Here is a 57671-nt window from a genome sequence, read left to right on the forward strand (position 1 = left end):
CTTATGAAAAAGACAGGCAACGAACGTTTTGTGTGGGATGCTTACCGACGGTTTATCACCATGTTTGGTGACGTTGTCATGGGTGTGGAGCGCCACTCTTTTGAAGAGATTCTTGATAAATACAAAAAGAAGGCACAGGTAAAAAGTGATACAGAACTCACAACTGACCAGCTTAAAAAAATTGTCGAAGAATTTAAAGCCGTTTATAAAAAGAAGACACGTGAAAATTTTCCCAACGACCCAAAAGTACAACTCAAGAAGGCAATCGATGCGGTATTTGCCTCATGGAATAATCCGCGTGCCGTAAAATACCGGCAACTTTATGAAATTAAGGGACTTCTTGGAACGGCAGTAAACGTCCAGGCCATGGTCTTCGGAAATATGGGAAATCACTCTGCCACGGGCGTATGTTTTACGCGAAATCCCTCGACCGGTGAAAACAAATTCTACGGTGAATTCCTCATCAATGCCCAGGGTGAAGATGTCGTTGCCGGAATCCGTACCCCTGAACCGATTGCCAATCTTGAAAAAGAAATGCCGGAGGTTTACAAACAACTCGTCAAATACAAAAATATCCTGGAAAACCACTTTAAAGATGTCCAGGATATAGAGTTCACCATCCAGGAAAACCGGTTGTTCATGTTACAGACAAGGACCGGCAAACGTACCACCCAGGCGGCAGTGAAGATTGCGGTTGATATGGTGAAAGAAGGGCTGATTGACAAAAAGACAGCAATTTCTCGTATTAATCCCAATGAACTTGATCAGCTGTTACACCCAACTTTTGACCCCAAGGCAAAGAAAGAGATTATCGCAGCGGGGCTTCCGGCCTCACCGGGTGCAGCTACGGGAAAGGTAGTATTTAGCGCTGAAGACGCTGAAAAATGGACTCTTGAAAAGAAAGAAAAGGTTATTCTGGTCAGAAAAGAAACCTCACCCGAGGACATTGGGGGAATGCATGTTGCGAAAGGTATCCTGACAACACGCGGCGGCATGACTTCTCATGCAGCCGTGGTGGCAAGGGGAATGGGGAAATGCTGTGTTGCCGGATGCGGTTCATTACATGTGGATTATAAAACCCAGACCTTTAAGGTGGATGGCAAGATAATAAAAAGGGGGGATTATATCTCGATAGATGGTAGTACCGGCGAAGTGATGTTGGGAATGGTTCCTACTGTTGAACCCGGACTCAGCGGAGATTTTGCCACACTTATGGAATGGGCTGATGATGTCCGTAAACTGAAGATCAGAACAAATGCCGATACACCAACGGATGCAAAAAAGGCGAGGGAATTGGGTGCAGAGGGTATTGGACTCTGCAGAACTGAACACATGTTCTTTGGCGAAAACAGAATTGATTCCGTTCGTCAGATGATACTTTCCGCTCCGGACGTAAAAAATTTAAAGATAAAGATTACTGCGCTGGAGAAGGAACTGGCAAAGGCCACAAATAATAAAACAGATGCTATTAAAAAGGAATTAATGCAAGTCAAAAAAGAGCTCAAAGAACCATTGAATTTATATACATCAGCCCTTAAAAAACTGCTTCCCATGCAGCGTCGTGATTTTGAACAGATATTCACAACAATGGACGGGCTTCCGGTTACGATAAGATTCCTCGATCCGCCTCTTCATGAATTTCTTCCACAGGAAGAATACAATCAGAAAGAAATGGCAAGACAGATGAAGATCAGCCTGAAAGAGGTGCAGGAGAAGGTATCTGCGCTTCATGAATTAAATCCCATGCTGGGTCATCGTGGCTGCAGGCTGGGTATCACATACCCAGAAATTTACGACATGCAGGTGCAGGCCATCATTGAGGCTGCCTGTAACGTGAAGAAAAAAGGTATTGCCGTATATCCGGAGATCATGTTACCCATTATTAGTACTGAACAGGAATTCAATCTATTAAAAGACAATGTCCATAGAATTGCGAAAAATGTTATGGAGAAGAAGGGTATGCAGATTGAGTATATGGTAGGCACCATGATTGAGCTTCCACGAGCGGCCCTGATAGCGGATAAGATTGCCAAACATGCAGAATTCTTCTCCTTTGGGACGAATGACCTTACCCAGATGACCTTTGGTTTTAGCCGTGATGATGTGGGTTCCTTTGTACCTGATTACATTGAAAAAGGTATTCTTGAGAAAGATCCATTCCAGATATTGGATCAGGAAGGTACTGGACAACTCGTGGAGATTGGGATTAAGAAGGGACGAAGCACTCGGCCCGAACTAAAGGTAGGTATCTGCGGTGAGCACGGTGGTAACCCGCAAACCATCTTATTCTGCCATAAGGTGGGAATGAACTATGTAAGTTGCTCGCCATTTCGGGTACCTATTGCCCGGCTAGCAGCGGCACAGGCGTCTTTACAGCAGCCGGTATCACAGGCAACTGTTTGATCAAATATTTCCCAATCTTTCCCCTGACACAGAGAAAAGCAGTTCTTCTGAGAAGCATTTATGAGATGACAAATGCTCATCTTGAATCCGTTTTATTTTTGGGGGCGCTTGTAAGGAATGCGGAGGACAGAAATTTCCCAGGTATGTAACAAAAGGCACCTAAGGGACGTATCCTCAGATGCCTTTTGCCTGTACCTTCTTCGTTTAACCACCTTCACTTACATCTTTAAAATTTATTCCTCGAACAGGCAGCACCTGTCCCCTGATCTCCCCATTGGGGAACTCATCGGTGTGAATGTTGAGGTAGAGTAACCCTTTCTTCAAATCCCTGATCTGTTTTCCCACGAGGGGGCCTACGCTCCCAACTTTTGGACTGCCGGGAACCGGAGTTATCGCAAAGAGAACCGGTGCATTCTCTCCCGGATTGGCAGGGCCATGGAAGTGTGCCGCAGTTTCTGACCCAATTAAATTGGTATCGGTAAAGGTTATCGAGTAAAAGAGAAGTTTTTCGTCTTCTTCAAAGGTTATAAATGCGACTCCAAAGGCATTGCTTTCATTTTGTGGAACTTCCTGCCCCCCGGTCAAAATGGCAGTAAATGCCTTTACGCTTTTACCCTCTTGACTATATACACTCAACGGAACTAGCGATACCGTAAAAGCAACTATGAATATGGCCGAAATGATTAGTCCTACCTTTGATATCTTTGTGCTGGCAATAGCCATGCCCGCAATCTTCCTAAAAATCTTTTCCATCTTTCTTCTCCTTCTATAAGTAGGTTTTAATTATTTTCTTCTTTAGCTATCCGACGAAACACAAAAACACAAACATCCACTCATGATCAAAGAAGACCTGCCTGCCTCCTTTCTGCAAAAAGTTTTCATACGATAGATAAGAAAAGACTTTATACAATTGGCCTAAAAACAGAAAATATTTGAAAATTATAATTCAAGAGTTCCCGAAGAAATTTTGTACCTGATTTTTTCACAATCCTGCTATTTGTCTCACTGGTAAATTTGCAAACCACTTGTTGCATAAATCAAACAGAGTGGCTTACCCATTTTTTTGCCGTGCCACGATATCCGCTCTTTCTGTCATTTCTTTCATAATTTTTTCTACCAGCAGCCGGTAGTGTTCCGTTTCTTCCTCGCTGAGATTGGGTGGAATATAGATGGGATCACCATACATCATTATTGCACGGGAAAATGGTTTCGGAATGCGGAATTTATCCCAGCTCGGAAGCTTCCAATAACGTGATAACCCAACGGTAGTGGGAACAATGGGTAGTCTTGTTTTTTGACTGAGATAGATGCTTCCGGGTTGGACAACGAATCTCGGCCCCCGTGGTCCGTCGGGAGTAATTGCAATGGGATGCCCTTCCTGAATCTTATCAACCATAGCCTTTACTGCCCGTACGCCACCTCGCGTACTCGACCCTCGTATGACACCGAAACCAAGCCTTTTTATTACCTGGGCGATAAATTCACCATCAGAGTGCTGGCTAATGAGTACCTGTATATTTTTGTTGCGGCCCACATAGGCAGGGATAAGCATCAGACAATGCCAGAAGGTGTAAATGGCATGGGTGGTTTGTATCTTTTCATTAAATCCTTTAGGGTCATCATGAATACGAATGGTTAAGGCCAATATTCTTATGAGCCAGGAACCAAGAATACCTACCAGAAAGAATTTTATTTTTTTCATTATTCTTTTCACCGCGGAGGATGCAGAGGTCACAGAAAATCAGGAAAATTATTAACAACTCGCTGAATACCGTCTTTTAATATTTCAACATGCTTCATAAGCAGATTCAAGAAGTCCTGGTCCCAATGAACGATGGATATTAATAGCCACACCGGTAATTATTTCTGTTATCTTGTTAAGTCTTTCTTCTTTGTTCATCTCTGCGATCTCTGCGGTGAACCATCAGTCTTTAACCATGGACAAATATAATGCACATTTGTTACAACTCATATTGTCATTTTCGCAAAAATCCTTAAAGATTTGATACAATCCTTGTTGTCGCCTGACTGAATTGATAATTTTTTTTGATACATTTGGTTGTCCAAAGATACGATTGCCCATGAATTTCGTCACACTGGTGTCGGGGAGAGGGGTATAATTTCTATACGTAAGATGCAGCACTTTTTCTATTTTTGTGTTGCTATGCTTTCTGGCATAGATAAGTAAGATGGGGATAATAACATTGATGAAAATATTGGAAGCCCTCTCTTTTCCAAGCAATTTAACGGGTTTTGCCAGTTTTTTCCCATACCATGTATAATGATATGACCAGTAGGAGTCGGAAATACCAAGAAAGATGGATTGTATATCCTCAACGAGTCTCTTGATGATTTTACGCTCTTCCTGGTAGTTTTCTACCTTTTCAAGTACAGATAAGAGATATCGGAAGATGCTGAGGGATGAACACTCCGAAAGGATATTGGCAATGGCCGCAATTCTTCTTTCCGGAAAATTTGCAGGCCGGATCCCTGCATAACTCCAGTCATTTTTTGTCAAAGGATCCCGGTTTATTTTCTTTTGTATCTCGTTCCATGCATGTTCAATATCGTTTATATAGTTAGCAGTTTCTTTGTCATCCGTTGGTTTTTTGTTTCTTTGTTGCGGTAATAAACCCGCCATACCCAGAAGTAATGACTGCATGTTTTTTTTCTTTTTTTGGGCGGAGGCATCTTCCGGGATTACATACCTGATGTCTTCAAGTGGCAGGCGAGAGGCTAATGTGAAAAACGGTTCCTTATTGTTTTTATATCCCAGTGATTCCATCACAGCCTCGTAAAGCACCTGCTCGAAGGTACCTTTTTCTAACCAGCGTTCATACCTCTTTGCCTTTTGAAGAATGCGCTCGTCGCCGGCATAATCAAGGAAACGACCTATCCATTGGTCATTTACCTTCTGGTTTTCCATTTCTGTCTGACAGTATCCGGGATTTACCTTTTTCCCTTTTAGATAGGATTCAACGTCGATCAACTCTACCAGTTCATCCAATTCGGCATCTAAATATTTGGACAAGGTTAATTGGGGAATAGTTTGTCCGCGATGGTTCTTCATATATGCTCCGTGATTGTCATTCCACAGTGCAACGTGCAAACACACGGTGTCGTAGGTACTTTGTTTGTGGTGTTGATGCCGTATCCAATCAGATGAAAACACATGAACCTCGATATCTCCCTTTACAAGACCCTTGCCCTCAAGAAGAAATTCGGCGTGTTTGAAATCGGGTCCTCCCTCCGAATTCCACCATCCGGGTGAAAGGATTTCCAGACGTGAGCCATTGTCAGTACAGAGGCAAGCCCTTTTTAGATGCTGCCCAAACCAGATACATCGGACGAGTTCTTCCTTAATCAGTCTTTCCGTGCCTTCCAGGACATGGAGAGACGAACGGCTGTTCATTCCAATGTCGTTTCCGCCTGCATGAAAAGAACTTACCATCTCTTTGTAGACAGGGAAAAAACAATCGATGGGATTCTTGTTAAGGCAGAGCATTATTTGTACCCCAATTTATAGAGTTTGTTTTTATCTTTCCGCCATTTCTCCATAACTTTAACCCGAAGTTCGAGATATACCTTTCTGCCTATTTGCTTTTCAATCTCTTCCCTTGCAATGAGGCCAACCCGCTTGATGGCTTTCCCCTCTTTACCAATAATGATACCCTTCTGGGAATCACGTTCCACGTAAATAATGGCTTTAATATAGTCCTTCCCTGCCTCCCGCTCTTTAAACTCTTCGATCTCGACCGTGGTGGAATAGGGGATTTCCTCCCCGTAAAACTCGAATACCTTCTCACGAATGATTTCGGAGGCGAGGAATCTTTCGTTATAGTCAGTCATGTAATCCTCAGGGTAGAAAGGTTCTCCTTCTGGCAGGTATTTCTCAATGAGTGTCAGTGTCAGGTCAAGATTCATCCCTTTTAAGGCAGAGATCGGCACAATCTCAGCAAATTTGAACTGGGCGTCATACGCAGAAATAATAGGTATAATGCTGTCCTTTTCTACAAGGTCTACCTTATTAACAGCTAAAATCACCGGTATATTGAAACGCAATAACTTCTCAAAAATTGCCTTGTCCATGGTGTTAGGAGGTTCAAAAGGTTCTGCCATCAGCAATATTACATCCGCATCTTCTATAGCATTATAGGCAGTTCTCACCATGTATTCTTGTAATTCATATTTTGGATCCATAATGCCCGGTGTATCGTAAAAAACGATCTGATACCCTTCCCTGGTTAATACGCCCATGATTTTTTTCCGGGTCGTCTGGGGTTTGGGGGTAACGATGGATAATTTACATCCCATAAAATCGTTAATGAGGGTTGATTTCCCCACGTTCGGTTTGCCTACAATGGCGACATAACCTGCCTTAAAGGTTTTTTTGTCTGATTGCATAAGATGTCCGCATCAAAATTGCTTGCATAGAAAGGATGATTTCGATTATGATTATAACTCATAAGTTAAACAGTTGTGTTTATTTCCCAAATTCTAAACTTTACCCTGTATTGAATCAAGTATTTTCATAATGCAACTATGCATGGTGAGTACAGCAAGAAGAAAGAACATGGCACATAGTATACATACTCCACGATAAACACAGTATTTCTTAATCCTTGCATTCTCCTCTCAAAGAAAAGATAGAAAACTTTAAATACTCCCAATAAGACTGAAATTGTAAATCTGTCAAAAGTTTCTGAAGAATTAAAAAAAGAGATCATAAAGGACTTTATCGTGCGGAAAGACCAGAGCTAAGATATAAAGATACCTTAGGTGCCGTACATACATTCATTTGGTGAAATTTTACAACAACCGTTTTCTGTCATTGTAAGGGGTGCTACGATATAGCGCTTCGAATACACGTTTGAAGCATGAAAGGTTTATTAAAAAAATTTAGTGATAAATTTTTTTATCAATCAGAGTTTACAAATTAAAGCGAAAATGATTTATGGAGACGCGATACTTGGAAAAAACAAAACAACCAAAACCAATAACTGCCTCTGCGCAGGATCTTTACATTGAAACGAACAAAAAAAAGACAGGTAAATATAAAAAGAGCGGCTTTAATTCTCAGAAGCTGCGCTGGTCTGTGCAAATAGCTTTTTTTATCGTAGTGCTTGTTATTGGCTGGCAATTCTATACCTTTGTCAAATACTGTGAGGCTGGCGGAAAGGGATTTTATCTGCCGCGGCCGCCTGGAGTTGAATCCTTCCTGCCGATCAGCGCCCTCATGGGCACAAAATACTTTTTTGGAACGGGTACGATTAACCCCATCCATCCCGCGGGCTTTGTTATCTTCGGGGCGCTGCTCCTGACAGCCTTATTTTTCAGGAGGGGTTTTTGCGGTTGGATATGTCCTATTGGCACCATTTCTGAATGGGAATGGCGTCTGGGGGATTGGTTTTTAAAGAAACTCCCTCAACGGGTTTCGTCCTTAATGCGTAATATCCCAACCAGATTTACGGCCGGTTTGAGCCTTATTTTCACCCCTATCATCATCCTGCTGATCTTAGAGATCATAACCATGGAGAGCTTTAAATCGCCTGTCTTCAGATATCTGACCCCTGCCTATATCCTGGCAATGGCACTGCCATTTGTTGTCCCCGGAAAATTCTGGTCTGATCGAGTTAATGACATAATCGCTCGGGCATGGAAATATTCAATCCTCGCCTTTTTTATCCAGGTCATTATTATCAAGATGCCTGTTGCACAATTGGAGGTCATGTACACCCGCGTACCTTTTATTCGTGTGGCTGACGTCAAGATGTTGAAATTTTTCACCAACATGTCTGGTATGGCATTGTTTGTCATTCTGGCATTCTTCATTATTTCGCTGATGAATAAAAATTTTTGGTGCCGTTTTTTCTGCCCATACGGAGCCCTGCTAGGTATTATTGCATACGCAAGCTCTATGAGAATTGCTCGCGATACGGAAAGATGTATTGATTGCGGGAAATGCACGAAGGCATGTGCTATGCACATCCTTGTGGAAAAAAAGAAACACGTCCTGACCCATGAATGTGTAGCCTGCTACGATTGCGTTAATGCTTGCCCGGTAAATGGAGCGCTGGATATGAAACTGGTTGGAGACCGCAAAAAGATCCATTACGGTCTTTATGCCATTATGCTCATTGGTTTGTATGTTGCTATAACAAATACTGCTCGTGCTGCGGGACACTGGTATACCAAAATATCAGGCGCTGAATATATCCTGAGGATATCGGAACTCAACAACCCCAAATACCTTCACAAAGCGGGTCAGTTTGAGACGGAATAAATAACCAAATAATACTTGCATAAAAACCCCCATATCCTGAACGAGTTGTGAAATAAAAGAGGAAAGGGAGGAATGGAGAAATATGAGAGAAGCGGTCTTTTTTAATAGCAGGGGAAGTGTCTCCTTTTTTATCCCATGACTGATATAAATGACAAGCTAAAAACCGCATGGATCAGGCAATTGAATGAAGACTGGAAGACGGCAAATTTCCTTTACTTTAAAGACTCTATGCGCCCCCCTAACTTTGAACTATCGTATTCAGAGGTGGCATTGGGCAGGTGGAAAGGCGGTTGTCACCGGCATCTCTCCATCAGCATTAATCTGATAAAGACGTATGCCTGGGAATACGTACAGGAGGTTCTTTACCATGAAATGGCACACCAGTACGTGGAGGAAGTTTTAGGAATCTGCGAGGTGCTTCCTCACGGAGAGGCATTCAAGAGGGTTTGCCAGGAAAAGGGGATTGATCCAACGGCTACGGGTGACATTCAAACCTGGATGGAAAAACGCAAAAACAGATTCGCCGTGAGTTCGGAAAACCACCAGATACTGGATAAGGTTCATAAGCTGCTGGCATTGGCCCAAAGCCCCAACGAACACGAGGCCCAGACTGCCATGGCCAAGGCCCATGAGTTGTTATTAAGACATAACCTGTCACTCCTGGATACTCAGACGAAATGGAACTACATTCATAAGCAAGTTGGTGAAATAGGGCGGAGAGACCCTGCGAAGTCCATAATCAGCGCGATACTTTGCAAATATTTTTTTGTAGAGGCCATCTGGTCCTTCGGATACGACCAGCAGAGAAACCGGCGCGGCCGGGTCTTGGAAATTTATGGGACACCGGAAAATGTCGAGATGGCGGAATACGTGTATCATTATCTTCAAAACGTCTCGGAACTTTTATGGACGGAGTACAAAGAGAAAAATAAAATCATGGGAAACAGGCATCGAAGGACTTTTATCTACGGCCTCTTGGAAGGTTTTTATCATAAACTGGAAGGCAGGGTGCTGGAAAATGTGTCCCAAAAACTGGTATGGAAGGGAGATCCCCGGCTCAGGGAATTTTATCGTCAAAGAAATCCCAGGCGTACCCGCACTTTTTCCCGGTATTTCAGAACCTGCCAGGATGCCTATAATTCCGGAGTGTTTCAAGGAAAAAAACTGATTATTTGTAAGGGCGTCCGAGAGGGTGGCAACGGGGAAGTCAGGTATTTAAATTAGACTGGGTTGAAAAGATAAAATCCAACGACTTTTTATTCGGAAACGGGTTTAGAGGCGCAAGCCCTCGTATGAGTTCAGTCCAACGATTTTGTGTCCCTACAACTTTTAAATACAAATTTTCATGACAGAGGACTACTCCCTGTCCCCTTCAGTGAGGGGGAGGCGTATTTGTTTAAATTCCTTAACATTAAACTGCACGTTTCCGGGGAAGATAGCCTGTGGCATCCTGAATTAATTAATCTATCCCGATCTTATTTATACTATGAAAGAAATGAAACCAATACCGTATAGACACAGACCCAAGGGATTAACGATTCTCTATGAAGACCGGGATATTATTGTTATTGATAAGAGCGCCGGCTTATTGACGGTAAAGGCAACGTATGAAAGAGAAAAAACAGCCCATCACATTTTAACCAACTATATACGCAAGGGCAGCCTTAAATCAAAAAAACAACTTTTCGTTGTGCATCGCCTGGACCGTGATACCTCCGGTGTCCTTGTGTTTGCCAAGAGTGCTGAAGCCAAAGAAAATCTTAAACTGCAATGGAAAGGTGTTAAGAAAAAATACGTAGCGGTGGTGCATGGGATATTAACTGAAAAAAGCGGGACACTCATTTCACATTTAGCTGAAAACGAGAATTATGAAGTTTTTTCGGTTAAGGATTCGAGAAAAGGGGAATTAGCAAAAACCCGTTATAAAGTGTTAAAAGAAGCAAAAAGATTTAGTTTGCTTGAAATTGAATTATTAACGGGTAAAAAAAACCAGATACGGGTTCATTTCTCTGAGAAAGGACACCCACTCGTTGGTGATGATAAATATGGTAAAAAAGACGAGCCGAAGAGCCGTCTGGCCCTTCATTCACACTATCTAACGTTTCGGCATCCATACAGCGGCAAAGAACTCACCTTTGAAGCCGAGGTGCCTGGTTTCTTTAAAAGTTTTTTTGATAACACATAGAAAATAAACATTAGGGAAGAGTTTATTGCAAAGTTAGGAAAAGAAGACAATAGGAAGAATATTAAGCGCCTTGCCAGGAGGCAGGCCAAAGAAACAAAGTACAAATAAATAGTGTCTGTTCCTGACCCGAACAAGTCGGAAAAGTATTTTTCTGGTAGGAGATGCTGAAATAAATTCAGCATAACATTTTCCGCTTTTGTCATTCCGAACTTGTTTCGGAATCTCCTGTATTATAAAAAGTTTTCTTCCGACTCGTTCGGATTAGTCTCTCAAAAACTTTAAAAGTTCGTCATATTACAAATGGGCTTATGAACCGTGTATTACAAGACATTACAATTCGTGATAAAAATATTTTTGCCGAAAATGTAAAAACATTTTACCTATTAGACCAGACAGACATTACAAAAGAAGGTTTACACGATATAAGTTGCCCAAATTCAGCCCCAACAAGAGAGCACTTGCTTAATTCAATGACATTGCCTTGCGAAGGAGGGGAAAGAGGGGTGATTGTTTTTGGCTACGGCAGTGCTGGCTATATTACATTGATGTCCTTCAGCGTCTTTTCTGCCTCGTGTCTCTTTGCCTCTAGTCCCTGGCTTTTGGTTACGGGATAGGTTTCAGCTTCCTTTAAGCGTTTGAAGGGTTGCGGCAGGTGTGCAAGGTTATTTGATGTGATACGTTGGATTTCGTGTACCGTTGGTAAATTGTAACATATCTTACCATTTTTTATAACAGGTATTAAAAGGGGCATTCCCTGCAAATTTTCATCTTCAAGCCCGATCACATCCTTTACAAAATTATCCGCTTTATCGATGATGCGATATACTTGTTTTTTGCACGGGTACGTAAGTTTGTCCTCACTGAATTTCATCCTCGGAACAATTTTTCCATTATGTTCCTGCTCGACTAACTTATAGACACCACCCAGTGCAGGGGCATCTTTGGATGTCACCATCTCTGTCCCCACACCAAAGGAGTCAATGGGTGCGCCATTTCTTAACAAATCATCGATACGGTCTTCATTGAGATCGCCACTGGCAACAATCTTTACATGTTGTAACCCTTCTGAATCTAAAATTCTTCGTACTTCTTTGCTGAGTTCCAGTAAGTTCCCGCTGTCAATACGGACACCCTTCAGTTTTTTGCCAATCATGACAGCATGCCTGGCTCCTGCAAGGGTATCATAGGTATCGATGAGGAGGGTGGTGTTATCGGGAAATATTTCATGGAATTTACGAAAGGAGTCTTGTTCATTTTCAAATGCCATAACCCACGAATGTGCAACCGTTCCTACCGCCGGTATGTTCAGTTCACAGGCCGCAAATACATTGGAGGTACCCTTGCATCCACCGATAAAACACGACCTTGCCGCAAGGACACTTGCCTGAGGACCATGGGCACGACGAGTACCAAAATCAATAACCTCGCATCCTTGAGCTGCATACACAATCCTTGACGCTTTTGTTGCTATGGATGTCTGAAAATTAATCATTGAAAGAAGATACGTCTCTACAAGCTGTGTTTCAATAATAGGGGCAGTAACCCGAAGCATGGGTTCATCCGCAAAGGCAATTGTTCCTTCGGGTATAGCGTAAACGTCTCCACGGAAAGTAAAATTTTTTAAGTATTCAAAAAATTCCTGACCCACATGGTTAAAAATAGGTAATCGTCTTAAAAATTGAACAATTTCCGGTGAAAATGTAATATGGGTAAGATAATGCAGTACCTGTTCTAATCCTGCAACAATGAGATAAGAGCGATTTTTCGGTAAGTTGCGTACGAACAATTCAAAAGTTGCAATATCATGCATTTTCTGTTCAAAGTATCCTGCCGCCATGGTGAGTTGATAAAGGTCTGTGACGATGCCAAGCGAGTCTTCAGTTAAAAATAGGGATTTTGGTTCTTTCATAACCCACGGCATAATTCTTCTTCAGCCCTTTACACGCAGCAGGATGGATGCCTTCAGGTTGAATGGGCATTAAGTAAATGTAGCGTATAGCAAGGTGGGAAAGAAATCAACCTTTTCTTCCGTCTTTTCTAAGCAGAATATGCATAAAGAAGCATGGAAGAGACAGCAATGGCAGCTGTTTCAATCCGCAATGTTGAATGACCAATGCTGACGGGTATGCAGCCTGCTTTCTCTGCTATTTCAATTTCACTGGGGGTAAAGCCACCTTCAGGCCCTATGAGACAAATAATCTTTTTACCCGAGGGGTGCTCATTCAAGAGACTCTTTAACGTTTTCGTATGAGGTTTGGTGCATGCAATGAGTGAAAGATCATAGATGTGAGCAGTTTTCATTAAACTATCAAATGTCATTACATCTTCTATTTTGGTAATACAGTTTCGTTTACACTGTTTGGACGCCTCAATGGTGATCTTGTTCCATCTTTCACTCTTTTCTCCGGATTTGTTTTGGATATCGACGACACTTCGTTTGCAGTGGAGGGGGATCAGGGTCTTTACACCCAACTCTGCACATTTTTGAATAAGAAAGGTTACGAGTTTCCCTTTGGGGATAGAAAAGGCGATAGTAATGTCGATACCTGGTTCTCTATCGACAGATTTGGACTCCTCAATGAATACCTTTAATTTATCACTGAAAATTTCGGTAACATGTGCACGGTATTCAAACCCTTTCCCATCAAAAAGGGTAATTTTCGTTCCCGGTTTTGCCCGTTTTACATGCAGGATATGATGGGCTTCATCACCGTTCAGCCAAATTTCATGTGTTGCGGGCGTATGCGGTAGATAGAAACGGTCTTGATGCATTTATATAGTCAAGATATGTCTGGTCAGGCTCCGCTCTCTGGCAAAATTAATTATGGTATGATTAGGGCAAACCTCAATACATTTTCCGCAGGAGGTACATTTGTTATAATCAATCACAGCAAGATTGTTCTGCACGTGAATGGCATCGTATGGACATATCTTCTCGCACTGTTTACAAGCAATACAAGAATCCTGACAAATCTTTTTTGCCACAGCGCCTTTATCAAGGGATTTGCATCGCACGTGTACCATTTTAGATTCTGGCAATATACTGATGATCTTTCTGGGACAAACGGCTGCACACCTTCCACAGCCTGTACACCGCTCCTCAATTACCTTGGGAAGGTTATCTTCCCCCATATACATCGCCTCAAATTTACAGGCCTCTACGCATGTGCCCAAACCCAAACAGCCGTAATCACAACCCAAAAAACCGCCGGCAACAATATTTGCAGCACGGCAATCTTTAATCCCATGATAAACAAATTTATCCTTAACACCTCTCGCATGGCACATTACAACGGAAATAACACGCTCTCTATTTTCAAATTTGACCCCCATAACGTTTGCAACAAGCCTTGCCACATCAGCCTGTCCTACTGTACAACCTGCTACAGGCGCCTTGCCTTCCACTACGGCCTGGGCAAAACCGCTACAGCCTGGTTGACCGCATGCCCCACAATTTGCACCTGGAAGCACTTCATTAATGCTGTCAATGCGAGGATCGACTTTCACTGCAAATTTATCTGAGGCAATGGCAAGACCTATCCCAAAGACCATGCCCAAAATGACTAACGTTATTGCTGCTCCTAAAAGTAAACCCATTTGATCTTCCACCAAAAAATGAATATTTTAAAAATTTTAATTTCATAAAAATTTTTCAATCAAACACATCCTTAGAATCTATTTCTAATCCTTTCAATATTTTAGATTTCACCATTCCTTCTCTTTTTGATTTGTAAAATTCCAAGTATTCACCATTTTCTAAGGTCAAAATCTCAATAATTTTTTCATCGGGAAATATCAACCAATATTCCATTACGCCATATTTTCTATAAATTTCCTTACTTTTTCACCGTATCATAAAAGGCGAATGACGGAGATACTATTTCAACAATACGGTCAGGGACACCTTGAATTGCACTTTTACTTAAATCTTTAAATAATCCGCATATGTCATTCTTTTTCTAGTAGTTACAGCGGCCATCGCATATTCCCTCTTTTTGCTTACGCATGATAAGTTTGCTCGTGAAGCATCCACCCTATGGGTAAAACATAAAATACCTATAATTAGTTCCGCTATGCCATGGTTCCAATCATTCTATGGATTGCTTGTCCTGCAGGTACCATTGGAAAAACATTCTCTGTCGGATCAATCCTAAAATCCATAACGACAGGGCCTTTGGAAGAAAAAGCCTTTTCTATTGTTGGTCGTACTTCTTCTTTTTTCTCTATCAAAAATCCTTTTGTGCCGTAAGCCTCAGCCAACTTGACAAAATCCGGATTACCATTCAACTTAACGCCTGAATACCGTTTATTATAAAATAGTTCCTGCCACTGCCGTACCATTCCCAGATAGCCATTATTCAGGATGACTATCTTCACTGGGATGTTTAAACGAGCGATGGTACTGAGTTCCTGGATATTCATCTGAATACTACCATCACCAGCAATATCCACAACAATTTTGTCCGGGCACCCCAATTGTGCACCAATTGCGGCAGGAAAACCATAACCCATTGTACCCAACCCACCTGAAGACAGGAATGTACGCGGTTTTGTATAGGTAAAAAATTGGGCTGCCCACATTTGATTTTGCCCTACTTCTGTTGTGATGATAACATTCCCCTTACCCGCATCGCATATTTGCTCAATGACATATTGTGGTTTAATAACGTTTTCACCCTCGTTGTACGACAATGGATTTTTTTCCTTCCAGGATTTGATCTTATCAAACCATTCTTTCCTCTCTGCAAAATAAATATGTTTATTGAGTTCTTGTAAAATATTTTTTGCATCACCAACAATGGGGATATCAACTCTGATAGTTTTACTAATGGATGCTGGATCGACATCCACGTGGATAATCTTTGCGCGGGGGGCAAATTCATCAATCTTGCCGGTAACCCGATCGTCAAACCGCGACCCGATAGCTATGAGAAGGTCACACTCAGTCACTGCAAAATTGGCGTATACAGTCCCGTGCATACCCAACATACCCAATGACAACTTGTGGTCTTCCGGAAATCCACCGAGACCCATAAGGGTTGTGGTTACCGGGAGATTCCCCTTTTCCGCCAGTTCAAGCAACTCCTTTGCACTATCAGAAGCAACAATACCACCTCCGGTGTAAACAACAGGCTGCACGGAATTATTGATCTCTTCAGCGGCAATCTTGATTTGGCGAATATTCCCTTCATACCTGGGCTTGTATCCAGGGAGGTCAACTTCTGTTGGTACTATTTCCTCGCACTTTTCCAGGGTAATATCTACGGGAAGGTCAATCAACACCGGACCGCGCCTTCCCGTGTTAGCAATATAAAATGCTTCTTTTACGATTCTGGCAAGGTCCTTAACATCTTTCACCAGATAACTGTGCTTTGTTATAGGACGTGTGATTCCAATAATATCAGCTTCCTGGAAGGCGTCATTTCCAATGAGAAATGTCTTGACCTGCCCTGTTATAGCAACCATAGGCACAGAATCCATATAGGCCGTTGCAATTGCTGTAACTAAGTTTGTCGCTCCGGGACCCGATGTCGCAAGACAAACACCCACCTTGCCGGTAGCCCGTGCATATCCATCCGCGGCATGACCTGCGCCTTGCTCGTGTCTGGTCAAGATGAATTTTATAGGAGACGCATACAATGCATCAAATAGGGGTAGATTTGCACCTCCCGGAATCCCAAAGATATACTCAACCCCTTCCCTAATTAATGAATCCAATAAAATTTGTGAGCCTGTCTTAATCATTGAACTGTCACGCTATGAAAATAGTTATGAATCAATATACAAAACAGTAAACTACAATTAATAGGAACAGCGATACCATCCACGCATCGCCTTTAAAGGTATGTTTTAGGGGAGGCACAAATTTTGATAAACAAGGAAAGAGCCTATTTATTATCAAAAATCCGGCATGAAGCTAACAGGGAAATTGCTATCTATAAAAAGCATATCTTTAGGTATCGCTTTTTTCTGATTCCAAATCCTCAAGATCTTCGAAATCGACATCTTCCATATCTTCATATTTGGGAGGCTTATAACCAGGTCTTTTAGATTTTTCTACTTCTTCCCTATAAGCGGTGAGTACTTTTTCTTGTATCTGTTCTCTACAACGTGAATTTATTGGATGGGCTGTATCTGCATGTAGCTTCAATCTGCCTGCACCTTTGGATGCACGATTCTCATTCAATTTCGTGCCACAATCATTACAGTATTGCGCCATTAAATGATTTTTACCGCCGCATTTTGGACATCTATCCGTGAGTTTTCTGCTAGGCATAGCCACAAATGCCCCTTTGTGTCCTTCGATAACCTTTAGATCCCTTACGACAAAATCGTCATCTATCGTAATACTGCAAAATGCCTGTAATCTGTTTTTCTTAGCTTCTGTTAACTTTACCCTGACTTCAGTAATATTCACGGTTTTCTCCCCCTTCCGTTCACTTAGCATTGTCATTGAAATCATTGGTTACCACAAACACATCGCCAATATCAAGCATCTTTATTTGCTGTTCAATTTCCTTCGAATCTCTTTCCCCCTTACATAAACCATATAAAGCCGAACCGCTTCCCGATAGAAGTATGCCACAAAAATCATACTTTGCCAACGTTTTTTTTATTCTCTCAATGTCTGGATAAAGACGAAAGACTACTTCTTCCAACCGGTTATGTAAACAAGCCCCCAATTTATCCGGACTTCCTGACGATAATGATTGCAGGAGGAAATTAACATCTTTTAAATTTTTTGTCAAGACAATTTTAAAATTTTTATATACCGTTGCGGTGCTTACCTCAAACCTTGGATAAATTATTATGTAATTATACTTTACATTTAAAGGATATGGAGTAACAACCTCTCCCCTCCCTCTGCATATCGCTGTGTCTCCGGAAACAAAAAAGGGGGTATCAGAACCTAATTTTCCAGCAAGTGACATTAATTTTTTTTCATCGTACCCAACCTGCCACACCTTGTTTAACCCAAACAAAGTGGCCACAGCATCACTACTTCCGCCGCCAAGTCCAGCCCCAACCGGTATTCTTTTTTCTAAATATATTTTTACACCCCTAAAAACCCTGGATTCTTCCTGAAAAAGACGGACAGCTTTTAAAACAAGATTATCCGCGCCAACAGGAAGTTTTGGATTCGAACAGGTAAATTCTATATCTCTGCCACGGTTTTCCATATAAATGTAATCGCATAAACTGACCTCCTGCATAACCGTTTCAATTTCGTGATAACCGTCCGGTCGCTTACCCAATATTTCAAGAAACAGGTTAATCTTTGCAGGTGCAGCAATTTTTATTTTCCCTTGTTCTTCCCAGTATTTCATAAAGAATGACCCCGCTTCATGGTGTTTTTAAAAAAAGAGAGCTGTGTATCGCCGTAAATTCGGATATCAAATAATTCTATAGAAAAACCTTCGGAAACCAGCTCAAAATCTGTTTTTCTGTGCTGCAACATTATCAAGCCTTCTGGTTGTATTATTTGCTTACTGCATAAAGACGAAAACAAGATCAAGAGTTTGTCTCTATATGAACTTTTTCCGATAAGAGGATATGGTGGGCTGGCAAATATAAGATCAACTTCAACATTGTTTTTTTCCAGGTATGGGACAATTTCAAACACATCATAACTTAAGACTCGTGCCTTACCTTGGAGCCTGGTCGCTTCGAGATTTTTTTTTATAACCTGAACAGCAGACCAATCGTTTTCTACAAAAACACAGGATTTCGCCCCCCGACTTAACGCCTCTATTCCAATCGCACCGGTGCCAGCATACATATCCAGAGCACGACTTCCTGGAATAACATCCGCAAGGATATTGAATAACGATCCTTTTATTCTATCTGGTATAGGTCTTGTCGAACTTCCTTTTACTGAACTGAGATATATACCTCTTGCACTGCCAGCAATCACACGCACATTCGTAGTTTTTTTATTTTATTTATTGACACTGTTTTTTATCACTAATTGAGTTTTTGGGCAAGATCGCCGCACAAGTTTTCATCACCAATCAACAACTGTCCAAAGTTTTATAAGTCATTAGCCAGCCATATGAAACATGATAAGAATATTTCCCACTCAAGTCAATTCCAAATTCTATATTGACATATGCATATTATATAATTTATAATTTTAGTTCTTAAATGAGAATTTTCGCATTTTGAGAGCGCTATTATAATCTGAGAGAGTCTTTCAACATCTCCATCTTGATCTGAACAAATAGTCTCGTTTTTGATGCCTCAAGGTAAACTCTGCAACCAAATAATCTCAAAAAGAATTTTTAAACAGTATTGTTAAGGCAACGTAATTATGATCAGTAATATTGAAAAAGAATTAACCCCCCTTCGAGAGCGATTACTCCACCTCAGAGACTCTCTTTGACCTGGAGAATAAAGAAAAAGAGCTTTCAATATTAGAAGAACAATTCTCTTCACCAAACTTTTGGGAAAATAAGGATAAGGCACAGCAAACTATCAGAAAATTAAAATCGCTCAAAGGGATTATCTTACCTCTTCATGAATTACAAAAGACACTGGATGATATCGAGTGTTTATCTATGCTTGCGGAAGAGGAGCAAGACGAACAGGCAGAGGCTGAAGTCATCAAAGACATGAAGTCCTTCACCCAAAAGCTCGAAAAATTTGAATTGCGTACAATGCTTGGCGAACCCCACGACCATTGCAGTGCTTACTTAAGTATTTATGCAGGAGCCGGTGGAACTGAGTCATGCGATTGGGTATCTATGTTATTCCGGATGTATAGCCGCTGGATCGAAAGAAGCGGATATACGCTTTCCCTCATTGACGTACTACCTGGTGAAGAAGCTGGAATTAAAAGAATTACCGCACTCATAAAGGGTGACTATGTTTATGGGTATTTAAAATCTGAAATCGGGGTGCATCGCCTGGTACGGATTTCCCCTTTTGATGCAAATGCACGGAGACACACGTCGTTTGCAGCGGTCGATGTACTGCCAGAGATTGAAGAGGAAGAAGAGATTGAAATCAATGAAAATGAATTGCGGGTGGATACCTACCGTGCATCTGGGGCTGGAGGTCAGCATGTAAACAAGACTTCATCGGCCGTTCGTATTACCCATATTCCCACAGGGATAGTTGTACAATGCCAGAGTGAACGTTCACAACACCAGAATCGGCGAATGGCCTTGAGTATGTTAAAGGCAAAAATGTATCAGATAAAAGAAAAAGAAAGAGAGAAAGAACTCTCCGCAGCTTATGATGAGAAGGGAGAAATTGCATGGGGTCATCAAATCCGATCCTATGTACTACAACCCTATTCACTCGTGAAAGATTTACGTACTGATAAAGAAACAGGAAATACACAAGCTGTGCTGGATGGTGAAATTGATGAGTTTATGGAAGCGTATCTAAAATGGAGATTGATAAAAACTCATTAAGCTTTTCGGGATTTTTAGAGTAAGTTCGTAACGTGGGAATCAATACCCACCAAAATCCGACTATGCGAGTCGGTACTACAGTAAACATATTTTTAGGGATAAAGCAAAATTATGATTACGTTAAAAAATGACGACCCAGAAGTATGGCAGGCCATACAAGAGGAATCGGAAAGGCAACAAAATACCATTGACCTGATTGCATCGGAAAACATTTGCAGCCCTGCAGTACAAGAAGCACAGGGTTCTTCCATGACTAATAAATATGCAGAAGGTTATTCAGGAAGACGATGGTATGCCGGTTGTGGACATGTAGATACCGTGGAAACACTGGCAATTGAACGGGCAAAACAAATCTTTGGAGCAGAATATGCCAATGTTCAACCGCATGCAGGTTCACAGGCCAATATGGCTGTTTGCTTTGCAGTGCTCAAACCAGGAGACCGTATTTTAGGTATGGATTTATCCCACGGTGGACACCTTACCCACGGATTTAAAAAGAACTTCTCGGGAATGCTGTATGAAATTACTCATTATGGTGTAAAAAAAGAAACTGGATATATTGATTACGATGAGTTACGTGAGATTGCTCTTAAAACGAAACCCCATATGATCATCGCGGGTGCAAGTGCATACCCAAGGATACTCGACTTCCCCCGATTCAGAAAAATTGCAGATGAGGTTGGAGCATACTTTATGGCTGATATTGCCCATATCGCCGGACTTATCGCCGGAGGTGTGCATCCTAGTCCGGTTCCCTATGCGGATTTTGTTACCACAACAACTCATAAGACACTACGCGGACCTAGAGGGGGTTTGGTCTTATGCAAAGCAAAGTATGCAAAACAGATTGACTCCGTGGTTTTCCCAGGGATACAGGGTGGTCCTTTTATGCACATCATCGCGGCAAAAGCAGTCGCATTTAAAGAGGCGATGACTGAGGAATTCAAGCAATGTCAGCGACAAACGGTAAAAAATGCAAAGACAATGGCTCAGGAATTTGTTAAAAAGGGTTATACCATTGTATCGGGTGGGACAGACAACCATCTTTTCCTGATCGACTTGCGCAACAAGGGTATTACAGGCAAAGAGGCTCAAATATTGTTGGAAACAGTAGACATCATCCTGAACAGAAACACGATTCCTTTTGATGAAAGGGGCGCAAACGAACCAAGCGGCATCCGCATTGGAACACCCACAGTAACTTCAAGAGGTATGAAAGAAGCTGAGGTCATTAAAATAGCAGAGTGTATTGACAAAGTACTTTCGCAACCAAACGACACTAAAGTGAAAGACGTTGTCCGGAAAACGGTGAAAGACCTCTGTTCCGCATACCCATTATATGAGGTAGAGGCATATCAGGTTGCAAAATAGCAATCGGGAAGACACATTTGCACAGTGCAGATCGTTCCCCTGGTTTATTTACGGTTTTTAAGAGGCACTTCAAGGGCTGGAGCAATCCAGCCCTATTTTTTATACCTTCATTGAGAAAATGACTTCAAAATCATTCATGAAAAAAATAACGGTTATTGGCAACGGTGGATGGGGAACTACGCTAGCCATCCTGTTACACAAAAAGGGCTATGCAGTTACCCTGTGGGGCGCCGATGCATCATACGTAAATTGTCTGCTTGAAAAAAAAGAAAACGTCAAATTTTTAAAAGGTATTCCCATTCCGGAAGGAATATCCATAACCTCAGATATCTCAAATAAGTTAATGGACGCAGAACTCATTATATCTGCTACACCTACCCCTTATCTGCGCTCTGTACTCACAAAATTTAAAGGCATCTTCGTTCATGGTATACCGATCGTCAGCGTTACAAAAGGAATTGAAAATGACACACTCATGAGACCCAGCGCGATTATTACAAACGTGCTGGGGGATCATCCCATCTCTTTGCTTCTTGGTCCAAGCCATGCGCAAGAGGTCGCACGTGGATTACCCACAACCGTCGTTGCATCATCAATAGATGGTAATTTGGCACGACTCGTTCAAGAAGTTTTTAGCACGGAGAGGTTCAGGGTCTACACAAACCCGGATATGGTCGGTGTCGAGTTGGGCGCAGCTATGAAAAATGTGATTGCTATAGCCGCAGGTATATGTGACGGCCTGAAATTTGGCGATAATTCGAAGGCCGCCCTTATTTCACGCGGATTGGTAGAAATCAGCCGTCTCGGTATCGCTATGGGATCTCAGAGAAGTACCTTTTCTGGCCTTACAGGACTGGGTGACTTGATAACGACCTGTATTAGTCCCTACGGGAGAAACCGTTGGGTTGGCGAACAGATTGGAAAGGGGAAAAAGCTGCAGGAAATTCTGGAGAAGATGGAACAAATCGCAGAAGGTGTCTGGACCACAAAATCCGTTCTGGCACTTTCCCATAAATTTAAAGTGGAAATGCCCATTACAAAAGAAATTTATAACGTACTCTTTACAGACAAAAATCCTCTTGAGGCAGTGAGTAATCTCATGATGCGTGCTCCCAAGTCCGAGATAGAAGAACTAATCTGAAAACACCCATTTTCTCAAAAGATGCTTCTTTAACAGCCGAAATCTCTACTTGTGTTACTCCCTACAAACGAAAAAGAGGAGGTCAAAAATGAATATCTATGATTATGCAATGCAAATGGAAAAAGATGGTGAAAACTATTACCGTGATTCAGCACGGAAGATCGATAATGCAGGACTTAAGAAGATACTGGGTATCCTGGCAAATGCAGAAGTAAAGCACTACGATATTTTGCAGAAGATGAAAAAAAATGAAAAGGTTCAAATGCCTGATACAGAGATATTATCGAACGTCAAAAATATCTTCGTCAACATGAAAGAAGAAGGAGAGACATCCGGTGTTACTGTATCACAACAAGAATTGTATAAAAAGGCACAGGAAATTGAAAAAAAGAGTCAGATATTTTATTTAGAAAAAGCCGATGAAGTAAATAATCCATCTCAAAAGGAGATCTTTTTAAAGATAGCAGATGAAGAAAAAAAACATTACTTCATATTAGAAAACATACTTGATTTTGTTTCACGTCCGCAAAATTGGCTTGAAAACGCTGAGTGGTATCATCTAGAAGAATATTAGTTTGGTTTATTTACAAAAGCGGTTTACCTATTCTATAATTTGTTTACCATTATCTATCGGATATGACTCGAGATTCCTCCGGGATAATCTCAAGAACGCAGAGTTGAGCGGCGAGCTTTAGCGAGTCCGCTCGAACGCCTGGTTATAGGTTGATTGCAATAGCTTTTTTTGCTTGGTCTTCCAGTAATTTTATTTTTCCCAAAAGTATTGATTGATATTTAGGGTCCGTAACATTATACATTTTTTCAGGAATATTTAGGTATTTGCAGTATAATTTTAGCTGCTTGGTAGACACATCTCCCGCATGAGCAATTAAATGTCTCAAAAATTTACATTCTGTTAAAGGATGAGGAGGAATTGTATTATCTGTGTACTCTGGATATGATGAATTGTCAGGGTAAGCTAATTCGATAATATGAAAATAATATAATATTTGTAGTCTAAATTCATTTTGAAGATCAACTGCCATTGACCATAATCTCAACTGTAGGGGCAACTCATAATTCCATTTTTGTGGCTTTATGTCTTTTGGTAGTTCACCGTGAATTCGGTAGCGCATTTCTAAGCCACAACAAAATCTTTTTTTAATAATTTCTGCTCGTATTTTGACGCAAGTAAGGAAAAAATGCCGATCTAATTCTCTATCAATTAGATATTTGGCATTATCATCTTCATCAACAGGTGTTTCAATATTTACAAAGACGTTTCCATCTTCTTCATATACTTGAAAGGATGATGGAAGTGATTGCTGAAACAATGGTAAATCAATATCGGGCTTTTCTGTCTCAAAGGACAACTTGAATTTCGTTGTGGCCATTTTTTTACCTATAACAACTCGTTCACCGTGCGTGACCGTGTGACGCTTGAATTACGCATCGCCTGACGGCCCGTTCTGGTGCAATAGATGTTAGGTAGGCTTGACGAAGCCTAGCGTTTTGCACGTAAATAATCTGCCGCAAAGCTTGTGAGAAGAATGTCGAGAGCATCCTGCATCGATTTTCTAGTAACATCCCCGAAGATTATTCTCGAATCCCACCACGTTTTGGAAAATATTTCCTCACCTGTGTCTAGCACCTTAACCCATCTAAAAATAGAGAGTTCTAAAAAACAACCCTCTTCAGTAGTGGCGATACTCAGTACAAGCCACGCTGATGATTTTTTGACTTCCGATAGGGTAATTTCTGGGGCTTTGCGGTGCAGCCCCAATTCCACCATGTCTACCCATTCTTTGAGACTATCAATATCTTTCTGAGTACTTGGTTCAATTACTACAGATAAATTTCGAAGCCCTTTCAATCCTTTAATCTTGTGCTCAGCGAAAGCATCTTGGCTGAAGCCTGGCACAGAAAGTATCAAAGATGTTATAGGCAGAATGATAGTTAGGATAACTCTATTCATTATTAAATCCTTTCCTGAGATCATTCGATGGACACCAATACGATGAAGATGATTTGTTTTCCTTAAATCCGAAAGTAACCAGAACCTCGTTAGAAGCTACCTAACTATGTTATTAACAAGTTTTCTTTAATTTGACAAAGATGACAGTGTAAATCAAGGGAAAATTAACATAACTATTGACGTAAAAATTCTCACTCCTATAATTCTAACCCGACTTTCGCAATTCGCACCCCAAAAAGGTCATTTTTGGGTATTTGTCTCCTGGAAACCATTGATTTTACTGGGGTCGATTTCAAAAACGGCTTGTAGTGCCGACCTACCCTCTTGACGACTTCACGGTGGCGTGAGAAAATGTCCGCATGTTTTTACGAGAAAAGACACGGACAAAAGACGGGAAAACCCACCGGTATTGGAGCGTAGTAGAGAACCGTCGGATCAGCGGAGGCAGAGTGGTACAGCGACAAGTGCTCTACCTGGGAGAACTCAATGACAACCAGCGAGCGGGGTGGGTTCGGACGATAGAGGCGGTCGCGGGTGAAAAGCCCACAGCAAGACAAGTGGCATTATTTCCGGACGACCGGGAAGCCTTGCCCATACCGGATTGTGAGACCGTCCAGGTGAGGTTGGACAAAATAGAATTGCGCTGTCCCCGGCAATGGGGAGCAAGTTGGTTGGGATTATATTTGTGGGATATGTTGGAACTGGACATCTTTTGGAGGAGTCGTCTGCCATCAAGCCGGAAGGGGACAAGCTGGCTGAATATGCTCAAGGCGCTTGTCTGTTACTGGCTGATCGATCCGGGAAGCGAATTTCGTTTTCACCGTGAGTGGTATGTGCGTAGCGCAATGGGAGATTTGTTGGGGGAAGATGATTCGCTGGCACAGAAGGATAAGCTGTATCGTTGTTTGGATTTGCTGCTTGAGCACCGCGACGAGCTGTTTGGTTTTTTAAAAGGGCAATGGGGCAAGCTGTTTGGCGCGAAGTATGATGTGCTGCTGTATGATTTGACGAGTACGTATTTCGAGAGTGAACCGCCGGCGGCGGATGCTGTGAGTAAAAAACGTTTTGGGTACAGCCGTGACAAACGTTCGGATTGTGTGCAGGTGGTAGTGGCGTTGGTATTGACGCCGGAAGGGTTTCCCGTCGCCTACGAAGTATATCCCGGTAATACAAGAGACACTGCGACATTAGAGGAGTTTCTGGATCGGATAGAAAAGCGGTATGGGAAATTTCGGCGCACCTGGCTCATGGATAGAGGTATTCCAACGGAGGAGGTGTTGGAAAAGATGCGTGAGCGGGGGATTGATTATTTGGTTGGTACTCCGAAGGGGCATTTGACGCGGGTAGAAAAACCGTTGCTTGAACAGACGTGGATGCAGGCGCGGGAAAGCGTCCGTGTGAAAATTCTTCAGCAAGAGTCGGAGTTTTACGTTTACGTGGAAAGCCAGGACCGGGTGGCCAAGGAACGTTCCATGCGTCGGCGCAGACTCAGACGTTTGTGGGCGGGTTTGCGCGAACTTCGCAATCGAAAGGTCCTCACGCGCGATGATCTGCTCATGCATATTGGCGCGTTAAAGAAAGAAGCCGGACGAGACTTCAGATTGGTCAATATTTCCATTCCCAAACCGCAGGAGCCGGTCAATGAAAATACGTTCCGGTTCAGTTTGGATCGGGAACGCCTGAGGCAGGCGTATCGGCGCGAGGGGCGTTATTTGCTTCGTTCCAACATGCAAGCCACCGCACCAGAAACCGTGTGGGAAAATTATTTACTGTTGACGCGGATTGAACAGGCATTCAAGGATTTAAAGGGATCGCTTTCCATCCGCCCCATATGGCACCAATTGGAAAGGAGGATTGAAGCCCATATTTTTGTCTCCTTTTTGGCATTCTGTCTCCACACGACGCTGCGAAATCTTGCGCGGGGACGAGCCGCAGGGTTGACGTCTGAAGCAATTTTGGAAAAACTATCGAGCATTCAAATGATTGACGTTCATTTACCGACAACGGATGGTCGCCACATTGTCATGAGCCGCTATACACAGCCGGAAAAGGATGTTGTTCTCCTTTTGGCACAATTGGGATTGATGCTTCCTGAACAACCTCCGCCCAAGATTTATGCATCAGGATAGGTCGGTCTGTAGTGCCGACCTTTTTACATGACCCCTTGATTTTCATGGCTTAGCGGTTTGCCTACCCCTCGAATTGCGAAGGTCGGGCTAACTTGTTAGCATTACAAATTGAGTGATATCAAGAAACTGGATAAGTACTCATGCTAAATATCCCCTGCCGATGTCGATGGTAGTCAAAAAACAATATTCTACAATTCAACACGGACAAACTACGTTTGTCCGTGCCACCCGATCATTATTATTACGATTATTACGTTCATGCTTCTTCCTGGTATTACTGATTCTCAACAGGCGACCACATCGCCTGATGCTTGAGTATTTTCCACCTCCTCTTTATTACATCTTCAGCTTGCTTCATAAGTGCTGCGGCAACTTCTGGATTGCTTGCCCTCAACGCCCTGTATCGGTTTTCATTGTATGCATATTCCTCAAAGGAGATGGTGGGTTCCTTACTATCGATAACTAACGGATTCTTCCCCTCGGCTTCGAGTTCAGGATTATAGCGGTAGAGAGGCCAGTAACCACATGCCACAGCCTTTTTCTGTTGCTCGATTCCTTTACTCATATCGATACCATGGGCAATGCAAACTGAATAGGCGATTATCAGTGCAGGACCATTGTACGCATCGGCTTCCGAAACTGCCTTTATCGTCTGTACGAGATTTGCCCCGAAGGCTACCTGGGCAATATACACATTGCCATACGTAGCCATCATCATACCAATATTCTTTTTGGGAGTCCTCTTTCCTCCCGCCGCAAACTGGGCAATCGCCCCCAGGGGGGTTGCCTTTGACATCTGGCCACCAGTATTTGAATAGACCTCGGTATCCATAATAAGGAGTTTCATATTCTCACCCGATGCTAGCACATGGTCTACCCCGCCATAACCGATATCATAGCCCCATCCGTCACCACCAATCGCCCATACTGACTTCTTGACCAGGTAATCGGCAAGGGAATGGAGGCTCCTTGCCTCAGGAGAAGTATCTTTCAACAATCTCTTTTTTAACTCTTCAACACGATTCCTCTGTGCATCAATGCCCGCCTGTGTGGATTGATCGGCATTTTTCAGTGAGGCAAAGAGTTCTTTTGCATCTGAATAGGAAGGGTTCTTCAAAAGCCTATCCGCTAATTCAATTGCTTGTGCATAAAACTTGTCCACCGTCTGTCTCATGCCAAGACCAAATTCGGCAGTATCTTCAAACAATGAATTCGACCATGCCGGTCCTCTCCCATCGTCCCCCTTTGTGTATGGGGTTGTTGGCAGATTGCCACCGTAAATAGAAGAACAGCCCGTAGCGTTTGCAATAAGCAAACGATCGCCGAACAACTGAGTAAGCAATTTTATGTAAGGGGTTTCTCCACAACCAGGGCACGCACTGCAATACTCAAAGAGAGGTTTCACGAACTGGCTTCCTTTAACCGACTTCACGTTAAACTTCGCAGGATCGGTTTCGGGCAGGCCAAGGAAGAACTTGTAATTCTCTGCCTCCTGATGCCGCAGTGGTTCCTGGAGCCTCATATTGATTGCCTTAAAGTCCGGTATCTTCTTCCCTTCGGCATCCTTTTTCTGCCCTGGACAGTTATACACACAGGAACCGCATCCGGTACAGTCTTCAGGCGCTACCTGAACGGTAAATTTAAGTCCGTTGAGTTCTTTACCCGTAGCATTAATGGATTTAAATGCAGGAGGCGCATCCTTTAGCAATGATGGATCATATGCCTTTATCCTGATGGTTGAGTGAGGACAGACAAATGAACATTGACCGCATTGTATGCAGATATCAGGCTCCCATATCGGGATGTGTACCCCTATATTTCGTTTCTCATACTGGGTGGTTCCCGTTGGCCATGTCCCATCGGCGGGTATAGCCGAAACGGGCAGGGAATCCCCCTTGTCGGCAATCATTTTTGCCGTTACCTTCCTGACAAATTCAGGTGCATCTTCTGGTACCGGTGGCAGCATCCTGTTCTTGCTGGTAACCTTGCCTGGTACCTTCACCTCAACAATATTTTGCAGTGCCTTGTCCACAGCGGCATAGTTCAGCTTAACTACTTCTTCGCCCTTTTTTATATAGGTCTTTTTAATCTCGGTCTTGATCGCTTTAACAGCGTCTTCTTTCGGAATAATGCCCGAAATAACAAAGAAGGCCGTCTGCATGATCATATTGATCCTTGAACCGAGTCCGAGTTCATCAGCGAGAGAAATGGCGTCAATGATATAAAACTTCATCTTCTTGGAGATAAGCTGCTCTTGCACCTCAACCGGTAAGGTATCCCATATCTCGTCCTTCTTGTGTGAGGTGGTGAGCAGAAACGTTGCTCCTTCCTCTGCATGAGATAACATGTCAATCTTCTCAAGGAAAGCAGGATTATGACAGGCAATGAAATTTCCCTTTGAAACGAGATACGGTTTAAATATCTTCTCCTTTCCAAACCGCACGTGGGATACCGTAGTCGAACCTGACTTCTTAGAATCATAAACAAAGTAGCCCTGTGCGTAATTCTCTGTTTCCGTCCCTATAATCTTAATGGTATTCTTGTTGGCACCAACGGTACCGTCAGCACCCAAGCCGTAAAATAGGGCGCGAAAATCTCCACTTCCTTCTATACTAAAGAACTCATCATATTCAAGACTGGTGCCAGTGACATCGTCATGAATGCCGATGGTAAAGTGATTCTTTGGCTTGTTCTGTGAGATATTATCAAAAACAGCCTTTACCATTGCCGGGGTAAAATCTTTTGAACCAAGGCCGTAACGGCCCCCAATAATTATTGGATAATCCTTGAACTTAGCCGTCCCTTTATCCATTGCCTCACCAATGGCAGTCCTGACATCAAGGTATAATGGCTCGCCGATCGCACCGGGTTCTTTGGTACGGTCAAGGACGGCAATCGATTTAACACTCTTTGGTAAACTGTTCACAAAGGCATCGATATCAAAGGGTCTAAAGAGCCTTACCTGAACAAGCCCCAGCCTTGCCCCTTTCGCATTCAAGGCATGAATCGTATTGAGCACCGTCTCCCCCGATGAACCCATTGTCACAATGATACGCTCGGCATTCGGGTCGCCAGAGTATTCGAAGAGTTTATATTGACGCCCGGTTTTTTGGGCAAACTTATCCATTACCTTCTGAACGATAGTTGGTGTTACATGATAGTATTTATTTACCGTTTCCCTTCCCTGGAAATATACATCGGGGTTCTGTGCCGTACCGCGTATATTGGGCCGATCAGGGGTAAGCCCCCGCTTGCGGTGGGCTATCACAAGCTCATCATCGATCATTGCCCGCATATCATCAAAGGTAACTTCCTCAATCTTCTGCACCTCGTGGGACGTCCTGAAGCCGTCGAAGAAGTGCATGAATGGTATCCTGGATTCAAGGGTAGCCGCCTGTGCAATTAAGGCAAAATCCATTGCCTCCTGGACGTTTTTCGAGCACAGCATGGCAAAACCAGTAGATCGTGCAGTCATGACGTCTGAATGGTCGCCAAATATAGACAATCCCTGGCATGCAAGGGAACGTGCGGTTATGTGAAAGACCGTTGGGGCAAGTTCTCCGGCAATCTTGTACATGTTCGGAAGAAGCAATAAAAGCCCCTGAGAACATGAAATAGTGGTTGCCAGTGCACCCGTTGTCAGCGACCCGTGCACAGCCCCCGCAACCCCTGCCTCTGACTGCATTTGGCTCACCTTCGGCACTGATCCCCATATATTCATCTGTCCTGCTGCAGATTTTGCATCGCAGATCTCTGCGATGGGCGATGAAGGAGTTATCGGATAAATTGTAATAATTTCATTAGTGGCATGCACCACATGTGCACACGCCGTGCAGCCATCAACGGTTACCATCTTACGACTCATATAGTATTCTCCTTGCTGATTTCAACGTATTTATCCAAAAAAACGTAACAACATACTACCCTTCAACCACAGAGTTAACAGAGTTTTTTATTTAAAATTCCGCTCTTCGTACCCCTTATGTCTTTGCGGTTGATCCAGTATTTAAGATTTGTATTATCACCAGCATACAATATTTTTCACATTTTGTCGAGTAAAGAGTAAATGTATTGATCCAATATTTTTTTCCACGGTTAGTAAGGTATTTGGTAATTTTAGAAGGCATTTATCTATACTTGTATCTATAAAATCTGTGTCTCGATTTATTCAGCCTGCATATTTTGATAAAGTCCTCTACATCTTTTTGCTTGACAGTGTTAATTGATTGTGTTAATTTGTTACAAATTTATGCCTTTAACATAGTTAAGTACTATTTATAAATCAGAAAGGAGATTACTTAAAAGACAAAAAGAAAAATTAGAGGATAATAAAATAATAATTTGAAGTATTTACATTTAATTTAGTAGGTTAAAGAATCAGAAGATATATAATCTATAAATGTTCTTGCTAAGTGCAAAAGCAAATTTAGTTAAAAATATACGGGAGAAAGCGAAATGAAAGCGTACAAAAAGTATATGGCCGAGTTCGTTGGGACATTTGCGCTTGTGTTTATAGCGGCTGGCTCTGTATGCGCCGATTTTTATTTGAGGCAAGCAGGCGGGCAAGGACTGGGTTTGTTAGGTATTTCTATCGCATTTGGGGTGGTGGTAATCGCCGTTATTTATGCCACGAGCTATGTGTCCGGTTCCCATGTCAATCCTGCGGTAACTATATCATTTTGGATCAGCAGACGGATGGATCCCAATACGGCAATTATGTATATCATCTCTCAGATTGCCGGTGCAACACTGGCAGGACTCGCATTAAGAACCCTGTTTCCCGATGCGCTCAAGACCGTATATTTAGGAACATGTATGTTGTCGCCCGGGGTTTCTATTGGACGTGGAATATTGATGGAATTTATTATTACCTTTCTTTTGGTTTTTACCATTTACGGAACACTTGTGGATAGAAGGGCATCATCTGGATTTGCTGGAGTAGCTGTTGGACTGGTGGTACTCTTTGGAGCAATGATTGGGGGAACGATCAGTGGCGGTGCGATGAATCCTGCCCGCGTGTTTGGTCCAGCCATCGCATCGGGGCAGTTTACCCATCATTATGTCTGGTGGATTGGACCAATCCTGGGAGGAATTGTCGCAGGGTTTGTTTACGATCAACTCTTTGCTGAAACCAGAAAATAATAATTACGGCAAAATGTATAGGCCTTGTCGTAGAAACCGGATTTTATCATATTCTAAAACATAAAGAACGGCAACGTATAAATCAGATTTATACGTTGCCGTTCTTTTTGAAAGAGAACTCTTGTTTGCTATTGATACCGTACTAAAGATTATTGAGCAAGAAAACAGACGGTTTATTGAACCCGTCGTTACAACTATTTCCAGAAAGCGAATCCCGTTCCATGTCCTCATTTCCTGCCTCTTAAGCCTCAGGACAAAGGATCAGACCACCCGTGAGGCTTCGGTACGGCTCTTTGCCGTGGCCGATGACCCGGAAGGTATGATAAAGATTCCTGCCCAGAAGTTAGAAAAACTCATCTATCCCGTGGGGTTCTACCGGACAAAGGCAAAGAAGATCAAGGAGATTTGTAAGGTATTACTTGAAAAATATGATGGAAAGGTACCTGACGAAATCGACGAATTATTAAAACTCAATGGTGTAGGTCGCAAGACGGCAAATTTAGTGGTAACTCTGGGATACCAGAAACCTGGCATCTGTGTCGATACCCACGTTCATCGGATTACCAATCGCTGGGGATATGTCACAACAAGGAATCCTCATGAAACCGAATTTGCCCTCCGTGAAAAACTCCCTAAAAAATATTGGCTTACTATCAATGATCTCCTCGTTACCTTCGGTCAAAATATCTGCGTCCCTATTTCACCCAAATGCAGCATCTGCCCGGTCAATATCTATTGCAAAAAGGTGGACGTAACAAGACACCGATAATCGGTGTGGTTTGGCGCCCCCAGCAGGATTCAAACCTGCAACCTTTGGCTCCGGAGGCCAACGCTCTATTCAATTGAGCTATAGGGGCTATTAACATTGGAATTCAATTAAATTTTACACCAAATACAAAATTGAAATCAAGATTAAACTATGTTATTTTGTTTCGATGAGAGGACTCACCGAAACATCTAAGATATTTTCATGGTTTACGGTGAATTGTCCACTTAAGCCAATCCGTATTTCTCAATATTCCTATCTGCAATTTCCTGGATCTTCTGTATCTCTTCCTTCCCTTTTGGTGACTTGAAGAGATGGGCGAAGCGACCCTGGATCTTCAGGTATTCTTCAACCGGGGTTTTGGGTGTAGTGACCTTCCTTACCTTTGTTGTCTTGCCATCCTCCATTTCAAAGATGGGATAAAGGCCTGTCAGTACGGCTAATTTGGCAACCTTGATGGTCAGTTGGGGGTCAGATCTCCAGCCGAGTGGACACGGGGAATGGATTTGCAGATACTTTGGGCCCGTTATAGAGAGTGCCTTTTTTACCTTGTTTTCAATATCTTTCGGGAATGCCACTGAGGCCGTTGCGACATAAGGAATATTATGAGCGGCTGCGATGCCAGGCATGTCTTTTTTGTTATGTTTATTCCCCCACGAAAACTCCCCATAGGGACTGGTCGTTGTCATGCAGTCGAAGGGCGTCAAACCGCTACGCTGCACGCCGGTGTTCATATATGCCTCATTATCGTAACAAACGTAAAGAATATCGTGTCCCCTTTCCAGCATGCCACTGAGTGCCTGGAGACCGATATCGGCCGTTCCACCGTCACCACCCTGTGCAATGACCTTTGCCTCGTTTTGTCTTCCCAGTGACTTCAGGGCAGCCTCGATACCGGATGCCACGGCAGCCGAATTTTCAAATAATGAGTGGATGAAAGGGACTTCCCATGAAGATTGGGGAAACCGTGTGGTAAAGACCTCCAGACACCCCGTGGAATCTGTGACAATTACCTGTGAACCAGCAGCGCCCAATACGAGCTTTGCGGCAAGCGCTTCACCACATCCAGTACAGGCGGTGTGCCCGGAAGCTAAGAGTGTTTGACACGATTGTTCCTTCAATGCTGTTAGTGTTGTAGTAGTCATAAAATTGTTTACCTCCAACGCAATATTTCACCCCCACCTTTATCCTCCCCCATCAAGGGGGGAGGATACTTAGCTATTTTACATTTATACAATAAGGGGCTAAATTATTTACCCCCAATTAATGCCTCATTGAGTCCAACAAATTTTTCTTCGAATGTAGCCTTCACGGTGTCTTTAATGACGTGGTGAATTGTGTCAACGGTGATATCCCGGCCACCCAGACCCAGAATAAATCCGTTGATCTTTGGTGTCTTGGGTTTGCCATAGAATACACCCTTGATTTCGTTTACCAATATGCCACCATAGCCCAGGGAAATGGCTTTCTCAAGCACGGCGATCTCTTTCACATGATTCAACGCCCTGTAAATTTCATCCTTTGGGAAAGGCCGGTATGAGCGGACTTTGAGAATACCAATTTTTTGTCCCTTTGCCCGTAACTCATCGACAACGTCCTTCAGTGTCCCGATAATAGAGCCCATAGCCACGAGGACCAGAGAGGCGTCTTCAACTTTATACGTATCAATAAGTCCACCCTGAAAACGGCCGAACTGGTTATGGAAATCGGCTGCAACATCACCGATAACCTGTAACGAGGCGCGCATCGTCTTTTCAATGAAGTAGCGTGTCTCCATGTACCCATCCGGGCCTACCATTGTTCCAAAGGTGAGCGGATTTTTTGGAGTAAGATAATATTGGGGTTTGAATGGCGGCAGGAATTTATCGGCCTCTTCCTGCGAGATAAGTTCAATTGGTTCAAACGAATGGGTAAGGACAAATCCATCCATACAAACCATAACGGGAAGCATGACGTCCTTATTTTCGGCGATCTTGAAAGCCTGTAAATGCATATCGCTTGCTTCCTGGTTATCTTCTGCATAGAGCTGTATCCAGCCGCTGTCACGAGCTGTTAAAGAATCCTGTTGGTCATTCCAGATATTAATAGGGGCAGATACGGCCCGGTTGACACAGGTCATGACTACAGGAAGCCGCATGCCGGCGATATTGTAAAGCACCTCAATCATAAGCAAAAACCCCTGTGAGGTAGTAGCTGTATATGTCCTCGCCCCTGTTGCACTTGCACCCAGCACCACGGATGCCGCCGAATGTTCGCTTTCTACATTGACATATTCTGTTTTGAGTTCTCCGTTAGCCACCAGTTCCGAAAGATGCTCCACAATATGGGTCTGTGGTGTAATAGGATAAGCTGAAATCACATGGGGCCTGCAGACGCCCACAGTTTTCGCTACTGCAATTGAGCCTTCAATAAATGTAGTACTCATTACTTTTCCTCCACAACCATTTCAATATCGCCTGAAGAACATTCTTCAGCACATATTCCACAGCCTTTACAATACGTATAATCTACCGTGTATTTCTTTTTCTCTACCATGGTAACACAACCTTCGGGACAATAGATTTTACAAAGGCCGCAACCAACGCACTTTTCCTGATGGAAGATCGGCTTAAAATTCCTCCAGCCACCGGTCTGATTGCCCTTACTGGTACCTGCCTTCGCAATGGCGCCTAAATCCAATCTCATAATGCCTCCTTTTTGATAAAATCAAAAGCCCGTAGTACTGCTGCAATATTTTTTTCTCCCACTGATCCAGGAAACTTATGGTGAATCGCCTTCCGTATACCTTCCAGGCTGATTTCTCCCGTAGCTGCAGCAAATGCCCCCAGAAGGGTTGTATTCATAATTGGTCTTCCAATTACTTCTAATGCAATTTCCATGGCCGGGATCGTTTTTACCTTTACCTTTGTATTAATGCCGAGATCGGTAGCCTTTTTCTTTGAATTTATGAGCAGCAATCCATCTTCTCGTAATCCATCCAATACATTAATTACATCTAATAAGGTGGGGTCTTGCACGATCACATAATTAGGTTTATACACCTGACTCCGGATGCGGATTGGTTTGTCACTGATTCTCACAAAAGCCTGAACCGGTGCCCCCATTCTTTCTGATCCAAATGATGGAAACGCCTGTGCATATTTTCCGTCGCTATGAGCTGCAAATCCCAATAATTCTGCCGCCGTAACTGAACCTTGTCCGCCGCGTCCATGAACCCTTATTTCAATCAATGGATACACACCTCCTATCTATTTAACCCTTTATGAATGATGCCCGGAAACAGGTTTACACTCCCTTTCCAGTGCCCTTCTTTCGGCCATATCGTAAAGTTTTCTCTCCTTTTTGACATTTATGCCAAGTGCGTCTCTCTTCTTTTCTATGTGATCCATTACCATTTTGCCTATTTTCTTTAAATCCCGTTCAAAAGCCCACCTTGCACCAACTAACTCTTCCATCTCTTTTGTTAATAACCTTTGCATATCAGGCGCACCTGCAACAGGTGAATTCATACCGAAAATGGTATACACACCGGACGCCACAAAATACTGTCCAATAGCAATTGCCTTTTCATGCATCCATTCCAGACATACACCGGCAACCGGCAGTTCACTAATATCACTTCCTAAACCACCTTCTTTTACCATCTCAGAAAGGGCTATAAGGATACGGCTATTATCAACACAGGCGCCAGAATGTAAAACCGGCGGCATACCTACTGCTTCACAGACTTCTCTGAGACCTTCACCACACAAATCCTTTAACTCAGGAATCATTAATCCACCAGATGCGCACTGCCCGGCTGCACAACCAGTCCCTACAACTAATATATTGTTAGCGATGAGTTCTTTTGCCAAGCTTACGTAAGATTCTTCACCTGCCCCTATTCTAGGGCTTGTACAACCTGCAATGCCAACAACTCCGCGAATCCTTCCGTTTATTATGTTATCGTTTAAAGGTCTGTAGCTCGCCCGATACCTGCCGCCCAGCATATATTTAATGGTCTCATGACTAAAGCCTGCAACAACATCAGGTTCTGCACCACCTGGTATAAACACTTTTTTGTTATCACGGTTTTTAAAGTTTTCTATGGCCATCATGATAATCTTTTTTGCCGCTTCAAGCGCATGTTCATCGGTAAACTCTACATGCTCAGCACCATAGATCTTTGCCTTCGATAAGGTCGTAATAAATTTGGTGTGAAAGTGTTTTGCCGTTTCAATCAAAGCCTGCATTATGCACTGAATATCAACAACCATTAACTCAACGGCACCCGTCGCTATGGCTGCTTCCTGCATGGTGGTATGCCCGGCCATAGGAATCCCGTGTCTTACAAGGAGTTCATTCGCCGTGCAACAAAGACCTGCAATTACTACACCCTTTGCCCCAGCAGCACTTGAGGCTTTTGCTACGTCTGGATCATTGGAGGCCGCGACAATAGCCTCAGCAAGTTGAGGTTCATGCCCGTGGACAACAATATTCACATGATCTTTTTTCAGGACACCCAGATTCGATCTCCCCTGAACGGGTTTTGGGGTACCGAATAAAATATCCTGTAATTCTGTTGCTATCATACTGCCACCCCAACCATCCGCCAATGCTACACGCATAGCCTGTTTTGTAAGGTTACGATAGTCTTGATCTCCACCCATCCCTGTTCGATGTAAACTTTCACAAACTTCGCGATCAATAGCCCTTGGGGCAATACCCGCCTTTTCCCATACTTTTTGACGCGCCTCTGGCGCCCTCTTAAGAAACAACAAAGTTCCGTAAGGCTTCCCAAACTCCATGAGCGCCATCTCACCGACTTCCTCGGCAATTTCGTTAATCTTACGGTCTTTCGTCTTTACTCCAAAAAACTCAGCAACTGCCATAAGCTTTTCCACATCTTTGATCCTGTAACCCGGCGCTTCGCCTCTTGCTGTTGCTACCAACAGGTGAGCGACAGCGCGTCCATGATCAGAGTGACACCCGGTACCAGCGCCACTCATACGAAGGAAATGCCGGGCTGCGAAGGTGTTTGCATCAGCACCGCAAACCCCTTTCTTTGGCCCATTACCGAAGGGATCGATGTTGCACGGTCCATAATTACAATGGCGGCAGCATAATGCAAGGCTACCATATCCACACTGCGGAAGCTGTGCCTGGTATCTATCATAGAGAGTTTCTACTTTGAGTTCTTTCATTCGATCAAGCATAACCTGATCAACCGCTTTTTGTTTTTCTTCCATAATAGACATTCTCCGTTATTATAATTTCCGAATACCAGTCCAATAAGTATAATTAAATCGTATGGTCACACTGATTATCCAGCCCTTCGGGTAAGGGCCAAATGAAGTAATCGATTGTGTATATAATATAAGGAGAAAACATTTTAACCAATATTTAAATTTGATTGTGGCAAAGCTGCTCTACCGTATACTTTTCAAAATTACCCGGGCCGGGCTTCCGTCACCGTCTTTTATTTTTAGCGGTAAAGCGATCAGTTCATAGTCTCCCGCTTTTACATTACTCAAATCAAGCCCTTCAATGATAATGATACCTTTTTTCAAAAATACGTGATGGGTATCTGCATGCTTGTTTTGAAACTTTTCGACAGAAAGATAATCGATCCCAACAAGTTTGACGTCGTTATCAGCTAAATATTGGGCGGCTTCTTTTGTGATGTAAACGAAATCTTTTTTAAATTCTGAAAATTTCCAATAGGTAGAGTTAATGGTCTTAAAAATAACTCTTTCGCAATCATTCAATTTTAATGATTTTAGATCCCCCAAATCAATCTTTTCTTTATTTTTTATCTCGAATACCGTTACGTTTTCTATGAGATAATCTAATGGAATCTGGTCGATCTTGATACCATTTTCTTCAAAATGATAGGAAGCGTCGATGTGCGTGCCGCAATGCGAACCTAATGTTAGTTCTGATAGATTGCATGAGCTACCCTGAGAAATCAGGCTTGTTTTTCGAATGGATACGGCAGGATCTGCAGGCCATGTGACAAGGGTGTCTGATATGGTGAGCGTGATATCATAAAAATTCATTTCAGAAATTCCCCGTGGTCATGAAAGGAACGATATTATATCTTCTCTAGTGAGGCATTTTGATATTTTCAGGGGGGGCTCAGTAATGGGGAATAATAGGAGCATGATTGTTTTACGTTGAATAAAACGGGGGGCATTGTATTTTACCATGTGGATATTCATTGAGAGATGGCCTCAACGAGAGGTAAGGGTTGCTGCAAATTGTAGCATTTCACTTTTATTAATATCTGAGGTAAGACAATACATAATACCTTCTTCTTCCCATAATACAGAATTAAATCCACGACGGTTTCCTATATAAAATTCTTTCGTGCCCAATCTGACTCTTTCAAGATTTCTAATTGGAATACTGCTATTGCGCACAATCTGGAGTGATAATTTATTGCCCCCTTTGTCAAAAAGAACACAGGGACTACTTGTTCCAGAAAATCTGACGGGCGCTCCTCCCATGACACTGATTTTTGCTGCATTGAGAACAGGAGAAGAATTGCTAAGGTTGGTATTTATCGTATTCTCAAGATATCTATTGACATTGCCCACAACAGAGGTTTTTTCATTAAATACTAAATTGTCATTTACTGCCACGACATGATTCTTTACTGCATCATCAACAATGGTAGTTATAGAATCGGTACCATAATAATTTGTATAATAAAAAATGCCGCCTGCTACTAAAATAAGAATAGATGCCGCCACAGCATAGGTACGCGAAGAAAATAATTTGCGCATTGTTGCCTTTTGCTTATAAACATCTTCTCTGCTTGCCTGTTCCGTATTATCAACAGCGCGGGAATTGATGCCTTCTATAATTCTATCACGAAGGTATACAGGCGCCGTTGTATTTATGCAGCATGCTTTTACAAGAGTCCGAATACTTTTTTCAAATTCGTACCTTCGATGGCATACCTCACAATGATCAATATGCTTTTTAATTCCAAGATAATGAGATTTATCCAGCTCCTTATCCATGAACTCATGAAAGTATTTAACGGTTTCGACACAAGACATCATTTCCCCCTTTTAATAAAACCCCTATCTTTAGCATATTCCCACAGACTTTTCTGGAGTAACTTTCTCCCCCGATTCAGTCTCGATTTTACAGTTCCTATCGGCACGTTGGTAATTTCCGAAATATCTTTATACGATAACTCTTCCACATCTGAAAATAAAATCGCTTCCCGGTATTCAATCGGCAAGCTATCTATCGCTCGCTTTACATCATCATCTAATAAACTACTCAGGTCAGTATACTTACTTTCCAGGGTATCGATGGCTTCCTCGGATTTGGCTTCCTGATCATAGGCCATATTCGTGTTAACCGACTCAATATCTTCGAGGAAAACTTCACCGGGCATACTCGCCGATTTCCGATACTTATTGATAAAAGTATTTCGAAGAATTTTAAAAAGCCACGCCTTTATATTTGTCCCTGTTTGAAAGGTATCAAAAAATCGATACGCTTTTAAATACGTTTCCTGGACAAGATCTTCAGCTTCCTCTTTATTAAACACCAGACGTAAAGCCATGTTATAGAGGGAATCGATATGCGTCAACGCAATCTCTTCAAATTCTTTTCTTCTGTTATTCTCTTCCCTCATCGCTTGATTTCCTTTGTTTTAAACAATAAAATTTTAAATAAGGTTCCTTATTCTTTTTATTAAAAATATTGTATAAATTTGTATTCGCAACCTCAAGATGGTATAAGATTTGTGAATAATGTGGGTTTCGCGATTATCCGCTAGCTAAAATGAGATAAGCAATACTTATGATGAAAAGGCGCAAGGTATGATTTAAGGCTCCACCGCAATGCCGTGTGAGGCTATCTTTTGGACCCGTATTTTACGGTGGTTTACCCTATGTTAGATTTGTACATTTCTCTTTGAGAATGTACGTTTCCTAGCAAAGACGGGTTCCCAAGATATTTGGTATAGGTCCTTAAAAATAACACCTCAAACACGTACATGGCAGAGCCTCAACCAAGTTGCGGTTATCTTAGCAATTAATTCAACTCCGGGCAAGAAAAAAACGTTGTATTAACGGATTTTCTTGACATAAAGCCTCGGTGCGGATAACATGAAAACATGAAACTTGGAGCAAGCTATTTTGGAAACAGGATATTACGTCACGTTCGTGAAGACATGAAAAAGATGATCGACGACGGATGTAATTTCGTCGTTCACACCATGAGCGAACACGATATTACATACCATTCGGGAACAATGGTCGAGATCGTAAAGGCAAGCCACGAAGTTGGGCTGGAAGTCTTCCTCGATCCATGGGGTATAGGACGCGTATTTGGCGGAGAGTCATTTTCTACCTTTGTTAAGACGTATCCCAATTGCAGGCAGCAATTAAATTTTACCGAGGGTGAAATAAAGGTATACAAGGCGTGTTTAAATTCAAAAATATTCCGGGATACCATGATAACCTGGATTGAACTTGCAGCAAAAACAGGCGCAGAAGGCGTTTTTTGGGATGAACCGCATTTGTTTTTCGGAGAGTTTACGCCTTTGTTTGGTGGCAAAAAGAGGGATATTTGGGGGTGTACCTGTGAAATTTGTAAAGATATCTTCAAACAGCAGTACAGCTATGAGATGTCCGTGGATTTTACTGATGATGTAAAGGCATTCCGTCAAACAACCATTGTCACTTTTCTTGAATACCTGGCAAATGAGGCGGCAAAAAAAGGATTGAAAAATTCGGTATGTTTGTTTCCGACAACTGATCCGAGATATGGCATTTATGAATGGGAAAGGGTTGCCATGATTAAAAGTATGGATATCTTTGGAAGCGATCCCTATTGGTATGCCTATCAGCAAGACGTAACCAATTTTGTACACCGTATATCTAATGAGGTACTCACACTCTCAAAAAGATATAGTAAAGAGCCTCAGATATGGATACAGGGCTATCGGGTGCCTGCACAGAGAGAAGAGGAGATTGTAACCGCAGTGGATGTGGCTTATAACTCGGGAATTCGTAACATCGCCACCTGGAGCTTTGAAGGTACAGACTGTATGACGTATGTCCGTTCTGAACGCCCTGACGTTGTTTGGCAGAATGTTCGCAACGCCTATCTAAAATATAAAGAGAAATAATAATTCAGTTCATTTGGGCTAAATGATTAGCTGTAATGTATAACAAAATCAAAAAGATTGCAAACCAGTCCTTGCAGAATGAGCCAATCAGCCGTGACGATGCCCTTTATCTGATTCAAATAGATGGCGATGAAATCTATGATCTGTTTTACTGGGCTAATCGGATACGTTTGCGGTATTTTGGCCATTCTGTAAAGACATGCTCCATCGTTAGTGCAAAACAGGGGCGATGTACGGAAGATTGTAGTTTTTGTTCTCAATCAGCCCGCTATCATACTGGTATCAAAGAATTCCCGCTTATTGATACAAACAAAATACTTGATGTTGCCAAATATGCCGAGCGAACAGGTTCCGGTTCCGTTGGTATCGTTACCAGCGGGTATGGGATAAATAACCCTCGTGACCTTGATAAGATTGGTAAGGCAGTAAAAGAAATTGCCAAAAATACACACGTCAGTCCGCACGGTTCCTTTGGGATATTGACGCGAGAAACAGCAGCATCTTTAGGAAAATGCGGGCTAAAGAGGCTTAACCATAATCTGGAAACATCTGAAAGATTTTTCCCAAGCGTATGTTCAACGCATACATTTTTTGATCGAGTAAATACCATTCGTTTTGCCAAAGAAGTCGGATTAGAAATATGCAGCGGCGCAATTTTTGGTATTGGAGAAGGAATAGAGGATCGTATTGATCTCGCGTTCACGCTGAAAAATTTGGATGTCGATGTCATCCCCCTCAATTTTTTACATCCGATATCTGGTACACCATTAGAGAAACATATTCTCCTGACCCCAATGGACGCGCTCAAAATCATTTCTGTCTTTCGATTTGTCTTACCCGATAAGGAAATTAAGATTGCCGGTGGTCGTGAAAGGAACCTGCGAGATTTACAATCATGGATGTTCTACGCAGGCGCCAATAGCACAATGATTGGAAACTACTTAACAACAACGGGGCGAAAGGTTGAGGACGACTTTCAAATGATTAAAGACCTGGGATTAAAATTTTAAATTTATGATTTCAGATTTACGATGTTTTCAACCTAAAGTATCCTTTCTTGAGCAGGAGGCGCATGGGTGTTTGTTCTAAGAATAATCTCTGTCTTATAACCGTGTAATATCCTGTATGTAAGAAAGTAGGTAAGGGGATTTACGGGATTGAATAGCTGATCAAAAAAGAGATGGATAGCGAAACCCAAGGTAGTAAAGGATAAAAGATAATGAAAGTGAGTAACGAAACACAGAGATATCAATATCAATAAAAGTTCATAGCTGTGGAAATAGAAATAAGTCTTCTTTAGTTCACCCTTGTCCATGGCATCCAAAAATCTTCTGACACTAAAGCGTCTGCACCCGTTTCTATAAAAATCCCATATATGATCAACGTCTATCAGCCACCCTACCAGGAAAGACGCAATACTGGGAAATATTGTCTTTGTTGTTAAAAAGGTAACGGCACCGGTAATAAGAGACACACTAAAATGATTTATTGGCTTCATATATATTTCCTCCAAAGAGAGAAATAGTGGCTCGTAAAAGGCAACTCGACCGCTGTATTATAGTAACAATACAGGATAAAAACAAGGAAACGTTTATTCAATGGGAATAGAATTTATTTTAGATGAATTACATACTTTGAAAGACCGCACCTTGTTGCGCGAATGCAAAACCATTGAAAGCCCACAGGACCCCTATATTCAAATAAACGGTAAATCGTATCTATCATTCTGTTCAAACAACTACCTCGGACTCGCCAATCATCTGAAGATAAAACAAGCCGCCATTGCAGCCATTCATCAATACGGATGGGGAACCGGTGCGTCTCGGCTGGTTTCCGGGAATATGACACCCCACCAGGAGCTTGAAAAGAAAATTGCAGAGTTTAAGGGAACCAGGGACGCACTTCTGTTTCCAACAGGTTATATGGCCAATTTAGGTGCTCTCTGTGCTCTTGTTTCAAAAGGAGACATTGTCGTTGGTGACAAACTGAATCATGCGAGTATTATTGATGGTTGTCGTCAATCAGGTGCAACGTTCCGTGTCTATCCTCACAATAATGTGAGCCAGTTAGAATCTTTACTCCAAAGGTCTTCCATGTATCGTAGGAAGTTGGTAGTTACCGACAGTGTCTTTAGTATGGATGGCGATACGGCCCCACTGCCAGAGATTGTAAGAATTGCCAGGAAATACGATGCCATCATTATGGTAGACGATGCCCACGCCACAGGGGTGTTTGGCAAACAGGGGAAAGGCATGATCGAACATTATGGTCTCGAAGGAAAGGTTGATGTTATTATGGGGTCTTTCAGCAAGGCGATTGGCAGTATCGGCGGGTTTATTGCGGGAAGCAAGGACATCATCGATTTTTTAAAAAATAAGGCACGGACTTTTATCTATACAACAGCGCTGCCACCGGCAGTATGTGCTGCTTCTCTGGCAGGACTAACACTCATCCAGGAAGATGCGTCTCTCTTGGATAAGTTATGGGAAAATATCAGGTATTTGAAGTCTCAGCTATCAAAATTCCGGAATACTATCGCAGTGGAAAGTCCTATTGTTCCTCTTATTGTTGGGTCTGCGGAAGATGCGGTCAATCTATCCACGAAACTCTATGAAAACGGTATTTTAATCCCTGCAATTCGGCCACCTACGGTATCTCCAGGTACAAGCCGATTACGTATCTCATTGATGGCTACCCATACCGAAGGCGATATAAACAGGTTGATAGATACATTGAAGGATATTGGATTTTTTACTTATGAAAATGCAAGAGATTCCAGCGCAGCAAAGCTCCAGTCTGATGAAAAAAAACATTAGCAACCGCAGATTTTAAGAAGAGATTATGCACAGACCGGCGTGGGTTGAAATTGATCTGAATGCGTTGAGTCATAATGTGTCGGCCATAAAAAAAATGGTCGGACCGCAGGTCAAAATTATGGGCATTGTCAAGGCCGATGCTTACGGACATGGCGACTATGAGGTTAGCAGGGTCTTGTTAAACCATGGAGTCGAAATGCTGGGTATAGCCATCCTTGAAGAAGGCATTCAACTAAGGAATAAAGGCATAGAAGCGCCGTTATTCCTTTTGGGTGGTATCTTTGAAGACCAAATCGATGCAGTTATTCAATACAACTTAATACCGGCTGTGTATGATTTGAAGCTTGCTGAGGCACTATCAAAAAGGGCACATTATTATAATAGGGTTATCAATGCGCATGTGTATGTGGATACGGGGATGGGGAGTATTGGAGTAAAATATGACGGGGCCGTAGAGTTTATTAGGTCTTTGCAGGCTATGAAAAACCTTTTCATCGGTGGAATATATACCCATTGCTCATGCTCAGATGAAAAGGAATCGGTATTTACCAATCTACAAATAAAAAGATTTAAAGACGTACTGGCGGCTCTGGGTGCGATTATGGCGGATATTCCACTGAAACATATGGCGAATAGTGGGGCCATTATCGGTCATCCCGATGCTTATTTTACTATGGTTAGACCAGGTCTGTCGCTATATGGGCTTTATCCATCAGAAGAGGTATCCAGGAATATTGGCATCAGGCCTGTTATGAGCTTTAAGACGAGGGTTATTCATATCAAGGATATGAAGCCAGGTGATGTCGTGGGCTACAGTGGGACATACAGGGTCACAAAACCTACCCGTGTCGCAACACTTCCCTTTGGATATGATGATGGATATAATCGATTACTTTCAAGTAAAGGAAAAGTCATTATAAGAGGCACACAAGCATCTATCATCGGACGGGTTTGTATGGATCAGTGTTTTGTGGATGTGACAAACATAAAAGGCGTTTCGGTTGGGGATGAGGTTGTAGTATACGGCAGTCAAGGACAGGAAACAATATCGATAGAATCCGTTGCGAAGCAATTAAATACGATTCCCTACGAGGTTACTTGCGCTGTAAGCAAACGAGTACCAAGGATCTATATCAATCATGAAGAGAAGTAAAATGTGTAGTCCCCCGATTCTGAATGAAACAAAAAATTTAAGCACTGTTTTTTGACAAATTCGAAATTCAAATATTGAAATCCGAAACGAGGTTTGGAACATTTGATTTGTAATTTTGAAATTGTTTCGGATTTAGTAGGATTTCGCACTTCGAATTTGATGGTTTTTATGAGTTAATGCCTTGTATTTGACATGCAAAAAGCTAGTCACGGTACCCGGGACAAGCCTACCAACGGTCTGTCCGTTAATCTGAGAGACCGGCATGACCTCCATAAGGGAGTTGGTGAGAAAAACTTCATCGGCTGCCAAGACCCTTTCCAGACCAAAGATATCCTCTGATGCGTGAATACCATTTTCCTTACACAACTCCAGGATGATCTTACGTGTAATGCCCGGCAGGATATTGGCCTTCAGGGAAGGCGTAATAACGGTACCCCTCTCAACAAGAAACAGATTACTTACGACACATTCAGTAACATGACCATTTGTGTTCAGAAGAATCGCATCGTGAAAGCCCTTCTCAACCGCCTCTTTTTTGACAAGGTAATTAGTCAGATAGTTGAGCGTCTTATGGGTTGAGAGGGGACAGGTTATACTTCTCCGTATAGGGGAAGTACCAAGCGACACACCCGTTTTATATAAGGCTGCCGGATAGGGAACAAGGGGCTTTGTATGAATCACGAAGGTAGGACTGTATGTACCTGTGGGAATGAGTCCATGTGTTCCGGATCCACGAGACAGCGTCATCCGGATATAGGCATCCTGTAAACCATTTCGGAAAAGGAGTTGTTCAATAATCTGCCGTATTTCCTGGGATGGATAATGAAAAGAGATATCAAAATGTTTTGAGGAATTTGAGAGGCGTGCAACATGATCTTCGAGTCGAAAAGGTTTCCTGCTGTAAGCCCGAAGGGTTTCAAAAAGCCCATCACCGTAAAGAAACCCTCGATCCTGGGTACTTATGTATCCCTCGGCTTCTTCTACAATCTTATCATTTAAGAAGATGACACTGGGCATGTTTTTAATGACTCGATAAGGGCCCTGGCCTTGTGCAGGGTCTCTTGATATTCCTCTTCTGCGTCAGAATCGGCCACAATACCGCTTCCAACCTGAAAGTATACCGCCTTACCCTTCATAATGAAGGTACGTATGGCGATATTCAGGTCTGCGTCTCCGTTAAATCCGATATAGCCTATTGCCCCGGTGTAAACACTTCGCTGTGTGGGTTCCAGTTCATCAATGATCTGCATTGCGCGGATCTTTGGCGCCCCCGTGATGGAACCGCCAGGGAATGTGGCCTTAAGGAGGTCTATGAAATCATACCGTTCATACAAATCCCCCTCAATGGTAGAAACCAGGTGATACACGGTGGGATAGGCTTCTAAAACCTTTCTTTCTATGACCTTGACAGAACCATAATCGCACACACGCCCAAGGTCGTTACGCTCCAGATCAATGATCATGGTAAGTTCTGCATCGTCCTTTGGACTCGAGAGTAATGCCTGTTTCATAAACTCATCTGTCTTTGCATCTTTACCACGCGGCCGTGTACCCTTGATAGGGCGGGTTTGGACATGCCTTGCATTAACATGAAGGAATCGCTCTGGCGAGGAACTGATGATGGCAACATCGTCAAAGGTCAAATAACTCGAAAACGGAGCAGGATTTACCGAACGTAATTTTCTATACAGTTCATAGGGAGGGATATCAATCTGCGTCTCTATTCGTTGAGAGAGATTTACCTGATAGACGTCCCCTGCCGTAATATAGTCCTTGATGCGTTTGATTGCATCGATATAGAGTTCTTTTGTGAAATTAAATTTTAGTGTGGGCTCAGGTATTTCTGAATTAGGCTTACCGTCCATCGACTCGTAACCCGTATCGGATTTTCTCCACAATACGTCAACCACATGTCCCATTCTCTCTTTTAGTGTATTATCGAAACCAAAATCCACCCCGATTACGTAGCACTTGTTGAGAAAATTATCATACGACACAATAGTATCATAAAACCCCATATACATATCTGGCAGGCCAATATCGTCCACGGCCTTGCTGGGTAACCTTTCGATAAAATGGCACAGGTTATAACCAAAATATCCCACCAGGCCGCATTGGAACGGAATGGACTCAATCGTGTTTTGTAAAGAAAACTGTTTGAGTAACTCACGAAGGTGTTCAAAGGGGTTCCCTTCGATCTCAAGGACACCATTACTGTCAGTCAGGGTAATTTTACGTTGCTTTGCCTTCATTACCAAAAAAGGATTAAAACCCAAAAAGGAATATCTCGAAATCCCTTTTACAGGCAAGGCGCTGTCGAGAAAAAATACGTTCGCATGAGAAGCAAACCGGCAGAACGCCTCTAAAGGAGGACAGGCCCCTTCTACTTCGTGAATAAAAATCTCACCTGCTATACTTTTGTTTGAATCCATTATTTGATATTACAATTTTAAGATTTCTTTTTGTAGGTTTATTTTATGGTGAGTAATTCTAGAGGTGGTGCAATTTTTTGTCAAGGCAAATCGCCCGTTGAGTGCCTAAAAATGCCGTTTTTATCCTTGCCATTTCAATATAAGTATGTTAACATTTTTAATTAGACAGAAAACTACAAAATGGCAAACCACAGAACTCAAAGAGTTTTTTGTTGAACAGCAAAAATAAAAAGGAAGGAGCATTGGGGAAGCGGAAAATGGAAAGAAAAGACAAAATATCCTTTCTCTCCATCTCCACCCTTGTGAATCCTGTGGTTAAAGGGTTTACATTATGCAGGATTCTATCAACAAATACCTGTCCCATATTGAGCAAAACAGAAATTTTTCAGCGCAGACCTTACGGGCTTATCAAAATGACTTAAACCAATACCTTTCATTTCTTATTACCGAAGGGTGCCGTGACTTTGGAAACGTCACCCGCGTATTCCTGAGGAGATTTCTCGCCTTCCTGAAAAAACAGGATTATTCCAAAACCACGATTGCCAGGAAATTGGTTTCTATCCGATCCCTATACAAATTTCTGTGTCGTGAAGGTATCTTAAAATTCAATCCCCTGGAGAATATTCGTGCGCCTAAACGGGAAAGAAAACTCCCCGGGTTTATGAGTATCAGTGAGGCTGAAACCCTCTTAAATCTGCCGGGTTCTAATACGTTGTTGGGCATACGCGACAGGGCCATTATGGAAACTTTATACAGTACGGGTATGCGGGTAAGCGAATTGGTAGGAACTGACGTTACAGATATAGACTTCTTCAATGAAGTGGTTAAAGTAAAGGGAAAGGGGAAAAAGGAACGTTTACAACCTATTGGGAATCATGCCTTGGATGCCATACGATTGTATATGGACAAAAGGAATTCAGACAGTAAAGCACTTTTTTTAAACAATCGGGGTGGACGTCTTACCGAACGTAGTGTGGCAAGGATGCTGGAAAAGTATGTAAAAAAGGGAGGCCTGAGCCTGAATATTTCTCCCCATACCTTTCGACACAGCTTTGCAACCCACCTGTTAGACCGCGGCGCTGATTTGCGATCCGTACAGGAGCTTCTGGGGCACGCCAACCTTTCCACAACACAAATCTATACCCACATCACCACAGAACGGCTGAAACAGGTATATGACAAGTCACATCCCAGGGCGTGAAATTGGTTAGTACATCATACTATGTTATCGAGGCATCAACTTGGACAGATGAACAAAAACCGTTGAAACCATTTAAACGGTTTCAACAGCCTAAAAGGATTATTTGTATTGCTTTAAACGCAACTTATTTATAAATATAACCGGCATATAAGTTATTTAAACCCACTATTTCCTTTGACTAAAAACTATCGAACTCCTCTACCCATCCTGATTTCCTCGATTTCATTTCCCCCGTATCTGAACACGCGTCACCATCAATTTGTGTTAAATGTCTTTTTTAGAATTTTTTAAACAACCTTACCAGGATGGGTCAAGTTATGAAATTTCCACATATATTGATCAATTTCTTTTTAGTATTTTATATATCCTGTGCTGTTTACGCCCAGCAATCATATAAATTACAAGATGCCTTCCCAAATCTTTCATTTGATAACCCGTTAGACTTACAACACGCCGGTGATGGTACAGATCGACTCTTTGTGGTGTCACAAAGTGGACTCATTCATGTTTTTGAAAATAGATCCAATGTAAAGGCCGCAAGGATTTTTTTGGATATACGGGACAAAGTAACTGCTGGCGGTGAGTTAGGATTGCTGGGGCTTGCCTTTCATCCTGATTATGAAAAGAATGGATATTTTTATGTGAATTACACGGCGCCTAAGCCCCTTCGTTCCATTATTGCACGATACTCAGTAAGTTTAGTCAACCCCAATTCAGCTGATAAAAAGAGCGAATTCATTTTATTTCAGGTAAATCAGCCCTATAGCAACCATAACGGTGGACAGCTTGCCTTTGGTCCTGATGGCTATTTATATATTGCACTGGGAGACGGAGGCTCCGCTGGCGATCCTCAGAATAACGGGCAAAACAAATCGTCTCTCCTTGGAAAAATATTACGTCTCGACGTGAACTGCACATCAGACGATAAAAATTATTGTATCCCGCCTGATAATCCATTTGCAGGAAATACACAAAGCTACAGAGAAGAAATTTATGCGTATGGTTTACGCAATCCCTGGAGATTCAGCTTCGACCCTGTTACCGGCTGGTTATGGGTAGGGGATGTGGGGCAAAATTTATGGGAAGAGATTGACATTATTGAAAAAGGGAAAAACTACGGCTGGAAGATCATGGAAGGAAATCACTGTTATAAATCTTCCACCTGCAATACTTCCGGACTCACATTGCCAATATGGGAATACGGTCATGATGATCAGGGAGGGTGCTCAGTAACAGGCGGCTATGTTTATCGTGGGAAAAAACTCCCGGAACTTTACGGCAACTATGTGTATGGTGATTACTGTACCGGTAGAGTATGGGCATTAAAATATAATGGTATTAATCCGGCTACGAATGCCCTTCTATTAAAAGAAGATATTAATATTTCATCTTTGGGGGTTGATAAAAATAATGAAATTTATCTATGTGATTTGAATGGTAAAATTTATAAACTTACCACAAATACTCCAACACCAACAGCGACCCCCACTCCAATACCTACCCTGTCCCTGACGCCAACACAGTCACCTATCCCGGGGAAAAGGGGAAAAATTTATGGCTATGTTGTAGACATCAAAGGGAATCCACTTGAATCAGAAAGAAAACCCTCTCCGGCACAGAAGGATCATTTGAATTCACAGATCTAGAGACTGATACTTATAAAATCACGGCAAAGAAAAGGGGATATAGGAAAGGCAGGCAGACGGTAATGCTTGAAGAAGGAGAAGATGAAGAGATCAGGATAGAGATGAAAAAACAGTTGAAGCATAAACCGATCTGATATTAAATGGAAGTATGTTTTGACAATAAGAAGGAGCGGTATATCTGTGGTATTACTTTTCAGATAATTTGTGGCATTGAATTAACTTTGCTTCCAGGTTGAGATGCATTTCCAATTTTCATCCGGGAAATTATCAAAATACCCATATGAGTAACCAAGATAAAACAAAAACGGAACCACAGCTTGAGAATGAAGAAACCGTAACCGCAGAACGCCTGACACATGCAATCCTCGACCAGGCAATGGAAGCCATTGTGGTATGCGACCTAAATGGCCTGATTATTCGCACCAGTAAAACAGCCAGGATCCTTTGTGGCAGAAAGCCATTATTACAACCATTTGAAACTATCTTTCCGATTCGTTTTAAGAGGGAAGAAAAGAATTACAGGAATTTCCGGATTGCAGATGTTTTGCGTGGCAAAGACTTTCGGGATGTGGAAGTGAGTCTGGAGTATTCCCCCTCCGCTCGCCCCGGCGATATTAAAGTATATAATCTACTCATCAACGCCTCACCCCTCCGGAATTCAGAGAATACGGTGATCGGCTGCATTATCACACTGATTGACATTACCGAGTCCAAACGAATTAAACGACGTAAAAGCGTATTATATGCCACAACACAGGCATTGGCAGAGTCTGACACGTTCAAAGAAGCCATCCCAAAAATTCTTCAGGCCATCTGTGAAAGCCTGGAATGGGATTTAGGCGCGTTCTGGACCGTTGATAGAAAAACCAACGTGCTCAATTGTGCTGAAATCTGGCACAAGCCTTCAGTGAAGGTTCCGGAGTTTGAAGCGCTTACCCGGCAGATTACCTTTTTATCTGGGATCGGACTGCCAGGCAGTGTTTATGCCAGCAAGAAACCCCTCTGGATCACGAATGTCGTTTCTGATGCAAACTTTCCCCGCGCACCGGTTGCCGCTAAGGAGGGATTGTACGGGGCTTTTGGTTTTCCCATCTTGCTCGGAAACCATGTCCTGAGTGTAATTGAATTTTTTAGCCATGAGATACAACCACCGGATGAAGACTTGCTCAGGATGATGGCCGCCATAGGCGGTCAGATCGGCCAGTTCATCGAACGAAAACAATCGGAAGATGCCCTCAGGCGCAGAATAGACTTTGAAAAGACCGTTGCCAATATCTCCACAAGATTTGTTACTCTTTCGGATTTTAACAATGCCGTTTTTAAATCATTGGCCGATGCAGGCCGGCTGAGTGAAGCCAGCAGAGCATACCTCTTCCAGTTTCGTGATAACGGCAAAATTATGGACAACACCCATGAATGGTGTGACGAAGGGGTCGCATCTGAAATCCAGCATCTTCAAAATCTTCCCGCTGCGATGTTGCCCTGGCTGATGGAGAACTTGCATGCTGGCAAGGTAATTCATATTGCTGATGTTTCCAAAATGCCGCCTGAGGCTGCAGCCGAAAAAGAGGAATTTAAGAAGCAGGGTATCAAGGCAATACTAATCCTTCCGGTATATGCCGAAAAGGAATTGGCCGGGTTTGTTGGTTTTGACAATGTCGTGGCTATTGACCCATGGCATGAAGAAGATATTGCACTGCTACGCATTATGGCTGAGATTATAGGAAACGCGATTGCACGCAGGCAGTCGGAGTCCCGCATCACCCACATGGCCTATCATGATACCCTCACCAACCTACCCAACCGCAATTTATTTCATGACCGTCTGAAAGTCGCAATAGCCCATGCGAAACGTAACGGAGGGATGGTGGCTGTTATGATCCTTGATCTGGATCACTTCAAAACCATTAATGACTCACGAGGACACCACATAGGTGATTTGCTGCTAAAGGCGGTCGCCGAGCGGCTGACGCGATGTGTTCGCGAGGGTGACACGATCGCTCGCACGGGTGGCGATGAATTTACGATCATCCTCCCTGATCTGGTTCATGCCCTCAATACAATCATTGTCGCAAGTAAAATTATTGATGCATTAAACCAGCCCTTTCGGCTTGAAGGCCATGAAATCCACACCACTACGAGCATTGGAATTAGTCTCTATCCACTCGATGCGGATGACAAAGAAGATTTGGTCAAAAAGGCCGACATTGCCATGTACCTTTCCAAGGCACGCGGAAAAAATACCTATCGCTTCTACAAATCTGATATGAATGCCATCTTTAAACAGAAATAGCGTACAAGGTGATTTCCCAATCCAACCCAGATTAGGATCTTTGAATGTGGAACTGGGATGATAAAATAATTAGCAGCACAGTTAAGCGCTTAAGATACCATCAGATTGGCGCATAACCCAGCCAGTTTGTATTTGATAATTCTTCATATTCGTGCTAAATTATTCATATGAAAAGTGTGGCTCTGTTATCTCAACAAAAGCCGTATCTGGTAAGGTATCGATTTTATCCATTCCGTGAATACCTGAAAGAACGTTTTCCTTATAAAGTGCACAAGATTCCGCTTCATGCAGGTTTTACCTGTCCGAACCGTGATGGTCGCGCCGGGGTAGGTGGTTGTACATATTGTATCAATGAAAGCTTCAGTCCAAATGTCAAAGGACATTCTCTTTCTATTAAGGAGCAAGTTGAAAGAGGCAAGGTATTCCATAAAAAGAGATATGGTGCTGAAAAATTTATTGCTTATTTCCAGTCCTTTACAAATACCTATGCAGACGTAGAAACCTTAAAGGACCGTTATGAAGAAGCACTAACAGATAAAGATGTTGTTGGAATTTCTATTGGCACGCGGCCAGACTGCGTCACGGATATTATTCTCAGCCACATCGAAAGTTATACAAAAAAATACCACGTTTGGATTGAGTATGGCCTCCAATCTATTCACAACAAGACTCTCGACCGAATTAATCGGGGACACGATTACAAGATATTTTTGGATGCCATAAATCGCACAAAAAAAACTTGCATCAATATATGTGTTCATGTTATCTTAGGTCTCCCTGGAGAAACGAGGGACGATATGATGGAAACAGCCGAGGCTGTGGCAACCCTGGGCATACAGGGTATCAAACTTCACCACTTATATGTTGCGAAAAATACGGCACTGGCCGAGGAGTATTTTCAGGGGAAGGTACAGACGCTGGATATGAATACCTATATTCAGCTTGCCGCCGATTTTCTGGAGCGTATTCCATCGGATATTACCATACAAAGACTCGTAGGTGACACGCATGGCAATTTCCTTATATCGCCAATATGGAAGGCCAGTAAGGCCGAGATCACTTACGGAATTACACGGGAATTGGAACAAAGAGGCACCTGGCAAGGTTCACGGTATAACGTGTCGGTACCTGCGATAAATCACTCGACACCATTTCCTGTCCAAAACATACAGGGACAAGTTTCCGAAGAGTCGAAATTGCATACCATAGAAATATAATGCGGGCGTAATTCAGTGGTAGAATACCAGCTTCCCAAGCTGGGTATGAGGGTTCGATTCCCTTCGCCCGCTCCATTCCAAAATTGGAGAATCCCGGTCAGAATAGCAAATTCATAAATCGCACCCGTACACAAACTGCCCTAACAACAGCGCTGAAAATTTGAAAGAGTTTATATCGGCCTACTCGTTGCAATGCAGATAATGGGAAATGACAAATAGAGATGCTTTACGTTGACATGACCATAATTGATTGCTACAATAGCCCCATCGATACTATTATGAAATCAATGGATTTTATGGAGGAAATACGATGATATTACCGCTGCAAATTACCTCGAGAAATTTAGAACTCACTGAAGCGATCAAGACAAACATCCGTGAGCATGCAGAAAGTTTAGATAAATATTACAGCCGGATTATGAGCTGCAGGGTCGCTGTAGAGGCGCTTCCCAACAGGTCATTGTATAACGTATGTATCGATATGACCGTCCCCGGTGTGGAACTTGTAGTAAAACTTGATCCGAACTCAGACCTCTATATTGCAATAAGAGACGCCTTTCATGATGCGCGCCGTAAGCTGGAGGATTTTGCCAGAAGACAGCGCGGCGAAGTAAAACGACATGAGGAGCCACTCCGTGCCCGCATAAGTACTCTATTCCAGGACAAGGGCTACGGCTTCCTTACCACAGTGGATGGCAGGGAAATCTATTTTCACGAGAATAGCGTACAGAACCATAAATTTAAGCAACTGGAGATCGGAATGGAGGTACGTTTTGCTGAAGAAATGGGTGAAAAAGGACCACAGGCCACTTATGTCAAAGTAATTTGACAGCATTCAAATTTTTGATTGACATCAAATACCAAACCTTTTCATAATTAAAGTAGTGTTCCTGGATAAACGGTAACGAAGTCCGTATCGTAAAACATTCACCGATTAGCGTAACAGACATCGTAACCTTAGTCCAATTACCTATCCCTTGCGTTCTTTGCTTACAGATATCGTTCTCGTAAGACTTTTTGCTATGGCATTACAAAGAAAGTTGTTGTTCATTATCTTTGTTCTTGCGGTTATCTTCTGTGCCAATGGGCAGTATAGCATAACTGCTGACGACACTTGGCAATTGGATGATACTCCGTCAGAAATGAACGATGAAGAAGAGATCGAGTTAGGAAAACAAGTTGATGAATATATAAGGCATCATTTTTATCTGGAAAATGATCCTGACCTCAACATGGTCGTCAGCAACATTACGCAAAGACTCGTGACGGTATCTGATAGAAATACACTTCCTTTCACCTGCACCATTCTTCAGTCATTTTCGATCAATGCATTTTCTGCCCCTGGCGGGCATATCTATCTAACTTACGGATTACTCAAATTTGCTCAAACAGAAGACGAGGTGGCTGGAATTGTCGGCCACGAAGTGGCTCATGCATCCTTGCATCACGCTTCAAAATTGTATCACGAGGTGATGGAAATCCTTTCCCGACAGAATAACGGGACTCACTCACCTGAGAGTTTGTTACTATTAAATAGCCACCTCGAAGAATTTGAACAGGATGCCGATACAACGGGTGTTTTCTATGCATCGAAAGCCGGATTTAATCCCAGCGGTCTGCTGGACTTTTTGGAAAGACATCTCAGCCTCATGATTCGCAAAAATATGTTTGGCTTGGCAGGTCCTGGCTCCTCAGCAGAACTCATTAACTCCAGAATAAATCATTTAAAAGAGTACCTTTCCACTTTAGAAAAAGGGAAAAATAATAAAGAATAAGTTCAAAAGCAGAATATTTAAGCTGCATCTTTTCCATTGTCCGCAATCTGTTTACGGTGTCGATTTTAGTGGTGCAGCAAACGCCGGTAAAAAGATATGGATTGCGAGCGGAATAAGAAAAAAGAATACCCTGCAAATCAAAGACTGTTTCCGGGCAGAAGCCCTCCCCGGCTCAGGGAGTAAGCGTAACGAGTGTATGGCGGCACTTCGGAATTTCATCATGGAAAAACGTCCGGGTGCCTTCGGGATCGACTTCCCTTTTGGGTTGCCTCAGAGTCTGGTAAAAGAGGAAGGGTGGGAGGATTTTGTGTTATCCTTTCCACGCAACTATCCCAGCGCCGAAGCGTTTAGGAAGATTCTCCGCTCATCCTCTGGTGGATACGAACTCAAGCGAGTTACCGATAAAGAATGCCAGACACCCTTTTCCCCTTACAACCTCAGGCTCTATCGTCAAACCTACTTTGGCATCTGTAAAATACTTTCCCCGCTAATCCGGGACCATCTGGTATGTGTGCTCCCCATGCAAAAAGCACTGCCGGACAAAACATGGCTACTGGAAGTTTGCCCTGCTTCGACCTTAAAACAGGCGCATCTCTATTTTCCCTATAAAGGGAGTTCCAGATCACATTATTCAGCCAGGACACGTATCCTTACCTGGGTAGAAGAAGCATGTGGCATGTCCCTCCCCGGAACAGTCCGTCTGGCAGCCCTGGATGACAATTACGGAGACGCCCTTGATAGCGTCATTGCTACGGTCGCTACATTCCGTGCCATCCGCAACAGAATTGGTATTACCGCTCTTGATAATGATAACTGCCTGCGAGAGGGATATGTATTTGTTTAAATTACTCCGTTTGATTTACACATGTAACTGTTAGGAATTTCAGAACTGCGGTGGAGAGTGAAGCTTCTCTATGCTTTCCATTGGGAAAGTAGCCGAAGGCATACTTTATGCCGTTAATTATCAATAGTTATCTTATTTCAATATTTTATTCAGTATTTCCAGCATTTTTACCCTGTGTGTGCCTGACCAGTACACGCGACAGCACTGCCGGCAAACATCAAATTCATTCTGTGTCGAATAAATATAGGGTGGCACCCTGTCTCTTATTTTTTCCTTCTCAACAACATCCAACGGTCTATTGCAAAGCAAACATCGGGTAAAAATACCCGATTTATAATCGATGTTGT

At 42.6% G+C, this 57671-nt stretch carries 51 protein-coding genes and 2 tRNA genes (2 of these 53 only partly in view); 24 read left to right on the forward strand and 29 right to left on the reverse strand.

Annotation, left to right across the window (positions count from 1 at the left end):
* Positions 1–2403, forward strand: the 3' portion of a protein-coding gene (gene ppdK / locus BROSI_RS04185) for a pyruvate, phosphate dikinase (protein WP_052562476.1). The gene continues 369 nt to the left of window position 1, outside the view; the window shows 2403 of its 2772 coding nt (coding positions 370–2772); its start codon lies off the left edge, out of view; the stop codon is at positions 2401–2403.
* A gap of 204 nt (positions 2404–2607) precedes the next feature.
* Here ppdK and BROSI_RS04190 read toward each other — a convergent pair whose 3' ends face one another.
* The 5 genes from BROSI_RS04190 to era all read right to left on the reverse strand — a co-directional run bounded on the left by BROSI_RS04190 (position 2608) and on the right by era (position 6807).
* Entirely contained in the window at positions 2608–3156 is a 549-nt protein-coding gene (locus BROSI_RS04190; RefSeq protein ID WP_052562477.1) for a CHRD domain-containing protein, read from the reverse strand.
* 298 nt (positions 3157–3454) lie between these two features.
* A complete protein-coding gene (locus BROSI_RS04195) occupies positions 3455–4105 on the reverse strand; it encodes a lysophospholipid acyltransferase family protein (protein ID WP_052562478.1) in 651 nt (216 codons plus the stop codon).
* Between the two features lie 84 nt (positions 4106–4189).
* Positions 4190–4303, reverse strand: coding sequence for a GxxExxY protein (locus BROSI_RS20975; protein ID WP_082059020.1), 114 nt, complete (start codon positions 4301–4303; stop codon positions 4190–4192).
* Between the two features lie 24 nt (positions 4304–4327).
* A complete protein-coding gene (locus tag BROSI_RS04200) occupies positions 4328–5908 on the reverse strand; it encodes a DUF2851 family protein (protein WP_052562479.1) in 1581 nt (526 codons plus the stop codon).
* Positions 5908–6807: a GTPase Era gene (gene era / locus BROSI_RS04205; RefSeq protein WP_052562480.1), complete on the reverse strand. Its 900-nt coding sequence runs from the start codon at positions 6805–6807 to the stop codon at positions 5908–5910. The genes BROSI_RS04200 and era overlap by 1 nt, the downstream gene beginning before the upstream one ends.
* Positions 6808–7372: 565 nt before the next feature.
* Here era and BROSI_RS04210 point away from each other — a divergent pair.
* The 3 genes from BROSI_RS04210 (at position 7373) to BROSI_RS04220 (ending at position 10871) form a co-directional block, all read left to right on the forward strand.
* Entirely contained in the window at positions 7373–8686 is a 1314-nt protein-coding gene (locus BROSI_RS04210) for a 4Fe-4S binding protein (RefSeq protein WP_052562481.1), read from the forward strand.
* A gap of 135 nt (positions 8687–8821) precedes the next feature.
* Complete coding sequence (locus BROSI_RS04215) at positions 8822–9910, forward strand: DUF2786 domain-containing protein (RefSeq protein ID WP_052562482.1); 1089 nt, start codon at positions 8822–8824, stop codon at positions 9908–9910.
* Between the two features lie 271 nt (positions 9911–10181).
* Positions 10182–10871 (forward strand): RluA family pseudouridine synthase, encoded by a 690-nt coding sequence (locus BROSI_RS04220; protein ID WP_052562483.1) that lies wholly within the window; start codon positions 10182–10184, stop codon positions 10869–10871.
* Positions 10872–11403: 532 nt separating this feature from the next.
* On the opposite strand, the gene BROSI_RS04225 is transcribed toward BROSI_RS04220, so the two are convergent.
* The 8 genes from BROSI_RS04225 to rsmD all read right to left on the reverse strand — a co-directional run bounded on the left by BROSI_RS04225 (position 11404) and on the right by rsmD (position 18792).
* A complete protein-coding gene (locus tag BROSI_RS04225; protein WP_157842373.1) occupies positions 11404–12780 on the reverse strand; it encodes a nicotinate phosphoribosyltransferase in 1377 nt (458 codons plus the stop codon).
* A gap of 128 nt (positions 12781–12908) precedes the next feature.
* A complete protein-coding gene (locus tag BROSI_RS04230) occupies positions 12909–13643 on the reverse strand; it encodes an RsmE family RNA methyltransferase (protein WP_052562485.1) in 735 nt (244 codons plus the stop codon).
* Positions 13644–14468 carry an RnfABCDGE type electron transport complex subunit B gene (locus BROSI_RS04235; RefSeq protein WP_052562486.1) on the reverse strand — a complete coding sequence of 275 codons (825 nt, stop codon included), beginning with the start codon at positions 14466–14468 and terminating at the stop codon, positions 13644–13646.
* A gap of 55 nt (positions 14469–14523) precedes the next feature.
* Complete coding sequence (locus BROSI_RS18895; protein WP_261338890.1) at positions 14524–14703, reverse strand: PDDEXK family nuclease; 180 nt, start codon at positions 14701–14703, stop codon at positions 14524–14526.
* A 239-nt stretch (positions 14704–14942) separates the two neighbouring features.
* Positions 14943–16616 carry a biosynthetic-type acetolactate synthase large subunit gene (gene ilvB / locus BROSI_RS04240; RefSeq protein WP_052562487.1) on the reverse strand — a complete coding sequence of 558 codons (1674 nt, stop codon included), beginning with the start codon at positions 16614–16616 and terminating at the stop codon, positions 14943–14945.
* 208 nt (positions 16617–16824) lie between these two features.
* The gene (locus tag BROSI_RS04245) at positions 16825–17289 is read right to left on the reverse strand and encodes a SpoVG family protein (protein WP_082059338.1); all 465 of its coding nucleotides are present in this window, start codon (positions 17287–17289) and stop codon (positions 16825–16827) included.
* Between the two features lie 19 nt (positions 17290–17308).
* On the reverse strand, positions 17309–18199 hold the full coding sequence (gene ispE, locus BROSI_RS04250) for a 4-(cytidine 5'-diphospho)-2-C-methyl-D-erythritol kinase (protein ID WP_052562491.1): 891 nt from the start codon (positions 18197–18199) through the stop codon (positions 17309–17311).
* Positions 18196–18792, reverse strand: coding sequence for a 16S rRNA (guanine(966)-N(2))-methyltransferase RsmD (rsmD, locus tag BROSI_RS04255; RefSeq protein ID WP_052562493.1), 597 nt, complete (start codon positions 18790–18792; stop codon positions 18196–18198). The genes ispE and rsmD overlap by 4 nt, the downstream gene beginning before the upstream one ends.
* A 390-nt stretch (positions 18793–19182) precedes the next feature.
* Here rsmD and prfB point away from each other — a divergent pair.
* From prfB to BROSI_RS04275, 4 genes are all read left to right on the forward strand, one after another.
* A protein-coding gene (gene prfB / locus BROSI_RS04260; RefSeq protein WP_102046781.1) for a peptide chain release factor 2 occupies positions 19183–20290 on the forward strand; the annotation gives its coding sequence in 2 pieces (ribosomal slippage) (positions 19183–19251 and positions 19253–20290; 1107 coding nt in all).
* 111 nt (positions 20291–20401) lie between these two features.
* Positions 20402–21661, forward strand: a complete 1260-nt coding sequence (locus BROSI_RS04265; RefSeq protein WP_052562497.1) for a serine hydroxymethyltransferase — start codon at positions 20402–20404, stop codon at positions 21659–21661.
* 136 nt (positions 21662–21797) lie between these two features.
* The gene (locus tag BROSI_RS04270) at positions 21798–22802 is read left to right on the forward strand and encodes an NAD(P)H-dependent glycerol-3-phosphate dehydrogenase (RefSeq protein WP_230400642.1); all 1005 of its coding nucleotides are present in this window, start codon (positions 21798–21800) and stop codon (positions 22800–22802) included.
* An 88-nt stretch (positions 22803–22890) separates the two neighbouring features.
* A complete protein-coding gene (locus BROSI_RS04275) occupies positions 22891–23376 on the forward strand; it encodes a ferritin-like domain-containing protein (RefSeq protein ID WP_052562500.1) in 486 nt (161 codons plus the stop codon).
* Between the two features lie 142 nt (positions 23377–23518).
* Here the strand turns inward: BROSI_RS04275 and BROSI_RS04280 are convergent, their stop codons facing one another.
* Complete coding sequence (locus tag BROSI_RS04280; protein WP_052562503.1) at positions 23519–24193, reverse strand: hypothetical protein; 675 nt, start codon at positions 24191–24193, stop codon at positions 23519–23521.
* A gap of 110 nt (positions 24194–24303) precedes the next feature.
* The gene (locus BROSI_RS04285) at positions 24304–24774 is read right to left on the reverse strand and encodes a hypothetical protein (protein WP_157842375.1); all 471 of its coding nucleotides are present in this window, start codon (positions 24772–24774) and stop codon (positions 24304–24306) included.
* A gap of 359 nt (positions 24775–25133) precedes the next feature.
* On the opposite strand from BROSI_RS04285, the gene BROSI_RS04290 reads away from it, so the two are divergent.
* Positions 25134–26903: an IS1634 family transposase gene (locus BROSI_RS04290; protein ID WP_052562506.1), complete on the forward strand. Its 1770-nt coding sequence runs from the start codon at positions 25134–25136 to the stop codon at positions 26901–26903.
* A gap of 274 nt (positions 26904–27177) precedes the next feature.
* Here BROSI_RS04290 and nifJ read toward each other — a convergent pair whose 3' ends face one another.
* The gene (gene nifJ, locus BROSI_RS04295) at positions 27178–30768 is read right to left on the reverse strand and encodes a pyruvate:ferredoxin (flavodoxin) oxidoreductase (RefSeq protein WP_052562509.1); all 3591 of its coding nucleotides are present in this window, start codon (positions 30766–30768) and stop codon (positions 27178–27180) included.
* Positions 30769–31358: 590 nt separating this feature from the next.
* Here nifJ and BROSI_RS04300 point away from each other — a divergent pair.
* Positions 31359–32045, forward strand: coding sequence for an MIP/aquaporin family protein (locus BROSI_RS04300; protein ID WP_052562511.1), 687 nt, complete (start codon positions 31359–31361; stop codon positions 32043–32045).
* A 121-nt stretch (positions 32046–32166) separates the two neighbouring features.
* The gene (locus BROSI_RS04305) at positions 32167–32814 is read left to right on the forward strand and encodes an endonuclease III domain-containing protein (RefSeq protein ID WP_052562512.1); all 648 of its coding nucleotides are present in this window, start codon (positions 32167–32169) and stop codon (positions 32812–32814) included.
* A gap of 11 nt (positions 32815–32825) precedes the next feature.
* Here BROSI_RS04305 and BROSI_RS04310 read toward each other — a convergent pair.
* The 9 genes from BROSI_RS04310 to BROSI_RS04350 all read right to left on the reverse strand — a co-directional run bounded on the left by BROSI_RS04310 (position 32826) and on the right by BROSI_RS04350 (position 40447).
* Positions 32826–32902, reverse strand: a tRNA-Arg gene (locus BROSI_RS04310).
* A 136-nt stretch (positions 32903–33038) separates the two neighbouring features.
* A complete protein-coding gene (locus BROSI_RS04315) occupies positions 33039–33956 on the reverse strand; it encodes a thiamine pyrophosphate-dependent enzyme (RefSeq protein ID WP_200891680.1) in 918 nt (305 codons plus the stop codon).
* Between the two features lie 104 nt (positions 33957–34060).
* Positions 34061–35236 carry a transketolase C-terminal domain-containing protein gene (locus BROSI_RS04320; RefSeq protein WP_052562514.1) on the reverse strand — a complete coding sequence of 392 codons (1176 nt, stop codon included), beginning with the start codon at positions 35234–35236 and terminating at the stop codon, positions 34061–34063.
* The gene (locus BROSI_RS04325; protein WP_052562515.1) at positions 35236–35496 is read right to left on the reverse strand and encodes a 4Fe-4S binding protein; all 261 of its coding nucleotides are present in this window, start codon (positions 35494–35496) and stop codon (positions 35236–35238) included. The genes BROSI_RS04320 and BROSI_RS04325 overlap by 1 nt, the downstream gene beginning before the upstream one ends.
* Complete coding sequence (locus tag BROSI_RS04330; RefSeq protein WP_052562517.1) at positions 35493–36041, reverse strand: pyruvate ferredoxin oxidoreductase subunit gamma; 549 nt, start codon at positions 36039–36041, stop codon at positions 35493–35495. The genes BROSI_RS04325 and BROSI_RS04330 overlap by 4 nt, the downstream gene beginning before the upstream one ends.
* A gap of 30 nt (positions 36042–36071) precedes the next feature.
* A complete protein-coding gene (cooS, locus tag BROSI_RS04335) occupies positions 36072–38039 on the reverse strand; it encodes an anaerobic carbon-monoxide dehydrogenase catalytic subunit (RefSeq protein WP_082059024.1) in 1968 nt (655 codons plus the stop codon).
* Between the two features lie 180 nt (positions 38040–38219).
* Positions 38220–38849, reverse strand: coding sequence for a cyclase family protein (locus BROSI_RS04340; protein WP_052562521.1), 630 nt, complete (start codon positions 38847–38849; stop codon positions 38220–38222).
* Positions 38850–39023: 174 nt separating this feature from the next.
* The gene (gene rsrA, locus BROSI_RS04345) at positions 39024–39860 is read right to left on the reverse strand and encodes a mycothiol system anti-sigma-R factor (RefSeq protein WP_082059025.1); all 837 of its coding nucleotides are present in this window, start codon (positions 39858–39860) and stop codon (positions 39024–39026) included.
* Positions 39857–40447, reverse strand: coding sequence for a sigma-70 family RNA polymerase sigma factor (locus BROSI_RS04350; RefSeq protein ID WP_052562524.1), 591 nt, complete (start codon positions 40445–40447; stop codon positions 39857–39859). Before BROSI_RS04350 ends, rsrA begins: the two co-directional genes overlap by 4 nt.
* A 483-nt stretch (positions 40448–40930) precedes the next feature.
* Here BROSI_RS04350 and BROSI_RS04355 point away from each other — a divergent pair, with 483 nt between their 5' ends.
* Together BROSI_RS04355 and bioB are read left to right on the forward strand one after the other, a co-directional pair.
* A complete protein-coding gene (locus tag BROSI_RS04355) occupies positions 40931–41947 on the forward strand; it encodes a hypothetical protein (protein WP_052562526.1) in 1017 nt (338 codons plus the stop codon).
* Between the two features lie 35 nt (positions 41948–41982).
* Positions 41983–42957: a biotin synthase BioB gene (gene bioB, locus BROSI_RS04360; RefSeq protein WP_052562528.1), complete on the forward strand. Its 975-nt coding sequence runs from the start codon at positions 41983–41985 to the stop codon at positions 42955–42957.
* A gap of 32 nt (positions 42958–42989) precedes the next feature.
* Here bioB and BROSI_RS04365 read toward each other — a convergent pair whose 3' ends face one another.
* The gene (locus tag BROSI_RS04365) at positions 42990–43445 is read right to left on the reverse strand and encodes a hypothetical protein (RefSeq protein WP_052562529.1); all 456 of its coding nucleotides are present in this window, start codon (positions 43443–43445) and stop codon (positions 42990–42992) included.
* 100 nt (positions 43446–43545) lie between these two features.
* On the opposite strand from BROSI_RS04365, the gene bioF reads away from it, so the two are divergent.
* The gene (bioF, locus tag BROSI_RS04370) at positions 43546–44763 is read left to right on the forward strand and encodes an 8-amino-7-oxononanoate synthase (protein ID WP_052562531.1); all 1218 of its coding nucleotides are present in this window, start codon (positions 43546–43548) and stop codon (positions 44761–44763) included.
* 25 nt (positions 44764–44788) lie between these two features.
* Complete coding sequence (gene alr, locus BROSI_RS04375) at positions 44789–45916, forward strand: alanine racemase (protein ID WP_052562533.1); 1128 nt, start codon at positions 44789–44791, stop codon at positions 45914–45916.
* A 132-nt stretch (positions 45917–46048) separates the two neighbouring features.
* Here the strand turns inward: alr and pabC are convergent, their stop codons facing one another.
* Together pabC and pabB are read right to left on the reverse strand one after the other, a co-directional pair.
* Entirely contained in the window at positions 46049–46933 is an 885-nt protein-coding gene (pabC, locus tag BROSI_RS04380; RefSeq protein WP_052562535.1) for an aminodeoxychorismate lyase, read from the reverse strand.
* Positions 46912–48348, reverse strand: coding sequence for an aminodeoxychorismate synthase component I (gene pabB / locus BROSI_RS04385; RefSeq protein WP_052562537.1), 1437 nt, complete (start codon positions 48346–48348; stop codon positions 46912–46914). The genes pabC and pabB overlap by 22 nt, the downstream gene beginning before the upstream one ends.
* A gap of 331 nt (positions 48349–48679) precedes the next feature.
* Between pabB and xerC the strand changes: the two genes are divergently transcribed.
* The 9 genes from xerC to BROSI_RS04425 all read left to right on the forward strand — a co-directional run bounded on the left by xerC (position 48680) and on the right by BROSI_RS04425 (position 57324).
* Positions 48680–49549: a tyrosine recombinase XerC gene (xerC, locus tag BROSI_RS04390; RefSeq protein WP_052562539.1), complete on the forward strand. Its 870-nt coding sequence runs from the start codon at positions 48680–48682 to the stop codon at positions 49547–49549.
* Positions 49550–49866: 317 nt separating this feature from the next.
* A complete protein-coding gene (locus BROSI_RS04395; protein ID WP_082059026.1) occupies positions 49867–51195 on the forward strand; it encodes a PQQ-dependent sugar dehydrogenase in 1329 nt (442 codons plus the stop codon).
* Positions 51141–51329, forward strand: a complete 189-nt coding sequence (locus tag BROSI_RS21245; protein WP_082059339.1) for a carboxypeptidase-like regulatory domain-containing protein — start codon at positions 51141–51143, stop codon at positions 51327–51329. Before BROSI_RS04395 ends, BROSI_RS21245 begins: the two co-directional genes overlap by 55 nt.
* A 146-nt stretch (positions 51330–51475) precedes the next feature.
* Positions 51476–53488, forward strand: a complete 2013-nt coding sequence (locus BROSI_RS04400; protein ID WP_052562541.1) for a diguanylate cyclase domain-containing protein — start codon at positions 51476–51478, stop codon at positions 53486–53488.
* 176 nt (positions 53489–53664) lie between these two features.
* Positions 53665–54705, forward strand: a complete 1041-nt coding sequence (gene mnmL, locus BROSI_RS04405) for a tRNA modification radical SAM protein MnmL/YtqA (RefSeq protein ID WP_052562542.1) — start codon at positions 53665–53667, stop codon at positions 54703–54705.
* 1 nt (position 54706) lies between these two features.
* Positions 54707–54780, forward strand: a tRNA-Gly gene (locus BROSI_RS04410).
* Between the two features lie 235 nt (positions 54781–55015).
* Complete coding sequence (locus BROSI_RS04415) at positions 55016–55534, forward strand: HPF/RaiA family ribosome-associated protein (protein WP_052562544.1); 519 nt, start codon at positions 55016–55018, stop codon at positions 55532–55534.
* 193 nt (positions 55535–55727) lie between these two features.
* The gene (locus BROSI_RS04420; protein WP_052562545.1) at positions 55728–56480 is read left to right on the forward strand and encodes a M48 family metalloprotease; all 753 of its coding nucleotides are present in this window, start codon (positions 55728–55730) and stop codon (positions 56478–56480) included.
* A 220-nt stretch (positions 56481–56700) separates the two neighbouring features.
* Complete coding sequence (locus BROSI_RS04425) at positions 56701–57324, forward strand: hypothetical protein (RefSeq protein WP_157842376.1); 624 nt, start codon at positions 56701–56703, stop codon at positions 57322–57324.
* Positions 57325–57456: 132 nt separating this feature from the next.
* On the opposite strand, the gene BROSI_RS04430 is transcribed toward BROSI_RS04425, so the two are convergent.
* On the reverse strand, positions 57457–57671 hold the end of the coding sequence (locus tag BROSI_RS04430; RefSeq protein ID WP_052562550.1) for a Mut7-C RNAse domain-containing protein. Its footprint extends 253 nt past the window's final position; only the last 215 of its 468 coding nucleotides appear in the window; its start codon lies beyond the right edge, outside the window; its stop codon occupies positions 57457–57459.

It is taken from the genome of Candidatus Brocadia sinica JPN1, assembly GCF_000949635.1.
Lineage (GTDB): Bacteria > Planctomycetota > Brocadiia > Brocadiales > Brocadiaceae > Brocadia > Brocadia sinica.

Coding starts and splice junctions, on each gene's coding strand:
- BROSI_RS04190 (WP_052562477.1), bottom strand. CDS start 3,156: ATGGAAAAGATTTTTAGGAAGATTGCGGGCATGGCTATTGCCAGCACA.
- BROSI_RS04195 (WP_052562478.1), bottom strand. CDS start 4,105: ATGAAAAAAATAAAATTCTTTCTGGTAGGTATTCTTGGTTCCTGGCTC.
- BROSI_RS20975 (WP_082059020.1), bottom strand. CDS start 4,303: ATGAACAAAGAAGAAAGACTTAACAAGATAACAGAAATAATTACCGGT.
- BROSI_RS04200 (WP_052562479.1), bottom strand. CDS start 5,908: ATGCTCTGCCTTAACAAGAATCCCATCGATTGTTTTTTCCCTGTCTAC.
- era (WP_052562480.1), bottom strand. CDS start 6,807: ATGCAATCAGACAAAAAAACCTTTAAGGCAGGTTATGTCGCCATTGTA.
- BROSI_RS04215 (WP_052562482.1), top strand. CDS start 8,822: ATGACTGATATAAATGACAAGCTAAAAACCGCATGGATCAGGCAATTG.
- BROSI_RS04220 (WP_052562483.1), top strand. CDS start 10,182: ATGAAACCAATACCGTATAGACACAGACCCAAGGGATTAACGATTCTC.
- BROSI_RS04225 (WP_157842373.1), bottom strand. CDS start 12,780: ATGAAAGAACCAAAATCCCTATTTTTAACTGAAGACTCGCTTGGCATC.
- BROSI_RS04230 (WP_052562485.1), bottom strand. CDS start 13,643: ATGCATCAAGACCGTTTCTATCTACCGCATACGCCCGCAACACATGAA.
- BROSI_RS04235 (WP_052562486.1), bottom strand. CDS start 14,468: ATGGGTTTACTTTTAGGAGCAGCAATAACGTTAGTCATTTTGGGCATG.
- ilvB (WP_052562487.1), bottom strand. CDS start 16,616: ATGATTAAGACAGGCTCACAAATTTTATTGGATTCATTAATTAGGGAA.
- ispE (WP_052562491.1), bottom strand. CDS start 18,199: ATGAAATACTGGGAAGAACAAGGGAAAATAAAAATTGCTGCACCTGCA.
- BROSI_RS04265 (WP_052562497.1), top strand. CDS start 20,402: ATGATTACGTTAAAAAATGACGACCCAGAAGTATGGCAGGCCATACAA.
- BROSI_RS04270 (WP_230400642.1), top strand. CDS start 21,798: ATGAAAAAAATAACGGTTATTGGCAACGGTGGATGGGGAACTACGCTA.
- BROSI_RS04275 (WP_052562500.1), top strand. CDS start 22,891: ATGAATATCTATGATTATGCAATGCAAATGGAAAAAGATGGTGAAAAC.
- BROSI_RS04280 (WP_052562503.1), bottom strand. CDS start 24,193: ATGGCCACAACGAAATTCAAGTTGTCCTTTGAGACAGAAAAGCCCGAT.
- BROSI_RS04285 (WP_157842375.1), bottom strand. CDS start 24,774: ATGAATAGAGTTATCCTAACTATCATTCTGCCTATAACATCTTTGATA.
- BROSI_RS04290 (WP_052562506.1), top strand. CDS start 25,134: ATGTTTTTACGAGAAAAGACACGGACAAAAGACGGGAAAACCCACCGG.
- nifJ (WP_052562509.1), bottom strand. CDS start 30,768: ATGAGTCGTAAGATGGTAACCGTTGATGGCTGCACGGCGTGTGCACAT.
- BROSI_RS04300 (WP_052562511.1), top strand. CDS start 31,359: ATGAAAGCGTACAAAAAGTATATGGCCGAGTTCGTTGGGACATTTGCG.
- BROSI_RS04315 (WP_200891680.1), bottom strand. CDS start 33,956: ATGACTACTACAACACTAACAGCATTGAAGGAACAATCGTGTCAAACA.
- BROSI_RS04320 (WP_052562514.1), bottom strand. CDS start 35,236: ATGAGTACTACATTTATTGAAGGCTCAATTGCAGTAGCGAAAACTGTG.
- BROSI_RS04325 (WP_052562515.1), bottom strand. CDS start 35,496: ATGAGATTGGATTTAGGCGCCATTGCGAAGGCAGGTACCAGTAAGGGC.
- cooS (WP_082059024.1), bottom strand. CDS start 38,039: ATGGAAGAAAAACAAAAAGCGGTTGATCAGGTTATGCTTGATCGAATG.
- BROSI_RS04340 (WP_052562521.1), bottom strand. CDS start 38,849: ATGAATTTTTATGATATCACGCTCACCATATCAGACACCCTTGTCACA.
- rsrA (WP_082059025.1), bottom strand. CDS start 39,860: ATGATGTCTTGTGTCGAAACCGTTAAATACTTTCATGAGTTCATGGAT.
- BROSI_RS04350 (WP_052562524.1), bottom strand. CDS start 40,447: ATGAGGGAAGAGAATAACAGAAGAAAAGAATTTGAAGAGATTGCGTTG.
- BROSI_RS04355 (WP_052562526.1), top strand. CDS start 40,931: ATGAAACTTGGAGCAAGCTATTTTGGAAACAGGATATTACGTCACGTT.
- bioB (WP_052562528.1), top strand. CDS start 41,983: ATGTATAACAAAATCAAAAAGATTGCAAACCAGTCCTTGCAGAATGAG.
- BROSI_RS04365 (WP_052562529.1), bottom strand. CDS start 43,445: ATGAAGCCAATAAATCATTTTAGTGTGTCTCTTATTACCGGTGCCGTT.
- bioF (WP_052562531.1), top strand. CDS start 43,546: ATGGGAATAGAATTTATTTTAGATGAATTACATACTTTGAAAGACCGC.
- alr (WP_052562533.1), top strand. CDS start 44,789: ATGCACAGACCGGCGTGGGTTGAAATTGATCTGAATGCGTTGAGTCAT.
- pabC (WP_052562535.1), bottom strand. CDS start 46,933: ATGCCCAGTGTCATCTTCTTAAATGATAAGATTGTAGAAGAAGCCGAG.
- pabB (WP_052562537.1), bottom strand. CDS start 48,348: ATGGATTCAAACAAAAGTATAGCAGGTGAGATTTTTATTCACGAAGTA.
- xerC (WP_052562539.1), top strand. CDS start 48,680: ATGCAGGATTCTATCAACAAATACCTGTCCCATATTGAGCAAAACAGA.
- BROSI_RS04395 (WP_082059026.1), top strand. CDS start 49,867: ATGAAATTTCCACATATATTGATCAATTTCTTTTTAGTATTTTATATA.
- BROSI_RS04400 (WP_052562541.1), top strand. CDS start 51,476: ATGAGTAACCAAGATAAAACAAAAACGGAACCACAGCTTGAGAATGAA.
- BROSI_RS04415 (WP_052562544.1), top strand. CDS start 55,016: ATGATATTACCGCTGCAAATTACCTCGAGAAATTTAGAACTCACTGAA.
- BROSI_RS04420 (WP_052562545.1), top strand. CDS start 55,728: ATGGCATTACAAAGAAAGTTGTTGTTCATTATCTTTGTTCTTGCGGTT.
- BROSI_RS04425 (WP_157842376.1), top strand. CDS start 56,701: ATGGAAAAACGTCCGGGTGCCTTCGGGATCGACTTCCCTTTTGGGTTG.